Genomic DNA, 49,439 nt, shown 5'->3' with positions numbered 1-49,439 from the left:
ACCTTGGCTTGTCGCCCCCCCGCCCCCCCCCCCCCCCCGGGGTGGGGGGCGGGCCGGCGCGGCGCCCCCTCCGCGCGCCCCCCACGAAGGGGATGCGCCTCCGCGCGAGCTAACGCTCGCAGACTGGTCTCACCACGCAGCACGATTGTTTTGCCGGACCCGCATGCCACGCAGGCCCGTTCCCGCTCTTCCATATCGACACGGTACGGGGAATGCGGCTGCGATTCCGTGCGCAATCCCACCAACGGTTTGTGATCGCCGATGCCTTGCGAGGCACGCCGTGCGAATCAACGCGGTCCGCCGCGAGCGGGCCTCATGCATTACCGCTGTGTCCGGTTGAACAAGAAGCTGGTCTCGAAGCCGATCGCGCGCAGCGGCAGGCGTCCTTCGGACATGAGCAGAACGCTGGCGAACTCGTCGGGGCGGCTAGCGAAGAGCTCGTGCTGCGAGGCGCCCGGCCCTGCTCCAGCCAGCGCCGCGTCCGAGGTCAGGCGCGCGCCGTTGGCCACAAGCCCGAGCGCGCAAAGCGCGAGCACGGGCGCGGAATACGCGAGCCACTTCACGATGCGAGACTCGCTCCAGCTCACGAGTGCGAACAGCACTGCCGGATAGAGCATGCGCTCGCCCGGATTCACCACATCCGCCATCACCGCCGGCATCGCGACGAACAGGGCGAGCAGCACGGCGACAGCCAGCGTCACATCGGCCACCTGTGCCCGCACCCCCGGCCGCGCAAGCGCACGCCAGAGCGCAAGGCAGAGCAGACAGAGGAGCCCCGCCGCCACAGCGAAATTGACTGCGCAGCCCGCGTAGTGGCCCACTGCCTCGATAGGGCTGCTCGCACCATCCGCATAGAGGAAGTCGTGATACGGCCCGAGCTTCGCGACCGTATAAAGCTTGTAGCCCGCCGCATGCAGCAGCCCTGCCTGCTGCAATGGCTCGGGCACCGTGGACGCGGGCTTGCGCGCGACATACCACGCGAACAGCCCGAGAGACACGAGGGCAGGCAGATATGGCGTGAACACGCGGCGCCTGAGGGCATCGATCGTCATCGTCAGGAGAATCGCCGCCCAGATCGCTGCGTGCGTGAAGAATGCTCCGAGCGTGAACACCAGCACCCACAGGGGCTTCGCTCGCGTCTTCGGATCCAGCAAGAGCCATGCGGAAAGCAGCAGAATGCCGATCTGATAGTTGATGTAGCCGTTCCAGAAGGGCGTATTGAAATAGACGCACACGAGGAGCACGAAGAAATAGCCGATCTGCTGCGCCGGCGACGTCTTCTCCGCAATCCGCCACGCAAGCGTGATCGCCGCGATCACGTAGAGACTCGCGACGACGCGTGCGGCCAGAAGCGGCGACACCACGAAATTCAGCAGGCAGAGGAGTGCCTGCGCCGCGCTGTTGGGCACCGGGAACGTGGCGAACACGAACTGGCTGGTCAAATGTCCCCGCAGCAGTTGCTCGGCGACGAAGCCCTGATAGACCCATTCGTTGTAGTCCTGCAGCGGCACGTAAGGCGGCGCGTTCACCGCCAGCAACAGAACGAATAGCGCGGGCAGCGCCACAAGGACTTTCGTACTGCGCACGGAGATAGCCGTATTCATCTCGATAGAGCCCGTTGCGTTTCGATCGCGCCCAGGCACGGCCTGGTGGAGCGTCGCATGAAGGGATGCGGAAACTGCGTAGTTTGGGGAGCGTTACCGGCTCGGTCTGTGGGATGCCGCACGGACCTCCGCCCGCGCGCCGCACGCATGCAACGCGCTCCGTCTGTGGTCTTGCCAACGGTCGGCGCCGCGCCGCCCTGCCAGGATTAGGGAGATTCGAAACGGCATCTCCATCCATGAGCGCATCCAAGCTGCAATCGTGGGGACGCTATCCCTATGCGCCCCAGTCGGGAGAACCGATCGCCTGGCGCGACGCTATCGGCGCGCGGCTTACCCGTGCCTGCGCGCATCCGGGCACCACCCTCGCGTTCGGCAACGGCCGCAGCTACGGCGACAGCTGCCTCGCGGACACCGGCCACGTGCTGCCGATGCGCGGCCTCGCACGCTTCATCGGCGCGGACTGGCGGAGCGGCGTCGTGCGCGCCGAGGCGGGCATGACGCTTGGCGAATTGCTCGCCGTCGCCCTGCCGCGCGGCTGGATGCTGCCGGTCACGCCCGGCACGCAGTTCGCGACGCTCGGCGGCGCCGTGGCGAACGACGTGCACGGCAAAAACCATCACGTACGCGGCACATTCGGGCGTCACGTGCGCCGCTTTTCGCTACTGCGCTCGGACCGCCCGGCCGCGGAATGCTCGCCCGGCGAGGAAGCCGCGCTCTTTCGCGCGACGATCGGCGGCCTTGGCCTCACCGGCGTACTCGAATGGGTGGAAATTCAGCTCATGCCGGTGCGTTCCAGTCATATTGCCGTCTCGCGCATGCGCTACGCCAACCTCGAGGAATTCCTCGCTCTTTCGCGCGGCCATGAAACGTCGCACGAATACGGCGTGGCGTGGGTGGACTGCCTCGCGCGCGGCAAGGCGCTTGGGCGCGGCATCTACACGAGCGGCGACCACGCGAGCGACGGCGACCTTTCGCTGCCCGCGAAGCCCACCCGCAGCGTGCCGTTCGTGCTCCCGCTCTCGCCCGTGAACCGCGCGACGGTGCAGGCGTTCAATGCGCTCTATTACCGACGCCAGAAGCGCGGCATCGAACTCGCGCGCATGGACCCCGCCAGCTTCTTCTATCCGCTCGACAACATCCGCAACTGGAATCGCATCTACGGGCGGCGCGGCTTCCAGCAGCACCAGTGCGTGATACCCGAGGCAAGTGCCCACGACGCGCTGCGCGCAATCCTTCACACGATCTCGACGAGCGGCGGCGGTTCGTTTCTCGCCGTGCTCAAACGCTGCGGCTCGCTAGCCTCGCCCGGCCTGATTTCGTTTCCCATGGCCGGTGTCTCGCTCGCGCTCGATTTCCCGCAGGACGAACGGCGCAATACGGATCTCTTCGCGCGGCTGGACGCGATCGTGGCCGAAGCGGGCGGGCGCCAGTACCCCGCGAAAGACGCACACATGAGCGGCGAGCATTTCCGCGCTGCCTACCCCGCCTGGCAAGAACTCGAGCGGCATCGCGATCCCGCGTTGATGTCGCGCTTCTGGAAAAGGACTACGCAATCGTGAAGAACATTCTGATCATTGGCGGCTCTTCCGCCATCGCCGCCGCATGCGCGCGGCGATGGGCCGCGGGCGGGGCACGCCTGTTCCTCGCGGGCCGCCACGGGCTGCGGCTCGACGCCGTCGCGCAAGACCTTCGCGTGCGTGGCGCGCGAGACGTCGAGACGCACGTGCTCGACCTGAACGACCCCGCACAGCACGCGGCCATGCTCGATGCCTGCCGCGCGACCCTCGGTTCCATCGACATCGTGCTGATCGCCCACGGCACGCTGGCCGACCAGTCGCTTTGCGAGCGCGACGTGGATGCAGCGCTGCTCGAATTTTCGACCAACGCCCTCTCGACGATCGCGCTCCTCACCCGCCTCGCCAATGTGTTCGAGACGCAGCGCGCGGGCACCATCGCGGTGATCTCGTCGGTGGCGGGCGAACGCGGGCGCGCATCGAACTACGTCTATGGCGCCGCGAAGGCCGCCGTCACGACCTTCTGCGAAGGCTTGCGTGCGCGACTGTTCAAGTCGAACGTGCGCGTTCTCACGATCAAACCCGGCTTCGTCGATACGCCGATGACGGCGGGCCTCGCCCTGCCCGGTCCGCTTCTGGCCACGCCCGAGCGCGTAGGCGCGGACATCGTGCGGGCCGTCTCGCTAGGCAAGGACACGCTCTATACGCCGTGGTTCTGGAGCGCGATCATGCTGGTGATCCGCTCGCTGCCGCGCTCCGTATTCAAGCGCGTGTCGCTGTGAGCATGGTCGCCGCGAGCCGCGCCTCGCTCGCCACGTGGTACGCAATTTTCGCGCTGCTCTCGATGGCGGCGAACCTCGGCAGCCAGAAAATCGTCTGGCGTCTCTACGAAGGGCCGTTTGCGATAGCGCTCGCGGTGTGCATCGGCACGGGCACGGGGCTCATCGTCAAATATGCGCTCGACAAGGCGTGGATCTTCCGCTACGAGCACCGCAGCGTCACGCACGGCATCCAGACCTTCTCGCGCTACGTCGCCATGGGGCTCGCGACCACGGCGATCTTCTGGGCCATGGAGTTCGGCAGCGACGCGCTCTTTCACTCGGAAACGGCGCGCCTCGCCGGCGGAGCACTCGGCCTCGTGCTCGGCTACTTCGCGAAGTACCAGCTCGACAAACGCTTCGTGTTCGCCTGAGCGGGCGGCGTGCGCTGGCGAACAGAACCGCGCGCGGCCGTTCCCTACGATCAGCCTGTGAATCCAGCATGGCGCGCAGCAGCGCCGCCGAAGAGCTCGACGAGGCATAGATATGTCAAATCCGACGATCCCGCTGTGCGTGGACCTGGACGGCACGCTCGCACAGACCGACTTCTTGTTGGAGAGCTTCTTGGTGCTGCTCAAGCAGCGACCGCTTTCGATATTCCTTTGCCTCTTCTGGCTGCTGCGCGGCAAGGCCTATCTGAAAGACCAGATTGCGCTACGCGTCACGCTCGACGTTGGCGTGCTGCCCTATAACCGGCAACTGGTCGACTATCTGCGCGAGGCGCGCTCGGCGGGCCGGCCGGTCTATCTGTGCACGGCGTCCAACCAGCGCTTCGCAAGCCAGGTGGCGGCACACTTCGGACTCTTTAGCGGCGTACTCGCAAGCAATGCGTGCATGAACCTGCGCGGCAAGAACAAGGCCGCTGCGCTCGTCGAGCAGTTCGGCGAACACGGCTTCGACTATTGCGGCGACGCGCGCGCGGACGTGCCCGTATGGCGACGCGCACGCCAGGCGATCGTGGTCGGCAACCGGCAGATCGCCAAGGCCGCACGCAAAGTCAACACCGAAATCGTCTTCTTCGAAGACCGGCGCCGCCTGATCCCGCTCGTGCTCAAGGAAATGCGCGTGCATCAGTGGGTCAAGAACGTGCTGATCTTCGTGCCGCTCCTCACCGCGCACCGCTTCGGCGACCTGCATGCGGTGCTCGCCGCCTGCCTCGCATTCGCTTCGTTCAGCCTGAGCGCGTCGTCGGTCTACCTGCTCAACGACATGCTGGATCTGGATGCCGACCGGCGCCACACGCGCAAGCGCAGCCGCCCGTTCGCCTCGGGCAACCTGCCGCTCTCGCTAGGCATCGTGCTGACGATCGCATTGCTCGGGGCAGGTCTCGCACTCGCCTCGCTGCTTCCCTGGAAGTTCGGCGCCGTACTGGTCGCCTACATGGCCGCCACCGTTGCCTATTCGTTCGTCCTCAAGCGGCTCACGCTCATCGATGTCTTTACGCTCGCCTGTCTCTACACCGTGCGCGTGATCGCGGGCGGCGCGTGCAACGATATTCCCCTGTCTTACTGGCTGATTCTCTTCAGCGTGCCGCTCTTCCTGAGTCTCGCAATGCTCAAGCGCTACATCGAGCTCGATGCGATGAACCAGCAAGGCAAGACCGAGGCGGCCGGGCGGGGCTACGTCGCGCAGGATATGTCGATCCTGCGCTCGTTCGGCACCTCGGCGGCCTATCTCGCGGTGCTGGTGTTCGCGCTCTATCTGAATTCGCCCGAGCTGCAGCTGCTGTATCGGCATCCGAAGATGCTGTGGGCCGTATTCGCCCTCACGCTCTACTGGGTAAGCCGCATCTGGATGCTGGCGTTTCGCGGACAGATGCACGACGACCCGATCGTCGCCACGTTCAAGGACCGCACGAGCTGCGCCGTGATCGGACTGTGCGGTGTCTTCATGGTGCTGGCGATCTAGGGAAAGAGGCCACTGCGCTGCCGGAACGCACAGGGTTCCGGCGCCGGGTTCTCCCCCGGCAATCTCCGCCATGAACCTCTGCACAAGCCACAAGCCGCGCGTTCAGCGCCCCTGCGCGACGCCCGCATAGCGGCCGCCGAAAAACACGAGCGGCGCGCGATCGTCGAGCGAAAATGCCAGCACCTCTCCCACGAACAGCGTGTGATCGCCGCAGGCGTGGCGGTCGCTCATCCGCAGGGCGAAGCGGGCTACCGCGCGCTCCAGCAGCATGACGCCGTCAAGGCCATCCGCTTGCGTAAATTGCGGCGCGAGCCGGCCTTGCGGTTCGCCCGCGAAATGACGGCTGTGCGGCTCCTGCTCGTCGGAGAGGACGCTCACGCCGAAGTTGCTGGCACTCATGAGGTGCTCGTGCATACGCGCGCGATGCCCGACCGACACTACGAGGAGCGGCGGCCTGAGCGAGCCCGACATGAAGGCATTTGCCGTCATCGCGTGCAGCGTGTCGCCGCTGCCCGTCGAGATCACCACGACACCCGTGGCGAAACGCCCGAGCGCGTCGCGCAGACGCCGCTCGTCGAAACGCGGCGGCGTGCTGTCCTCACAGGCCGGCCGCAACGTTTGCGCCGCCACGCCCGCTACCACGCCCGCTACCGCGTCCGCGCCTTCGCGCGCGTCCTGAAACGCGTGCGCCTCGCGCGCGGCCGCTGCGCTCGTGGCAATCCCGTATGCGTTCATGGCCCGTCTCCTCGTCGTTGGCTTGCTGCGGGCACGGCATCGCGACCGGCATGCAAACGCCCACACGACGCATGGTAGTACCGCAGCACGCTTGCCGGACCACGGCATCGGCGGCATCTGTACGCCTGCACACACACGCCTCGCGGGTTCACGCGCAATCTGCAACGTCACGGCAAGGTCCGCTTGCCAAAGCGCGTCTGAGTGCGCTGCCGCACCGACGCCGGCAGGCCGCTGTCCGTTAAATACGGTCAATACCGCGCAGCCCATAGCGCAAACGCACACCCATATCGAAGCGCCATTCACCGGAGGGGGTACTTTTCCATGAAAATCGCACTGCGACGCATTCTTTCCGAATCCGCCCGTCTCGATGTGCCGGCCGAAACGCTGGCCGACGACGCAGATCTCTACGCCGCGGGCCTGTCTTCGCTCGCGACCGTGCACCTGATGCTCGCCATCGAAGACGAGTTCGACATCGAGATTCCGGACCGCATGCTCACGCGGCGCCTCTTTTCGAGCATCGACTCGCTTGCTGCCGCGGTCACCGAACTGCAACAGGCGAAGGCGGCCGCATGAACGCCCCGCACACCGATGCGGCCGTCGAACCGGAACGGCACACCCTCGCCGGCGCGGCGGATCATGCGAACGCCCCTGCGGCGAATCCGGCGGACGGTTGGCGCGAAGCCGCGCGCCGCGCGGCCCAGATCGCCGCGCAGCATGCCGACCACGTGGACCGTGAGGCACGCTTTCCCGTAGAAGCATTTGATGCGCTCAAGTCGGAACGCCTGCTTTCGGCGATGGTTCCCGCGCGCTTCGGCGGAATTGGCCTCTCGCTGGCCGAAATCGCGGCCATCTGCGAAACGCTCGCGCACGGCTGCGCCTCGACCGCAATGATCTATGCGATGCACCAGATTCAGGTGGCGTGCATCATGGAGCACGGCGCGCACCTGCCATGGCACCAGAACGTGCTCGCGCAACTCGTCGGGCAGCAATGGCTGCTCGCGTCGGCGACGTCGGAGGAGAACATCGGCGGTAGCATGCGCACGAGCGCCTGCGCCGCCGAAGTGGCCGATGGGCGCTTTCACATCGAGAAGATGGCGCCCACCATCTCCTACGGCGCACACGCCGACGGCATTCTCGTCACTGCACGGCGCACGGCAGAATCGCCCGCCTCCGACCAGGTGCTGATCGTTTCCCTGCACGCCGATCTCGAACTCGAAAAGCGCGGCAAGTGGGACTCGATGGGGATGCGCGGCACCTGCAGCGAAGGCTTTCGCCTCGTGGCGCAGGGCGGCGCTGAGCAGATCCTCCCCACGCCCTTCGCCGAGATCGCCGACCAAACCATGCTGCCCGTCTCGCACACGCTATGGGCTGCGGTGTGGACCGGCGTCGCCGCCGACGCCGTCAACCGCGCACAAGCATTCTTCCGCGCCCAGGCGCGCGCGAAGCCCGGCTCCGTGCCGCCCGCCGGGATGCGTCTCGCGCAGGCCGTAGGACTCCTGCAGATGATGCAGGCACGCCTCGCGGTCGCGCTCGATGCCGCGCGCACGGCGAAAGAAGGCCGCCTCGCCAGCAACGACGCCGACGCCCCGCTTGCGGCGCAGCTCCACTACGCCTCGGACATGAACACGCTGAAGACGAGCATTTCCGCCACGGCGCTCGACGTCGTGCAGGAAGTGTTGATGATCTGCGGCATGGCCGGCTACAAGAACGGCACCGAATACAGCGTGGGCCGCCATTTGCGCGATCTGTACTCGGCGCCGCTCATGATCAACAACGACCGCATTGCCCAAAACACCGCAAGCCTGCTGCTCGCACAGCGGCCAGCCACCCCGGGGAGAGTCTGAGATGAACACGATGACCGAAACCGCCGCGCTGCAAGCCGCAGCCAATGCCGAGCCGCAAGCGGCGCCATCCTTGCGCGACGAGCTGATCGCGAGCGGCCTCCTCATCGACACCGGCGAAGATGGCCTCTATGGCCGCAGCCAGGTGTTCGAGGATGTGGTCGACCGCCTGAACGTGGCGATCACGCATCTGGGCGCCGATCAGCACCCCGAAGTGATGCGCTTTCCGCCCGCCATGCGCCGTGCCGACTTCGAGGACAGCGAGTACCTGAAGAACTTCCCCCAACTCGCCGGCACGATTCATTCCTTCTGCGGCAACGACGCGGGGCATATGCGCCTGCTGCGCTGTCTCGACGACGCCATGCAACGCAGCGACGACGACCGTGATCCCGAATGGATGGAACAGCAAAAGCCCACGCGTGTCGTGCTGACGCCCGCGGCCTGCTATCCGCTCTATCCGGTCGTGGCGCGGCGCGGCGCGCTGCCCGCCAACGGCAGCACCGTAGACGTGCTTTCGTACTGCTTCCGCCATGAGCCTTCGCTCGATCCCGCACGCATGCAGATGTTCCGCCAGCGCGAGTACGTGCGCCTCGGGCATCCGGATCAGGTGCAGGCATTCCGCCAGATGTGGATCGACCGCGGCTCGCTGCTGGTCTCGCTGCTCAAGCTGCCGGTAGAGGTCGATCTCGCCAACGACCCGTTCTTCGGGCGCGGCGGCAAGATCGTCGCGGACAGCCAGCGTACCCAGGCGCTCAAGTTCGAGTTGCTGATCCCGGTGGCGAACCCGGACAGCAAGACGGCATGCCTCTCGTTCAACTATCACATGGATCATTTCGGGGCGATCTGGAAAATCGCATGCGAAGACGGCTCGACCGCGCACACGGGCTGCGTCGGCTTCGGCATGGAACGCATCACGCTTGCGCTCTTCCGGCATCACGGTCTCAACACGAACGCCTGGCCCGACGAAGTGCGGGCATTGCTGTGGGGCGACACGAAGGCGCACATCGAGCACGGCCTCGCGGAGTTGAGCGCATGAACGCGCCCTCCCCGACCGCCGCCACGCTCGCAACCGAAAGCACCGTGCGGCCCGGCATGCGCAAACACGTCTCGCACGCGCTGCACCAGGGCGAGCGCGTGTGGGTGGAGACCAACTGCTACATCGACTTGTGGATCGAGTTGCTGCACGGCATGGGTTTCGATCCGCGCGCGGCGCTCGCCTTCACGGTGGCGCAGGACTTCGAAGGCGACCAGTTCACGTTTTTCAAGTTCCCGCTCGAAGACATCGAGCGCCTGTACGGCACGCAGGTAACCGAGCTCGCGATCTACGATTCGCTCGAAGACCGCGTGCTCGCACAGACACGTCGCGGCCACACGGTGCTTGTGGAGGTGGACGGCTTCTATCTGCCCAACACGCGCGCCACCTCGTACCGGCGCGAGCATCCGAAGACGACCGTGGGCATCGATTTCATCGACCCGGCGGCGAAACGCCTTGGCTACTTCCACAATACGGCCTATCACAGCCTCGACGGAGAAGACTACGACGGCGTGTTCCGCAAGCTGCCGCAGTTTGCCGGGCAGGCGGACCTGCTGTTTCCCTATGTGGAGTTTGCCAAGCAGGTGCGGGCACCGCTCGAAGGCGCGGCGCTCGCCCAGGCCTCCGCGGAGCGGCTGCGCGAACACCTCGCGCGGCGCCCGCGGCGCAATCCGGTAACGGAGTGGCGCACGGTCTTTCCGGCACAGCTCGATATGCTCCTTGAGCGCGGCGAGGGGTATTTCCACCCCTATTCGTTCAACCTGATGAGGCAGCTCGGCGCAAATTTCGAACTCCTCTCCAGGTATCTGCAGTGGCTGAACGCAAACGGCGTGGCAATTCCGGAAGCCATTTCGGCATCGGCGCAAAAGGTGGCATCCGACGCCATGGTGATGCAGTTCAGGCTGGTCCGCGCGATGGCGCGCAAGCGTCGGGACACCTGTGACGATTGCCTCGACGTGCTGGAAGCGGGCTACGCAAGCACGCTCGAACCGCTCGCCGCGCTGATGGCGTGATAGGGTGCCGCGAGATCGAGCCGCCCAGGGGGGTGACACGTGCGTGAATTGCCGACCGACATGAACGAGCGGGCCGCCGGCGCGCCGCAAGCCCCGCATGGCGCCGATGACGACAACCTCTGGCCGGTCCCGCTCAGCGCAGGCTGGCGATGCGTCTCGACGCCTGCCGGGGCATGCGCTTCGCCAGCCGGGCTGGAGGCCGCCACGCGCGCCGAAGACTGGCTCGACGCCGAAGTGCCGGGCACGATCGCCTCGGCGCTGCGCGCGGCGCGCAGGCTCGACGCCGGACAGGCTGAAACGCTCGCGTCGCACGACCACTGGTATCGCCTCGCGCTGACAGGTCACGGCGTGCGCCGCCTGCGCCTGCACGGTCTCGCTTCGATCGCGGAAGTGTGGCTGGACGAACGCCTGCTGCTCAGTTCGGATTCGATGTTCGTCGCGCACGACGTCGAGCTCGAACTGCGCGGCGCGGCCACGCTCGCGCTCTGCTTCCGTTCGCTCGAACCCGCGCTCGCCGCGAGGCGCGGGCGCCCGCGCTGGCGTCCGCGCCTCGTCACGCCCGCCTCGTTGCGCAACGTCCGCGCGACGCTGCTCGGGCACATGCCCGGTTGGTGCCCCTCCCTGCGAGCAGCCGGGCCGTGGCGGCCCATCGAACTGCTCTCGGACGCGCGCGAGGCATTGCACGACGTCGACCTGGGAACGTCGATGGAAGGCGACGACGGCATCGTGGCCCTCACCGTGCGCTTCGTGCACGACCATGACAGCACGGTCCCGGCCACGCTCCATTGCTCGGACGCGCAAACCGCGCTGGAATGGCGCGACGCGCGTACGCTATGCGGCACGCTGCGCGTGGCGCACCCCGAACGCTGGTGGCCGCATACGCACGGCGCGCCCACGCGCCATGCCGTCACGTTGCGCCTCGCGGGCCGCGCGATCGCACTCGGCGAAGTGGGCTTTCGCACCATCGAGGTGGAGCGCGGGGGCGATAGCGCGGGCTTCGCCCTGCGCATCAACGGCGTGCCGGTATTCTGCCGCGGCGCATGCTGGACCAGCGCCGACCTTGCGACGCTCACGGGCACCGCCGCGCAACTCGAACACACGTTCGCGCTCGCCCGTCACGCGGGTATGAACATGATCCGCGTGGGCGGTACGATGGTCTACGAGTCGGACGCGTTCTATCGGCTGGCCGACGCCTCGGGCATCCTCGTCTGGCAGGACTTCGCGTTTGCCAACTTCGATTACCCCACCGACCCGGCCTTCGGCGCCGCCGTCGAGACCGAAGCGCGGCAATTTCTTGCACGCACGCGCCGCTACGCCGCGCTCGCCGTGCTGTGCGGCGGCAGCGAGGCCGACCAGCAAGGTGCGATGTTCGGCTTGCCGCCCGAGATGCGCGAACAAGCGCTCTTCACGCAACTTTTGCCGGCCATCGTCACGCGCGAGCGTCCCGACGTATCCTACGTGAGCAATTCGCCTTCGGGAGGCACCTGGCCGTTCTCGACGCGCACGGGCGTCACGCACTACTATGGCGTGAGCGCGTATCAGCGCCCGCTCGACGACGTGCGCCGCTCCGCGGTTCGCTTCGCTTCGGAGTGCCTCGCATTCGCGAATGTACCCGATGACGCCACGCTGCACGACGCGCTCGGCACGATCCACACGCACGACCCGCGCTGGAAGGCGGCGGTGCCGCGCGATCCCGGTGCCGGCTGGGATTTCGACGACGTGCGCGATCACTACGTGCGAACGCTCTTCGGCGTCGAGCCCTCGCAGGTGCGCTACGAAGATCCGCAGCGCTATCTGGATCTCGCGCGCGCGGTCGTGGCTGAACTCATGACCGACGTGTTCGCAGAATGGCGCCGGGCCGGCTCGTCGTGTGGCGGCGGGCTCGTCTGGCAGTTGCAGGACCTGCGCGCGGGTGCCGGCTGGGGCGTCATCGACGCATGCGGCAGGCCCAAGAGCGCGTGGCATGGGCTCGCGCAGGCGCTTCAGCCGGTGCAGATCGTCATCACCGATGAGGGCTTGAACGGCCTCGACATGCACCTGATCAACGAGCGCGACAAGGCGCTGGTGTTGCAGCTCGAACTCGTTTGTCTGCACCATGGCGCGGTGACGGTCGCGCAGGCTTCGCGCGCGGTCGAGCTCGCACCGCGCAGCACGCAACGCGTGTGTGCGGCGGACCTGCTAGGTCGCTTTTTCGATTTTACGCATGCGTATCGCTTCGGGCCGCGCGCGCACGACGTAACGATTGCGACGCTGCGCGATCCGGCGAGCGGCGCGGTCGTCTCCGAGGCATTCCACCTTCCCGACCGGCGCGCACTCGAACGGCACGAGAGCGGTATCGTCGCCACGCCGCGGCGCTCTGAGCGGGGTTGGCAACTCGTGATCGAGGCGCGCCGCTTCGCGCGCAGCGTCCATGTCGCCGACGCGCATTACCGCGCGCAGCGCGACTGGTTCCATCTGCCGCCGAACCGGCCGGTCGCGGTCGATCTGATACCGCTCGACGCCAGCGCAAGCGGCACCACACCCGACGGCGAGGTCCGCGCGATCAATGCGATTGCGCCGGTGTTCTATCGCTGCACAGGCGCATCGTCCGCATAGCCGGTCAGCGGACAATCGCGCCTCGCGCCGCAACGCAGGCCGACGCCACGGTGCTGCCGCTCAACTGCGCGCAGGCGAACCGATGCAAGCCCCGGTACCCGGAAGCGCCCCCGCAACGGAGCCTGCGGCAGGTTCAGCGGCGAAGGCGTGCCCCTCGGCACTCGCGCATTCGCTCACCTGCCCTGAGCACACCCATGCCTCAAAATCGGCCAGTACGGCGTCACGCGCCTCGCGCGTAAAAAGCGCGTGGTCGAGGCCAGGCAGCGTCCCGACATGCACGTTCGTCAGGGGACGCAGCGCGGCGAACGAAGCGCCCAGATGAATACGCGCCTCTTCAAGGCCAAGATCGAACTCACCGTAGACGAGCCGCAGTTGCACGTGCTTCGCGTCGATGCCACGCAGGAGCGCTCGCGCCGCGTTGGCTGCCACGGGCCACCCCGTCTTGCGCTCGATCGCATGCGTGAGCACGGACTGCGCATGGCGCAGGCTGCGCTTCGCCAGCAAGACCGCAATACGCAGCGGATTATTCTTGCTCTGGCCGCGCAGCACACGCTTCCACCGCTCGAGGCTCAACGCAACGCTCAGATAGGTCTTCGACGAAACGGTGCTCTGCTCGCCCTGCGCGCGTGCGGCGGTGTCCCACGTAAACTTTTGCAGATTCACGCCGTATGCCGCAACCACGTTCGGATGCAGCGCGCACAGATACAGACTCACGAACGCACCGCCACACACGCCGAAGGCAGCCACGCGCGCATGACCGCGCCGCACGAGCCAATCGGCGCCGGTCGCGGCGTCATCGCGCCTCTCCATCGAATAGAGCATGTCGAGTGTCACTTCGGGCGCTGCCGGCAAGGCGTCGCCCAGTCCGCCGACGTCCATGCGCAGCGACGCCACACCGCGCTCGGCGAGCCGCCGCGCGAGCAGCACGGCGAATCGCCCGTCTCCGATACGATGCGCCGACCCTGTGTTGAGGAGCAGCACGGCTGGCGCGCCGGCCCGTGGTACATCGGGCTCGCAATAGATGCCGAAGCAGTGGCCAAAGCGTACCGGCTGTTCGGTTGCGCGATGACGCTCGAGGCGCAGCGCGGGCCGACCTTCGACCGGCGCCGGGCAAGCGCGCGGGCCGAACGCCACCGCCCCTTCCGTAGCGGCCGAGGCTTGCGCAACCAGCCACGCGCTCACACGCGCAAATGCCTCGACGGGTTCCTCGCTGTAGAGCGTCTCGCGCAGAAAACGGTCGGACTCCTCAAAGCCGCCGAGCTCGACCTGCGCCCCATGACTCGTGTAATGCGCGGCAAGCGATGCGGCGAGAGTCGCGCCGCTTGAATCGAGCAGCAGCACCCGCGGCGCGGGCGCCTGTGTGTCGCGCATCAGATCGACGGCGGAAAGCGCGGCGATATCCTCGCCGTGCAGGCCAAAGCCGAAGGCTTCCACATAGTCCGGCGTCTCGCCGGCAGACGCCGCGCCGGGGTCCGCCGACGTGCTCATCCAGCTCCGCCGGTGCGCGTGCAGTTCGCGGATATGGCGCCGTCCCGTGACGGTTGGCGCAAGCAGCACAAGCGCGTCCACACCGGGCGCATTCACCGTTCCAAGGCGCTGCGCCGTGAGTGCGGCAAGCGTGGCGCCAAGGCGCAGGCCCACTAGCGCCACATGCGTCACGCCGGTCCACATCCGCAGATGCCGTACGGCGGACTCCACGCTCGCGAGCCATGCCTGAACGCGGCCCGGGTCGTCTTCCATGCCGGTGGCGTCGCCCGTGCCCGGGTAGTCGAACCGCAACACGGGCAACCCGGCCGCCGCGATCCGCTCGGCCAGCTTGCGCCATCCGCGGTACGTGCACAGCGCGTCGTAGCCGAACGGATTGCACAACACGACACCCATGCTGCCGCCTGCCGGATGCAACCAGCCAAACGCGCCGTCGAACACGACAGGATCCATGGAATGCCTCCTTATTCAAGGGTCTGCTCTCTCCGTGTAAGGCAAATATAAAATTCAGCGGCCCCGCGGCTCCGTGCGCCTACGCACAAACGCGCGCGCCTGCCTCGGCCAGAATGGGTGGGACGTGCACCGGACCCTTCCATGACCGCCAAGCCCAGTCTGAAACGCAGCGCCACGCTGAACTTTGCCGGCAGCATCCTGCCGATGTTCGTCGCGCTCGTCACGACACCCATCTATCTCGAACATATCGGCGCGGCACGCTACGGCGTGCTTGCCATCGTCTGGATGGTGCAGGGGTATTTCGGCTTTCTCGATCTGGGGCTGTCCTCGGCTACGTCCAACCGCATCGCGCAACTCGCGGATGCACCCCACCACGAGCGCGAAGCGGTACTGTGGACGGCGGCAATCCTGAATGCCTTGCTGGGGCTCGTGGGCGGTCTCGTGCTCTATGCACTCATGCACACGCTGCTCGCTTACTTCGACATAGGCGGGGGGTTGCGCGCCGAACTGGTGCCGGCACTGCCCTGGGTGGCCTGTCTTGTGCCGCTTTCGAATCTGATCTTCGTGTTCAACGGCGCGCTCACCGGGCGCGAGCGCTTCGGCACGGTCAACGCGGTGCAGCTCCCGGTCACGCTGGGGTATCAGCTCATTCCGCTAGGCGCGGCGCTCGTCTTCGGACCGAGCCTGCGCTATCTCGTGTACGGTACGCTCGTGGCCGGCGTCGCCTCGCTGACGCTCCATGTGTTCGCGGCCTGGCAGGTCTTTCCACTGAAACTTGCCAGCGGCCCGCGTCGCGAACTGGTTCCCAAACTCTTTTCCTATGGCGCGTGGATCAGCGTCACGAGCCTCGCCCAGCCGCTGCTGGAAACCGCCGACCGGCTCATGATCGGCCACGCGCTCGGGCCGCAGGCCGTTACCTATTATCAGGTGCCGTTCAATCTCGGCGCGCGCATGCGGCTCTTTCCGGCAGTCATCGCGCGCACGCTGTTTCCACGACTCTCTGCGCTCGACGCCGCGAACGCCGCAGCGCTCTCCTCAAGCGCGATCCGCGGCCTTGCCGCCATGCTCACGCCCATGACGGTTTTCGGCATGTTCCTCATGCATCCGTTTCTCGCGCTGTGGGTCGGGAAGTCGTTTGCCGCTCAGGCAATGTCGGTCGGCGAGACGATCCTCGTCGGCATCTGGATCAACGCGCTCGCCCTGATCGCGACCTGTCACCTGCAGGCAACCGGCCGGCCCGACGTCGTCGCACGTTTTCAGGTCTACGAAGTGTTGCCATTCTTCGCCATGCTGTGGTGGGCCCTGCACACCTTCGGGGTGTTCGGAGCGGCGCTCGCATGGAGCGCGCGCGCCGTGCTCGACGCCGTGCTGCTCTTTCGCGCGGCAAGGTTCGACTGGACCCCGGTGCGGATGCTGACCCCTCCCGCGCTGCTCGTCCTCGCCGCCTATGGGGCGACGCTCGTCTTCGCCCCGCTCAGTTGGCCGCACATCACGCTCTGGATTGGCCTGACCGGTGTCGCGCTGGTCTGGACCGCGCGCACGGAGCCCACCGTCTGCGCCCGCGCGCTCGACCGCATCGCATCGCTGCGCTACGCGGTGCTACGGTGGGCACATGGCCAGAAGCCCGCTGCGGAGCCAGCCGATGAGGCGGGCTGATTCCTGCACGGGCCTCTCCGGCAGCGCCGCAAATGCGGTTGCGCTGGCACTCGCGCTGCTGCTCTCGTGCACGGCATGGCCCGCAGCGACGCCCACGCCCGCGGAGCCGCGCGTCCCTACGATAAGCGCCGCCGCATTCCTCGATTCGCTCGCCGTGAACACCCACATCAACTACCGGGACGGTGCCTACGCGAACGTGCGCAACGTGGCCGACGACCTCGCGTGGCTGGGCGTGCATCACATCCGCGAAGGCACGCCCGACGGCTCGGCGCCGTTCGAGAGCTATGTGTATCTCGCGCAGCATGGCGTGCGCTTCGACTATGTCATCCGGCCCAACGTGGCCGAATCGCTGCAGCAACTGGATGCGTTCAACGCGGCCGCGCCGGGCAGCGTTGCCGCCGTGGAAGGCTTCAACGAAATCGACAACTTCCCGGTCCAATACGACGGACTCAAGGGCGATGCAGCCGGGCTCGGCGCGCAGCGGACGATCTACCGTCACGTCAAGGGCGACCCCGCGCTCGCGGGCGTCGCGGTCTACGACCTCACCGGCTACGACATCAAGCCGGTCGCCACCCGCGCAGAGGCCGCCGATCATGCGAATGCCCACATGTATCCTCAGAACGGCGAGCAGCCAGGCTACAACGCCAATGGCGACCACTGGTTGGCATGGGCCACCGACGGCCGGAAAAAATTCGGACTCCCCATTGTTATCACCGAGTTCGGCTATTTCTCGATACCTCAGGCAGGCTGGTACATGCTGGGAGTGGACGAGCCGACCCAGGCCAAAGGCGTGCTCAACGGCTACTTCGATGCCGCCGCGGCGGGCGTGGTACGCACCTACGTCTATGAGCTGCTCGACGAAAAACCCGATCCGCAAAGCAAGAACGGCGAGATGCACTTCGGTCTTTTTCGCAACGACAATAGTCCGAAGCCGGTTGCGACGGCGATTCACAACCTCACTTCGATCCTGAGCGCGCCGCTCGCGCGCGCGCGCGACTCGTCGACTCGCGGCATGCCCGCCGTAACGCTCGCGGGACTACCGGTATCGGGCAACAGCCTGCTGTTGCAGAAGGCGGACGGCCGCGTCGTGCTGGCGCTGTGGAACGAAGTGCCGATCTGGAACCGCGCCACCGGCACGCCCGTCTCCCATCCTCCTGCGAGGGTGGAAGTCGACTTCGGCGAAACAGCGAGCGAGATTGCGCTCTACGATCCGACCGTGTCAAGCGAGCCGCTCGCGCGCCGTAGCAATACGCGCCGGTTCGTCGTCGACGTGCCCGACCATCCCGTGCTGATCGAAGTGACGTCCGCCGCAGCGGAGCACAGCTGAACGCTCGCAAAGACCCGACTCAGAATCCGGCCGTGCCCACGGCGATTTCTCCTTGCGCAAGCACCGCCTCCCCACCCACCGCCCGGGCAATCGCCGCATCCGCCTCGGCAATCGCCATCCCCTGCGCCGCATACCAGGCGTCGTCATAGTAGGTGGTCCGATACCGCTCCCCGCTATCGCACAGCAGGCTCACGATCGCTCCCTGCTCGCCCTGCGCCTTCATCCGCTCCGCAAGCAGCAGCACACCCACGAAGTTGGTGCCTGTCGACCCGCCCACGCGCCGGCCCAGCCACGCGGCCAGATAGCGCATCGCCGCGAACGAAAGCGGATCTGGCACCTTCACCATCGCGTCGATGCACGTGGGAATGAACGAGCGCTCCACGCGCGGCCGGCCGATCCCCTCGATGCGCGAGCCGACGTCGAGCGTGAGGCTGTCGTCGGGCTGCCCCGCCAGCACGCTTTTGAAGTAATCGAAGAACACCGAATTCTCGGGGTCGGCGCACAGCACGCGCGTCGGGTGCCGCCGGTAGGCCACATAGCGCCCGAGCGTCGCGATCGTGCCGCCGGTGCCGCCGCTCGACACGAGCCACGCCGGCACCGGATGCTCTTCGGCGGCCATCTGCTTGAAGATCGACTCGGCGATGTTGTTGTTCGCGCGCCAGTCGGTCGCGCGCTCGGCGTAGGTAAACTGGTCCATGAAATGACCACCCAGTTCGCGCGCGATGCGATGCGATTCGGCGTAAATCTCCGACGCTTTCGCGACGAGGTGACAGCGCCCGCCGTAGAACTCGATCTCCGCGATCTTCATGCGCGAGGTGCTGGCCGGAATCACCGCGACGAACGGCAGACCCAGAAGCCGCGCAAAATAGGCCTCGGAAATCGCCGTCGATCCGCTCGACGCCTCGACCACCGTGCTCTTTTCGTCGAGCCAGCCGTTGCACAGCGCGTAGAGAAAAAGCGAGCGCGCAAGCCGGTGCTTGAGGCTGCCGGTCGGGTGGCTCGATTCGTCCTTGAAGTAGAAGCGCAGGTCCGGATAGCCGGGCAGGTCGAGCGGAATCAGATGCGTGTCGGCGGAGCGGTTGAAATCGGCTTCGATCTTGCGGATCGCTTCGCGGACCCAGGCGGAATGGGGCATGGCGGACCTCGGCTCGGCAACGTGACAGGGGACCGGAACGACGCAGGCACACCGGCTACGCGGCGTGACGCGCAGCCATCATGGCACAAGGCCGCGCAACGCTACGCCAGACTGCCGCAAAGCCTGCCCCGCCGGCTTTGTATAATCCCGCATCCACACCTCTCGTGCCGCTTTCATGCTTAGTTTTGCGCTCGGTTTCCTCGTCTCCTTGCTGGTCACGCTGCTGATCGTGCGCTATGCGCACCTGCACGAGCGGTTCTCCGTGGACTCCGATCTCGCGGGCGTGCAGAAATTCCACGCGAGGCCGGTGCCGCGCATTGGCGGCACCGGGATCCTGGCCGGCCTCGTCGTTGCGGCCGCGCAGCTCCATCACGCCTGGCCGGCCGTCTCGGGCGGCATCCTCGGCATCGTCGCGTGCGGCATCCCGGCGTTCGCCTCCGGCCTCGTCGAGGACCTCACGAAGCGCGTCTCGCCGCTCGCGCGGCTCCTTTGCACGATGGCGGCGGCAGCGCTCGCCTACTTCATCCTCGGCATCGCCGTCACGCGCATCAGCGTGCCGCCGCTCGATTTCCTGCTTTCGTATGCGGCGATTTCGTGCGCCATCACGGTGCTGGCCGTCGCGGCGCTCGCCAACGCGATCAACATCATCGACGGTTTCAACGGCCTCGCCTCGATGGTCGCGTTCATGATGTTCGCCTCGCTCGCCTACGTCGCCTTCCAGGTGCACGATGCGGTGGTGCTCTCGGCGTCGCTCATCATGATGGGCGCCGTGATGGGCTTCTTTATCTGGAATTTCCCCGCCGGGCTGATCTTTCTCGGCGACGGCGGCGCGTACTTCATCGGCTTCATGCTCGCCGAGCTGGCGATCCTGCTCGTGATGCGCAATCGCGACGTTTCGGCGTGGTATCCGGTGCTGCTTTTCATGTACCCGATCTTCGAGACCTGCTTCTCGATCTACCGGAAGAAGTTCGTGCGCGGCATGTCGCCGGGCATTCCCGACGGCGTGCACCTGCACATGCTCGTCTACAAGCGGCTCATGCGCTGGGCCGTGGGCGCCCGCACGGCGCACGAGCTCACGCGCCGCAACTCGCTCACCTCGCCCTACCTCTGGCTGCTGTGCCTGATCGCCGTGATTCCCGCCACGCTGTTCTGGCGCCACACGCTGCATCTGTTCTGCTTCGTGGTGGTCTTTGCGCTGACCTACGTGTGGCTCTACGTGAGCATCGTGCGCTTCCGCTCGCCGAAGTGGCTCGTGGTACGCAAATCCCACCGGCGCACCTGAGCCCCCGGGGACAGGCCCCGCACCCGGCACGCGGCTCGCCGCACGCGTACAATCCTTTCAGCAACTGGCGCCCGTAGCAAACCGCGCACCCGCCTGTCACGCGCGGCGCGCAATGCGACCCGCGGCGCACCGCACCGTCTCTGGGGATTTCACCAAAAGGAGAGCCGACATGAGCCGTTACCTTGCCGTTGCCCTTGCACTTTTCGCCGTCACGCTCGCCGCGTGCAACACCATCGCCGGCGCTGGCGAAGACATCTCCAAGGGCGGTCAGGCCATCACGAACGAGGCGGACAAGGCCAAGTAGTCCAACCTCGCTGCATCACCCTGCGGCAAGGTCCGACAGCCCGCCGTTCGCCGCGCCGGCCCTGGCGCCCGCCGGCGCATCCGGCGGCGCCCGGCGCCTTCAGCCGCACCGCATCCTCTCCGAATCCACGCGCGCGCGCACCACGTACATCTCGCCACCCGCCCTCGCGGCGATCGCGCTACCCTAGGCATTCGCGCCGCACAGCTTCGCTTACCGCTCCGGCAAGGCCTGCGCCACGTCGCGACGCGTCGCCGGGGCCCTGAGCCTGACCCGGGAGGGAAACATGTCGAAAACGATCTGGATTGTCGTCGCCAACCGCGTGACCGCGCGCATTTTCGCGGCCGAAAGCCCGCTTGGCGCCATCGACGAGGTCGAGACGCTGCTGCATCCGGAAGGACGCGTGCCGGAGCAAAGCCTCGTGAGCGACAAACCCGGCCGCACCTACGACCGCGCCGGTCCCGGCCGCCACGCCACCAACCCCGACACCACCCAGCACGAGCATGAAGCCACGCTGTTCGCCGCACAGATCGCCACGGCGCTCGCGAAGGCGCGGACCGAGGACCGCTACGGCACGCTGATCATCACGGCGCCTCCGGCGTTTCTAGGCGCGCTGCGCAAGGCTCTCGACACGCAGACACAAAACGTCGTCACGCAGGAACTCGACAAGGACCTGGCGCACCTGGATGCGCGGGCGCTGCGCGCGTATCTGCCCGAACGGCTGGTGCGCGTGCCGACGTAGGCGCACGCGCCGCTTGCCCCGCCGCCAGCGCACGAGGCAGGTGACGCCCGCGGCGGCGGCCCGGCGCGCTCGCCGCGGCACCTCAGAGCGCGTCGAGCGGAATCTTCAGATAGCGCACGCCGTTGTCCTCCGGCTCGGGCATGCGGCCCGCGCGGATGTTCACCTGGATCGAAGGCAGGATCAGGTTCGGCATCGCCAGCGTGCGGTCGCGCGCGGTGCGCATGGCGACGAAGGCGTCTTCGCTCACGCCGTCGTGCAGGTGGATGTTCTCGCGCCGCTGCTCGGCTACGGTGGTGTGAAAGCGCGGCCCGCGCGAGCCGGGCGGGTAGTCGTGGCACATGAAGAGGCGCGTTTCGCCGGGCAGGTCGAGCAGCCGGCGCGCCGAATGGTAGAGCGTATGCGCGTCGCCACCGGGGAAATCGCAGCGCGCGGAGCCGACGTCGGGCATGAACATCGTGTCGCCGACGAACACGGCGTCGCCGATCCGGTACGCGAGATCGGCGGGCGTGTGGCCCGGCACGTGCAGCGCACGCGCCGCGAGCGGCCCGACCTCGAAGATCTCCCCGTCCTTGAAGAGATGATCGAATTCGCTGCCGTCGCCGTTCACTGCCGCGCCGAGATTGAATACCTTGCCGAACACGCCCTGCACCGTGCGGATGTGCTCGCCAATGGCGATGCGCCCGCCCAGTTGCGACTTCAGATACGGCGCGGAGGAAAGGTGGTCCGCGTGCGCGTGGGTTTCGAGCAGCCATTGCACCGTGAGCCCGTACTCGCGCACGAACGCGATCACGCGGTCGGCCGACTCGGTGGAAGTGCGGCCCGACTTCGGGTCGTAGTCGAGCACCGGGTCGACGATCGCGCACGCCGAGCCGCGCCCCGTATGGACGACATAGGTCACGGTGGCGGTGACGGGATCGAAGAACGGCTCGACGAGCGCGGACGAAACGTTGGCGGAGAGAGGGGTATGGGCGGACATGCTGGGCTCCAGGCGATGCGCCTGATTGTCTATTGAAACACATATTATTAATGCATATAATGTTTGTCAATAAATTGACTGATGGCAACCCCGCCCACTGGTGCGACAAATGAACTCGCCGCTCACTCCCGAAGCCCTCGCCGCCCTGCGCGAATCCGCCGAAAAATGCTGCGCGCTGCTCAAGGCGCTCGCGCATGAAGACCGCCTGCTGCTGCTGTGCCAGCTCACCGAAGGCGAGCGCAACGTCGGCGAGCTGGAGGCGCTGGTCGGCGTGCATCAGCCGAGTCTTTCGCAGCACCTCGGCGTGTTGCGCGAAGAGGGGCTCGTGGCCACGCGCCGCGAGGGCAAGTACATCTACTACAGCCTCGCGAGCCACGAAGTCATCCAGGTCATGCAGACGCTCTCGAGCCTCTACTGCGGCCGTCTCAAGGCGAGGCCGGCGTGAGCCCCGCCATCGATTTCGCACACTTCACGCCGCTTGCCTCGCTCGCGGGCGGCCTCCTGATCGGCGCGGCCGCCGCGCTCTTCGTGCTCGGCAACGGGCGCGTCGCCGGGATCAGCGGCGTCGTGGGCGGGCTCTTCGGCACCTCGCGCGGCGAGCGCGCCTGGCGTCTCGCCTTTCTGGCGGGCCTCTTCGCCGCGCCCTGGCTGTGGCGCATCGCCGCACCCCTCCCTGCTCCCGTCATCGCCGCCTCGCCTGTCACGCTCGTCTGCGCCGGTCTGCTCGTGGGCATCGGCACGCGCTACGCCTCGGGCTGCACGAGCGGTCACGGCGTCTGCGGCATCGCGCGCGGCTCACTACGGTCTTTCGTCGCCACCGGCGCCTTCATGGCGACCGGTTTCGCCACGGTCTACGTGGCGCGGCACCTTGCCGGAGCCTGAATATGCGGATCGTCAACGCGTTTGTCTGCGGCCTCGTGTTCGGCATCGGCCTGATTCTCTCGGGCATGGCCAACCCCGCCAAGGTGCTGGGCTTCCTCGACCTGGCCGGCCGCTGGGATCCCTCGCTCGCGTTTGTCATGGCCGGCGCCGTCGCACTGGCCGCCGTCGGCTTTCGCCTCTCCCGCTCGCGCGGCACGAGCGTCCTGGGCGCACCGATGCAGTTGCCCACAGCCCGCCGCGTCGATGCCCGGCTCGTGGCCGGCAGCCTCGTGTTCGGCGTGGGCTGGGGACTCGCGGGCTTCTGCCCCGGTCCCGCGCTCGTGAGCGCGGGCAGCGGTCAGCCGCGCGCCTGGCTCTTCGTCGCCGCCATGCTCGCCGGCATGACGCTCTACACCGCCCTCGAACGCCGCCGCAACCGGCCCGGCCATCCTTGATCAGGAGTCTTCCCCCATGCAAATTGTCCCGCTCGACGAACGCTTCGCCAGCGCCGACCAGATCTCGCCCGACGACCTCCCCGCTCTCGCGGCGGCCGGCTATCGCTCGATCGTCTGCAACCGTCCCGATGGCGAAGGCGGCGCAACCCAGCCCGCCTCGCAGGACATCCGGGCCGCCGCCGCGCAGCTCGGCCTGCAGTTCGCCTATCTGCCCGTGAAACCCGGCCAGATCACGACCGACGACGCCCGACGTTTCGCGCAGCTGCTCGACGACATGCCCGGCCCGGTGCTGGCCTATTGCCGCAGCGGCAACCGCGCAACGAGCCTTTATCAGCTCGCGCGCTCGCCGGCGCTTGCGCAGGCCGAGCCTGCCCCGGCGGTGGTGCCCGCCTGCGAATGGAACGAGGCGAACGGATCGGACGGTGTGACCTGGGACGTCGTCGTGATCGGCGGCGGTCTCGCGGGCATCACCGTGACGTCGAGCCTGCTGCGCCGCCAGCGCAACCTGAAAATCGCAATCGTCGAGCCGAGCGACGAGCACTTCTATCAGCCGGCCTGGACCCTGGTGGGCGGCGGCGCCTTCGACGCGGAGAAAACGCGCCGGGCGACGGCGAGCGTGATCCCCGCCGGCGTGAAGTGGATCCGCGCGGCCGCCACGCGCGTCGAGCCGCACAACAACCTCGTCCGCCTGAACAACGGCGAAACCATCGCGTATCGCGATCTGATCGTCGCGCCCGGCCTGCGGCTCGCGTGGGAGCGCATCGAGGGCCTCGAAGCGACGCTCGGCAAGAACGGCGTCACCTCGAACTACCGCTACGACCTCGCGCCCTACACGTGGCAGCTCGTGCAGCAGATGCAGGCCGGCACCGCGCTCTTCACGCAACCCGCCATGCCGATCAAATGCGCGGGGGCGCCGCAAAAAGCGATGTACCTGTCGTGCGATCACTGGCACAAGCGTGGCGTGCTCCCGAAGATCAAGGTCGAGTTCGATCTCGCGGGCGCCGTGCTGTTCGGCGTCGCGACCTTCGTGCCGCCGCTCATGGAATATGTGAAGCGCTACAACGCGGACCTCGCCTTCTCTTCGAATCTCGTCGCCGTCGACGGGCCGTCGCGCACCGCCACGTTCGAAATAAAGGACGCCGAAGGCCAGGTCACGCGCGAGCAGAAGCGCTTCGACATGCTTCACGTCGTGCCGCCGCAGGTGGCGCCCGACTTCATCCGCGACAGCCAGCTTGCCGACACCGCCGGCTGGTGCGAAGTCGACCACGCGACGCTGCAGCATCCGCGCTACCCGAACGTGTTCTCGCTCGGCGACGTCTGCTCCGCGCCCAATGCGAAAACCGGTGCGGCCGCGCGCAAGCAGGCCGTGATCGTCGCGGAAAATCTGCTCGCCGCGCGCGCCGGCAAGCCGCTCGTGTACCGCTACGACGGTTACGGCTCGTGCCCGCTCACGGTCGAGCGCGGCAAGGTCGTGCTCGCCGAGTTCGGCTATGGCGGCAAGCTGCTGCCCACCTTCCCGCTCGACCCGACACGGCCGCGCCGCCTCATGTGGTTCCTCAAGGCAACGGTGCTGCCGAGCTTCTACTGGTGGGGCATGCTCAAGGGCCGCGAGTGGTTCACGCGCGCTTCGCAGAGCTGATCGAACGCCCGGGAGCCACACCATGCCCACCGCCATGCTCGTCAGCGCCGCGCTCGGTTCCATCGTCGGGATCATCCTCGCGTTGACCGGCGCGGGCGGCGCGATCCTCGCCGTGCCGCTGCTCGTGTTCGGACTCGGGCTCGAAGTGGCGCAGGCCGCGCCGATCGGGCTGCTCGCGGTCGGCCTCTCGGCGGGGCTTGGCGCGCTGCTCGCGCTGCGCGAGGGGCAGGTGCGCTACAAGGCCGCCGCGCTGATGGCCGCCTGCGGCGCGCTGATCTCGCCCCTCGGCTTGTGGGTCGCGCACCGCGTGCCCGACGCGCCGCTCACGCTCGTGTTCGCGGGCGTGCTGGCGATGGTCGCCGTGCGCATGTTCCGCCAGAAGAGCGGCGCGACCCACGGCGGCCCCGAACTCGCACCCTCGAACCTGCCGTGCCGCCTGAACGCCGAACGCGGCAAGCTCGACTGGACCGCGCCGTGCGCGCGCTCGCTCGCGCTCTCGGGCGTGCTGTCCGGTTTTCTTTCAGGACTCCTCGGCGTGGGCGGCGGCTTCGTCATCGTGCCCGCGCTCAGGCGTGCCTCCGATATTCCCATGCGGGGCATCGTCGCCACCTCGCTTGCGGTGATCGCGCTCGTTTCTTCGGCGGGCGTAGCCGCCTCGGCGGCGTCGGGACACATGCTCTGGCCCGAGGCGTTGCCGTTCGCGGCCGGCGCGCTCGCGGGCATGCTGGGCGGGCGCAGCATCGCGCATCACGTGAGCGGCGCACGCTTGCAGCAGTCGTTCGCGGCGTTTGCGGGCTGCGTGGCGATCGGCATGGCCGTGAAGGCCGTGCTCGCCATGCACATCATGGGCGGGTTTTAAAGCGCAGCATCGGCCCTCGTAGTTAAGCTCTCGAAGCTCAGCCCTCGACGTTCAGCCCTCGAAGTCGAGCCCCCCGAGCAGCACCTCCGGCTCGCCCTGGGTGCGCGAGGCGAAATCAACGGGACGTGCCGTTTCCCACGACGCCATCTTGCGCACCATCGCCGCCAGATAGTGCTCGAAACGCGCCTCGCCGCCTGGCTCCATCAGCCGCTCGATCTCGTCGACGTCCCACGTGAGCGACACGTTGAGCGGATAGACATACGGATGCCGGTATTCGCTCGCCGCGCCAATGAGGCGCACGCGCGTGGGATGCCCGTGCCCCTCGCGAGGCACGACTTCCACATGCACGGCCGGGCCGAACTGGCTTGCCAGTTGCGCCGCGATGCGCGGCGCGAACGCTTCCTCGAAGCGATGGGCGGCCTCGATACTCATGCGTGTCTCACTCCTTTATCGTTCCACGAACCGTCGGGTTCGCGCCGGCGTGCATCGACCCAGGCGGCGCGCGATCGGGAACCATCCTACCGCGTGCGGCGAACGCGGACCAGCACGCTACGCCCGGCGCGCCTCGCGGACGGACACCGTATTGCGCAGCCCCTCGAACGAGTAGAGCGCGAGCGCCATCCAGATCGCACCGTAGCCCATGGCGCGTACCGCGCCAAACGACTCGTGATACACGAACACGCCCGTCAGCAGTTGCAGCGTGGGCGTGACGTACTGAACGAGGCCTAGCGTCGAGAGCGGAATGCGCCGCGCGGCGGCACCGAACAGCAGCAAGGGAATCGCCGTCACGGGCCCGGAGCAGGCGAGCAGCAACTGGAGCGGCAGCGGCGCGTGGCCGAAGTGGCTCGCGCCGACGAGGCTCAGCATCGCGAGATAGACGATCGCCACGGGAAAGAGCAGCAGCGTCTCCAGCGCGAGTCCTTCCAGCGCGCCGAGTTGCGCGGTCTTGCGCAAGAGGCCATAGCCGCCGAAGGTAAACGCAAGTGCGAGGCTGATCCACGGCGGCGCGCCGTTCTGCCAGGTCAGCCACACGACGCCCGCCGCGGCCACGCCCACGGCGCACCATTGCAGCGGCCGCAGCCGCTCGCCGAGAAACGCATAGCCGAACAGCACGTTGATGAGCGGATTGATGAAGTAGCCGAGGCTCGCTTCGACGATATGCCCGGCGTTCACGGCCCAGATGTAGATGCCCCAGTTCGCCGAGAGCAGCACGGCGCTGGCCGCGAAGCGGCCGACGAGGCGCCGGTTGCGCAGCACGGGACCGAGCCAGCGCCAGTGGTGCCGCACGAGAAGCACGGCGAGCACGAAGACGAGCGACCAGGCCATGCGGTGCGCGAGCATTTCGAGGGCCGGGATCTGGTGCAGCGTCTTGAAGTAGACGGGGAAGAGACCCCACATCACGAAGGCGAGAAAGGCGTAGAGGATGCCGGGATTCATGGTTGTCTGTGAAGTAGCGCGTGCGGGGCAATACCTGACAAAATTGGGGCCGCCCTGCGCCGGATCGCCGGTTTTGCGACAATAGCGGATTTTCGCCGCCAGGCTTTGCCGCTGTCCAGCCTGACGCGCCGCTTACGGCGCGCCCGGACAGTCAGCCATCCGTCATGGCGGCCACGTACCCTGAACCGGCCCCCGAACCTGTCCCGACCGCGATGCATCTACCTCATATCGATCTGCTGTATTCGCTGTCCGGCCTGGGCGTCGGGTTCCTCGTCGGCCTGACCGGCGTGGGCGGCGGTTCGCTGATGACGCCTATCCTCGTGCTGCTGTTCAAGGTCCACCCGGCAACGGCCGTGGGCACGGACCTGCTGTACGCCGCCGCAACCAAGTCGGCGGGCACGCTGGTCCATGGGCTCAAGGGTTCGGTGGACTGGCGCGTGACGCTGCGCCTCGCGGCCGGCAGCGTGCCCGCGGCCACGGTCACGCTGATCCTGTTGCATCGCTATGGAATGGACACGCCGCGCGCCGGCCATCTGATCCAGGCCGTGCTGGGCGCCGCGCTCCTGATCACGGCCGTCGCCCTGATCTTCCGGCCGCAGCTTGCCGCCTTCGCCGCGCGTCACCGCCGCGGGCCGGGCGAGGCCGGTACGCTGGCGCTCACGATGCTCACGGGAGCGGTGCTGGGCGTGCTGGTGTCGCTCACCTCGGTGGGAGCGGGCGCGATCGGTGTGACCGTGCTGCTCCTGCTCTATCCGGCGTTGCCGACCGTGCGCATCGTCGGCTCCGACGTCGCGCACGCCGTGCCGCTCACCTTGCTGGCCGGCGCGGGGCACTGGCTGCTCGGCTCGATCAACTGGCCGATGCTGCTTTCGCTGCTGTGCGGGTCGCTGCCCGGCATCGCGATCGGCAGCCTGCTGTCGTCGCGCGCGCCCGAGCGCCTTCTGCGCATCCTGCTGGCCGCGACCCTCACGCTCGTGGGCGTGCGGCTCGTGCTGGCCTAGGGCCTCCGCCCGGCGCGGCCGGGCAGGCGGCCGCGCCGCTCAGGCGTGCGGCGCGAACTGGAAGAAGCGGCCGTTCAGATCGGCCTCGAACTGGCGCAGCCATTGCCCGCGCGCGTCGATGCGATAGGCCTGGGCCCAGGCGCCGCGCCGCACGATCACGAGTTCGCCGTGAGCCGGGTCGTCCGGATCGGCCGCACCGCTGATATCGAAATGGATCGGCGCGAAGCCGTGACGCGCGCACGCGAGCTCGAAGGCGGCGCGATCGACGAGCGGGAGATCGGTGTAAGTGTGGATAGTCATGGCAGTGTCCTGCGATGAGGCCGCACACGGCCCCGGGTTCCTGCACCTACGGTATACGCTGTTTTTGACGATGCCTGTGTGTCAGGCCACACTCCACGTGCGCCGGCCGCCCCCCGCCTGAAAGCGCCGCATCGTCGAATCTCATGTACCATCGGCGGGCAGATCCGGCGCCTGACGTGCCGTCGGCGTCGCTTCGACATCCGATAGACGCCCCCGAGGCGCAGGCTGACGACCTCCCCCAATTACCCCACGGAACCCGAGGCCCGCACTCCCCCGATGAAGTCTCCCACCGGCCGCAAATCTGCCCCTCGTCTCGTCGCGCGTTTCGTGGCGATTTCATGGCGCGACCTGGCAGTCTCGTTCGGGCCGATCCTGCTCGTGAGCGCCGCCGCCATCTGGCTCGCGGTGCGGCTCATCCAGCCCGCGCCGCCCAGCACGCTCACGATGAGCACCGGCCCCAAGGGCAGCACGTTCTGGAACGCGGCGCAGAAGTACAAGGCGATCCTCGCGCGCAACGGCATCACGCTGAACGTGCTCGAGTCGGAAGGCTCGGTGCAGAACCTCCAGCGCCTCGCCGACCCCAAGTCCGGCGTCGACGTGGCATTCGTGCAGGACGGCCTCGCAAGCAAGGTGCCCGACGGGCTCGTTTCGCTCGGCAGCGTCGCCTATGTGCCGCTCGCCGTGTTCTACCACGGGCCCGTGGCCACGCGCCTCTCGCAGTTCGAAGGCGAGCGGCTCGCCATCGGCGCGCAGGGCAGCGGCGCGCGCGAGCTGGCGCTGGCCCTGCTGAAGGCGAACGGCATCGAGCCGGGCGGCACGACGCAACTGCTGCCGCTGTCGGGCGACGACGCGGCGCGCGCGCTCGTGGCGGGCAAGGTGGATGCCGTGTTCCTCTCGGGCGACTCGGCGCAGCCGCCGGTCATGGGACGCCTGTTGCGCATGCCCGGCGTGCGGTTCTTCGACTTCACCCAGGCCGACGCGTACGCGCGCCGCTTCCCCTACCTCACGGCGGTCACGATCCCGATGGGCGCCTTCGATTTTGGCCACAACCTGCCGCCGAAGCCGATGTACATGGTCGCGCCGACCGCCGAGCTGGTCGCGCGCGACTCGTTGCACCCGGCGCTCTCGGACCTGCTGATCGAGGCGGCGAAGACGGTGCATGGGCGCGCGACGCTCATGCAGAACGCCGGCGAATTCCCCGCGCCGCGCGCCCAGGACTTCCCGATCAGCGACGACGCCGCGCGCTACTACAAGTCGGGCAAGAGCTTCCTCTACCGCGTGCTGCCGTTCTGGCTCGCGAGCCTCGCCGACCGGCTGATCGTGCTGCTCGTGCCGATCATCGTCGTGCTGATCCCGGGGCTGCGCCTCGTGCCGTCGCTGTATGCGTGGCGGGTGAAATCGCGGATCTACCGCTGGTACGGCGCGCTGATCGCGCTCGAACGCGCCTCGATGGCGGACACCTCGCCCGCCGAGCGCCGCGCGCTCGTGCGCCAGCTCGACACGATCGAGGAGTCGGTCAACGGCATGAAGATGCCGCTCGCCTATGCGGAACAGTTCTACGTGCTGCGCGAACACATTGGCTTCGTGCGCGCGCGCCTCTCGCATATCGCGGCGCGCCCGCCCGCGGAGCACGCGGCCGACGGCGACAACGGCGACGCCGACGACAGCGGCAACGACAGCGACGACATGGCGGAGCCCGGCACGGCCGATGAGACGGCGCAAGAGGGACAGGACACGGCGCGACCCGACCCAGCGCGCCCGGAATGACACCGATAGCGCGCGTGGCCGCGGGCACGCAAGATCGTGGTGCAGCGCGCAACATCGCAATCCATAACGAAACCGAAACGACGGACCGCGCTTCGGGCGGTCCGCATGAAGCGCATAGCGGAGGAACAGCATGATCAGCGGCATCGATCTCAGCGGCATCGACGTCAACCAGCCCACGTGGTTCTACGACTTCGTCTCGCCGTTCTCGTACCTGCTGCTGGAGCAGCAACAAAAGTGGCCGACCTTCGACTTCGTGCCGTGCCCCGTGCTGCTGACCGACCTGTACCGTCACTGGGGCCAGGCGGGGGGCCTCGCGATCCCGGCCAAACGCATCTACACGTACCGCCACGCGCTCTTTCGCGCGGACCAGCTCGGCATTCCCTTCAAAATGCCGCCCGCGCACCCGTTCGACTCGGTCAAACCGATGCTGCTGGCCATCGCCGCGGGCGGCGAGTTCGCCTGCGTGCGCGAGATCTTCCGCTTCATCTGGCGCGAGGGCCGCGACCCGTCGAGCGAAGAAGGTTTCGAACAGCTTTGCGAGCGCGTGGGCATCCCGCACGGCGAAGCGCTGATCGAGCAGGAAAACGTGCGCGCCCAGTTGCGCCGCAACACGAGCGACGCAATCGCGCTGGGCGTGTTCGGCGTGCCGACGTTCTGGATGAACAAGCAGTTGTTCTGGGGCGAGGACGCGCTGCCGATGGTGCTCTACTGCGCCCGTTCGCCGAACTGGCTCGATTCGCGCGAGGTGAAGCGCATCAGCACGCTACCTTCCGGGCTCGCGAAAGCCACTGCGGAATAAGGGGCCGTTGAGGGTTGCCGAAGGTCCAGGGGGCCGCGCGCCCGGCCGGCGAAGCGTCCTGATGCCGGCCATACCGCGCAGGCTATGGCGCCGGCGGGCGCGCCGGCCTATGGTTATGGCTGAGCCGGTACGCGCGCGCAGACGAGTGCCCGGCTCCCTGCGCGCGTCCCGCGCGCCTCATCGACACCCCTTTACATGGACGACATCGCCCTTACCCTCGACATCTGGCTCGTGCGCGTGCTGCGCACGCTGCTGATCGAGCGCAGCGTCACGCAAACGGCGCTGCGGCTGAACCAGACCCAGCCCGCGATCAGCACGGCGCTGCGGCGCCTGCGCGAGATCCTGGGCGATCCGATCCTGGTGCGCGGCAAGGCCGGCATGGTGCCCACCGAATACGGCGAGTCGCTGCTGCAGCACGCGCAGCGCGTGCTGCGCGACGTCGATTTCGTCTCCACGCCGCATGGCGACTTCGATCCGGCGCGCTCGAAGCGCACTTTCCGGCTCGCGGCGCCCGACTACCTGAACGACTTCTTCATGCCGACGCTGATCGCGCACTTCCGCGAGGCGGCGCCCACGGCGCGGCTGGAGATCCTCTCGCTTTCGCCGACGCTCGACCATCATGCGGCGCTCGACGCGGGCGAGCTCGACATCGTGATCGGCAACTGGCCGAAGCCCGACGCGCGTTTTCATCGCAGCGACCTGTTCGCCGACAAGGTGGTCTGCATGATGCGCGCCGATCACCCGCTCACGCGCGCGCCGCTCACGCGCGAGGCCTATCTGGGCGCCGCGCATCTCGCGCCGACGCCCTATACGGGTTCGAATGCGAACGCCATCGACATCGGTTTCGCGAAAGCGCGCGCCGAACGGCGCATCGTCACGCGGCTGCCCTACTTCGGACTCGTGCCGCAGGTGCTGCTGCAGTCGGACCTCGTGTTCACGACCACGCGGCGTTTTGCGCTGCATTACGCGAGCCTGCTGCCGATCGCCGTGGTCGAGCCGCCGCTCGCGTTTCCGCGCATCCGCTGCTATCAGATGTGGCATCCGCACCCGGACCGGCCGAGCGACGTGGACTGGCTGCGGGGGCTCGTGGATGAGGTGTCGCGCAAACTCACCGCGCGCAGCCGGCCGGAAGCGAAGCGCGCACCGCGCGCCGCGGCGCCGCTTACCTCGACACAACCATCTTCAGGCCTGGCGAGCCATCCAGAACAAACGAACCGTCGTCCTGCTTGACGACCGCGCGGCACCAATCCGTAACGCCTTTGCGCCATTGGATATGGGCGCAGAACTTGCCGTCGCCGGATATTTTCCAGGTGCCTGTCCCGTTGCCGTTATAGGCGTGCTTGCTGGTCGGGTCGCCCGATAGCCAGTGCGCGTCGACCGAGCCATCCGCGGCGTTTGTCCACGTGCTCTTGCTGTTGTCCGGATTGGTGATCTCGACCTTCGCGCCAGGCAGCAGTTGCTGCAATTCGTCCTGCGAAAGCGGCTGTCCCCCGTCGGCCATGGCAATGCCCGACACGAACGACGCCGCGACTACCGCCGAAATTGCGAGAATGATTTTCATGGGAGGCCTCACGCGCACAGGAATGGCGAGGCACCGGGCGTTCGTTTGCAGCACGGCTGCTGCCGCCCATTCGCACCCCGTTGCGAGCATTAAAGGCCTCGGGGCGCGCGGGATGCAATAGTGCAAATGCATCCCCCTGACGTGCGCGGCGGCGGTGCGGCCACCGCGCGCCACCTTATGTACGACGAATTATTGCGCGAGAACGCCAACCCGCTCCAGTGTCCCATTCGGCACGCGCAACTGCATCAATTGAGCCGCCACCGCCACCGCGATCGACGAAGGCGCCTTGTCGACGATGCCCGTCACACCGATCGGGCACACCATTTCCTCAAGCCGCTCGGCCGGCACGCCGCGATCGAGCAGGCGCCGCTCGAACTTCACGCGCTTGGTCTTCGAGCCGATCAACCCGAACCACGCGAAATCGCGCCGCCGCATGATGCGCTCGGTCAGCTCGAAGTCGAGCGCGTGGTTGTGCGTCATCACGATGAACCAGGCGCCCGGCGGCGCTTCGTCCACGATCGCGGCGGGCGTGTCGGTCGCTTCGATCTGCACGTTGGCCGGCACTTCGTCCGGGAACAGCTCGTCGCGCTCGTCCACCCACTGCACGACGCACGGCAGCATGCCGAGCAGATGCACGAGCGCATGGCCCACGTGCCCGGCGCCAAACAGCACGACGTGCATCGGCCCGTACTGCGGCACCGGCGTGCTGCGGCGGCCGATGAGCACCCGGCCCGTCGTATCGACGCTTACGCAATGATTCGGATGACGATTCATCTCGGCATGCTCCCTCGAAATGCCTGGCTCAGCCTGTCAGCCACGCATGGCGGTACGTACCGCGCGCACGGCCTTGAGGATTTCCTCTGCCGTGGCGGGCGCATTCATCGGCGGATTGAAGCGGTAGTCGCCCACGCTCGCCACCGCGTCGCGGATCGCGAAGAACACCGAGAACGGCAGCAGGAGCGGCGGCTCGCCCACGGCCTTCGAGCGATGGATGCTGTCCTCCGCATTGCGGTTCTTGTAGAGGCGCACGTCGAAGTGCAGCGGCGTGTCGTTGACGGTCGGGATCTTGTAGGTGGACGGCGCATGCGTCATCAGCTTGCCGTCCGGCTTCCACCAGAGTTCCTCGGTGGTGAGCCAGCCCATGCCCTGAATGAAGCCGCCTTCCACCTGGCCCACGTCGAGCGCCGGATTCAGCGAGGCCCCCACGTCGTGCAGCGCGTCGGCGCGCAGCACGCGCATTTCGCCCGTCAGCGTGTCAATCACCACTTCCGAAACGGCTGCGCCGTACGAGTAGTAGTAGAACGGCCGGCCTTGCAGTTTGGCCTGATCCCAGTACAGCTTCGGCGTGGCATAGAAGCCGTCCGACCAGAGCTGCACGCGCGCGAGGTACGCCTTCGAAACCAGCGTTTCGAACGACACGATCTCGCCGCCGACGATCACGTGATCGTTCGCGAAACGCACATCGCCGGCGCTGACCCCATCCTGCCCGTAGAGCTTCGCCGCGAGCGCCGCCAGCCGCTCGCGCAGCTGGCGCGCGGCATCCTGCGCGGCCTTGCCGTTGAGGTCCGAGCCCGTCGAGGCAGCCGTCGCCGAGGTGTTGGCGACCTTGCTCGTATCGGTGGCCGTCACGCGCACGCGCGCGAAGTCGATGCCGAGCTCGTGCGCCACCACTTGCGCGACCTTCGTGTTGAGGCCTTGGCCCATTTCGGTGCCGCCGTGGTTCACGAGCACCGAACCGTCCGTATAGATGTGGACGAGCGCGCCGGCCTGGTTGAAGTGCGTCACGTTGAAGGCGATGCCGAACTTCACGGGTGTAATCGCGATGCCCTTCTTGAGCACCTCGTTGTTCGCGTTGAACTCGCGGATTTCCGCACGGCGTGCGCGGTAGTCGCTCGTCGTCACGAGCTCGTCGAGCAGTTCGGCAATGACGTTGTCCTCGATCTCCTGGCCGTACGGCGTGACGTTGTTCTGCGTCTTGCCATAGAGATTGCGCAGGCGCACGTCGAGCGGGTCGAGGCGGAGCGCGCGCGCGACGTCGTCCATGATGTACTCGATCGCGAACGCGCCCTGCGGGCCGCCGAAGCCGCGAAACGCGGTATTCGACTGCGTGTTGGTCTTGCCGCAGAAGCCGGCGATGGAAACGTCGGGCAGCCAGTAAGCGTTATCGAAATGGCAGACGGCGCGCGTCATCACGGGACCCGAGAGGTCGGCGGAAAAGCCGCAGCGCGAGGTCATGTCCACCGAGACGCCTTCGATCACGCCTGCGTCGTCATAGCCCACTTCATAGGTGTAGTGGAAATCGTGGCGCTTGCCGGTGACCATCATGTCGTCGTCGCGGTCCGGGCGCAGCTTCACGGGGCACAGCAGCTTCCACGCTGCGAGCGCCGCGCAGCAGGCGAAGAGGCCCGACTGCGATTCCTTGCCGCCGAAGCCGCCGCCCATGCGGCGGCACTCCACGAGCACGTTGTGCGAATGCACGCCCAGCACGTGAGCGACGAGGTGCTGCATTTCGCTCGGGTGCTGCGTCGAACACCACACATGCATGCCGTCGTCGTCCTTCGGCACCGCGTAGCTGATCTGGCCTTCGAGGTAGAACTGCTCCTGGCCGCCCAGCAGCATCTCGCCTTCGTGGCGATGCGCGGCGCGTGCGGCGCGCGTGGAGGCGTCGCCGCGCGCGAGCTTCATCGGCGGCAGCACGAACTGGTTCGCGGCGCGCGCCTGCTGCGCCGTGAGCACCGCGGGCAGTTCTTCATAGACCACCTCGCCGCGGCGCGCGGCCTGGCGCGCGATATCGTGCGACGTGGCCACGACGATGAACATCGGCTGGCCGACGTACTGCACCACGCCATCGGCCAGCACTGGATCGTCGTGGATGATCGGGCCGCAGTCGTTCACGCCCGGAATGTCCCCGGCGGTCAGCACCGCGACGACGCCCGGCGTCGCGCGCACCTTGTCGAGATTCATCGAGACGATGCGCGCGTGAGCCTTCTGCGAAAGCCCGAGCGCCGCGTGCAGCGTGCCGGCCACGACCGGAATGTCGTCGGTGTAGGTCGCGCGCCCGCTCACGTGCAGATGCGCCGACTCGTGCGGACGCGACACGTGGACCTGGGTGAAATTCTCTAGGGCCTGCGCATCCTTCAGGAACGGTTCGGCTTGCTGATTCATTATGTTCTCCTTCTCGTTTCCTGAAGTCTCAGACTGACGCTGCGGCCTCGGCGGCGCCGGCGGGCAACACGGCGCGCACGTTCACGGCCTGCTGCGCGAGCGGGTTGTTCGGGCGCGTCTCCAGCCAGAAGCGATACAGCGTGTTCTTCGCCGCCTCGATGCGGTATTCGTCGGTGGCGCGCATATCCGAGAGCGGCGCGTAGTCCTTGCCGAGCGCGATCATCGCCGCCTGCGCCGTGGCCTCGTGCCAGTGCGCGTCGGCGAGCACGCCTTCCGCGTGCGTTGCGCGCCTGGGCGTGGCGGCCATGCCGCCGAATGCGATGCGCGGCTCGCGGATCGTTTCGCCGTCCGCGATGAACGCGTAGGCCGCGCACACGGCCGAGATGTCGGAATCGAAGCGCTTCGAGACCTTGTAGGTGCGGAACTTCAGGTTCTTGCGTATGCCGGTGCGCGTCGGCACCTTCAGCGCGAGCACGAATTCGTCCTCGGCCATGTCCTTCTTCTGGTACGCGAGGTAGAGGTCTTCGAGCGGCAGTTCGCGCGACGCTTCCGCGCCGCGCAGCACCACGTGCGCGCCAAGGGCGATCAGGCCCGGCATCGAGTCGCCGATCGGCGAGCCGTTCGCGACGTTGCCGCCGATCGTGCCGGCGTTGCGGATGGGCAGCGAAGCGAAGCGCTGCCACATCTCGGTGAGTTCGGGATAGTGCTTCGCGAGCTCGGCATAGGCGCGCTCCACGCTCACGCCCGCGCCGATCTCGATCCAGTCGTTGCCCACCTCGATCCGGCGCATGGCCTCCACCTGCCCCACGTAGACGATATCGCCCAGATCGCGCATCTGCTTCGTGACCCACAGGCCGATGTCGGTGCTGCCCGCGAGAATGCGCGTGTTCGGGCGCGCGGCCTTGATGGCGGCGAGCGCTTCGACCGTGCGCGGCGCGTCGTACTGCTGGCCCTTGTGCTCGTAATGGAAGGTGTCCTTGCGTTCGAGCGTCGAGAGCGTACGGGCGAGCGCCTCGACGTCGACGGGCCGCTTCGGCGCGCCGGCCTCGAACATGCGCTCGGCGGCGTCGAGGATCGGGCGATAGCCGGTGCAGCGGCACAGGTTGCCGGTGAGCGCGTTGGCGATCTCGTCGCGCGAAGGCACGCTGCAGGCGCCCTTGCCCGCGCAGCCGCCGGCCGCCGGGGCGGTGCCCGCGTGCTCGTGCCCATGCTTCTCGTAGAGCGCCCACATCGACATCACGAAACCCGGCGTGCAGAAGCCGCACTGCGAACCGTGGCAGTCGACCATGGCCTGCTGCACCGGATGCAGCGCGCCATCCGGCTGGCGCAGGTCTTCCACCGTGAACAGGGCCTTGCCGTCGAGCGTCGGCAGGAACTGGATGCAGGCATTGACGGCCTTGAAGCTCACGCCGCCCGCCTCGTTGCGCTCGCCGACCACGACCGTACAGGCGCCGCAGTCGCCTTCCGCGCACCCTTCCTTGGTGCCGGTGCAGTGCGCGTCCTCGCGCAGGTACTGGAGAACGGTGCGGGTGACGCCTGCGTCGCTGACTTCGCGAATCGCGTTGCGGTGGTAGAAGCGGATCGGCTGACTCATGATTTCTGGCTCGTCTGATTGTGCGGCCCGGCTGGGGAGGCGAGGCACGCTTCTGTGGACGGTTCGAACGCTATCACCACCAATATTTGCAACCCATAGGCAGAGGTACATGGGGGATATATCGTTGAATCGATAAATCGAGGGATCCCGGTGCCGGACTGCTTATGTGGAGATGGCCAAGTTGCGACATTTCTCTTCAAATTATCTCAATATCGCCACTCTGGAGCGGATGGCACGACCCTGCCGCCACGCCTCACGCATCTCCTGATGGCCAAAATCTCTTTTCTGCAACTGCAGAAGAACCGGTTCCATGGGAGAATCACGCCTTTCCAGCGTCTTCCATCCGCATTTTCCCCATGTCCGCTGACACGGCGCCTGAGCGCAGTTCGTTTGCGACGACCTTGCAGATCATTCCGGTCGTCTTTTTCACGTTCCTCTGCTATCTGACCATCGGCATTCCGCTCGCCGTCCTGCCGGGGTACGTCCATAACGACCTGGGTTTCAGCACGGTCCTGGCAGGGGGCGCGATCAGCGTACAGTACTTCGCCACGCTCGCCTCGCGCGCGCTCGCGGGCCGCTCGGCGGACACGCTCGGCCCCAAGCGCACGGTCGGCATCGGCCTGATCTGCTGCGGCGCGAGCGGCGTGCTGCTCCTGCTCGCCGCGCTCGTCGCGCATTGGCCCGAACTCTCGCTCACGCTCATCGTGGCAAGCCGCCTGCTGCTCGGTTGCGGCGAAAGTCTTTGCGGCACCGGCGCGATCCTCTGGGGCATCGGCCGCGTGGGCACCGCCAACAACGCGCGCGTGATCTCCTGGAACGGTATCGCCACCTACGGCGCGCTCGCCATCGGCGCGCCGCTGGGCGTGGAACTCACGCATTACCTCGGTTTCTGGACGCTCGGCGCGATGGTCATCGCGCTCGCCGCGCTCGGCCACTGGCTCGCGCGCCCCGTCGCCCCCGTGCCGCTCGTCCACGGCGAGCGCATGTCCTATCGCAGCGTGTTCCTGCGCGTGCTCCCGCACGGCCTCGCGCTCGCGCTCGGCTCGGCCGGCTTCGGCTCGATCGCCACGTTCATCACGCTTTTCTATGCCGCGCGCCACTGGCCCGATGCCGCGCTCACGCTGACCGTGTTCGGCCTCATGTTCATCGGCTCGCGCCTCCTGTTCGCCAACACGATCCGGCGCTTCGGCGGCTTTCGCGTCGCCATCGCGTCGTTCTCGTGCGAATGCGTAGGCCTCGTCCTGCTGTGGCTCGCGCCCGTGCCGCATGTCGCGCTAGCGGGTGCCGCGCTCACGGGCTTCGGTTTCGCGCTCGTGTTCCCGGCGCTCGGCGTGGAGGCCGTGGGCCTCGTGCCGGCCGCGAGCCGCGGCGCAGCCCTCTCCGCGTACTCGCTGTTCGTCGATCTCTCGCTCGGCATCACCGGGCCGCTCGCGGGCTATGTCGCGAATCTGTTCGGGTATGGATCGGTCTTCCTCTTTGCTGCGATCGCCGTAGCCGCGGCGATTGCGCTTTCGGTGTCGCTGCACCGCCGCAGCGTGCGAGCCGCCCAGGTTCAGCTCCAGACCTGATTTCAAGGCCTGAATGAAGCGGATACGCAGCGCAGCAAACCCCCCATCCTTTCTATTTATTTTCAATTTCTTTCGGATATTTTTCGCTTACCTTCATTGCCAGCGAGTGGAGTTCGCATTACGAACCTTCTCGTTTTCCTCAGGCATTGGGGTGAGCTATGACAATCCAAACGAAAGTCTCCATTTGTCTGCCAACGTGTAACCGGCCGGATCTGTTGCGAGCGTGCATCGACTCGTGTCTCATGCAAACGCATGCGAACGTCGAGATCGTGATTGGAGACGACTCTCGCGACGACAGCACGGCAAAGCTGATCGCGTCGCACTACGCTGGCGAGCCGTGCATCCGCTACCGGCGCAACGTGCCGGCGCTCGGCCAGGCGCGCAATGTGGCGAGCCTCTTCGAGCGCGCGAGCGGCGACAAGATCCTGCTGATCCACGACGACGATTTCCTGCTGCCGAACTGCGTCGAGCGGCTCCTCGCGCAATGGGAACGCCATCCCGATCTGGACGTGGCATTCGGCAAGCAGTACGAAACGGATCCTCGCGGATGCATCGACTATGCCGCGAGCCGCCGGCTCAATGTCGCCTGCCACCGCACGGCCGCGGCGGCCGGGTTGCAGGTGCCGCCCGGCCGGGCGGGTATCCTGCAGATGTTCCCGAACAACGGCTGGCTCGCGAATGCGGCGCTCGTCAAGCGCATAGGCTATCCAAACCAGTACGGAACATGTTGCGACTTCGTGTTCGGCACGCAGCTCTGCCTCGCCGCGCAGCAGGTGTGCTACGTGGACGAGTACGTCTCGTGCTATCGCAAGAGCGACGTTTCGATCTCCCAGGCGACACGCCGCACGCCGCATGCGTCGTCGCTGGCCGCCTGGCGCTTCCTCACGGCGCTCCCGCTGCCGCTCGAACTCGAAGCCGCACGGCGGCTGTCTCTGCGCCGGCTCGTGCCGATCGTCGTCTCGCTGCACGCGTGCAATCGCGAGTTCTCGGCGGGGCTGCATCTCGCCTTCGGCAACCTGCACGCCTACCGCTATGGCTTCAGCCCGAGGCTCTACTACCACCTGCTGAAGATCTGGAGAGCCGCGCGCCGGGCGCGCCGTGTTCCGCTCGCGCTGCCGGGCGGCCTTGGCGAACCCCGGTCCGACACGCCGGACGCCCAAAAGGACGCAGCCCGACAAGCGTGAGCCAGTCGGGCTGCGCGGTCGAACCGATCGTCGGCGGCACGGGCACGCGCGGTCCGCGCGCGCGCCGCCGCGGCTGCGCCCTTACTTCTTCACCGTCTTCACGGCAGCCGGATCGAGCTTCTTTCCGGTCGCCTCGTTGTACTTCTGCACCCATTCCTCGGTGAGCTTGCGCACCGCGCGGCCAATCTTGCGGTAGTCCGACTCGTTGAGGTTCGCCAGCGACACGCGGCCCGACGGATGCGGCGTGCCGAAGCCCATGCCCGGCAGCAGCACGACGCGCGCGTCGCTGGCAAGGCGGAACAGCAGCTCGTTCGGCTTGACCTGCTTGAGCAGCCAGTCCACGAAATCGCGGCCGAACAGCTTCTCGCCCATGTACTCCATGTCGAGGATCGTGTAGTAGTCCACCTGGTTCGGGTCGGTCTCGTCGTAGGTGATGCCCATTTCCTCGAAGAGCGCACGCTTGCGGCTGCGGATCAGGCGCTTGAGCGCGTTCTTGTACGCGTCCGGCGTATCCATCAGCGAGAACAGCGAGAAGAGGACCATTTGCACCTGCTGCGGCGTCGAGAGGCCCGCCGTGTGGTTCAGCGCCACCGTGCGGCTGTCCGCGACGAGGCGGTCGATGAACTTGAGGCTGTCCGGGTCGGTCGTGATCGACTCATAGCGCTTGTGCAGGATCTTCTTCTCCTCCTTCGGCAGTTTCGCGATCAGGTGGTCGAGCACGTTGTCGCGGTGCGTCGCGACCGTGCCCAGACGCCAGCCCGTCGCGCCGAAGTATTTCGAGTAGGAGTACACGAGAATCGTGTTCTTCGGCGCGAGCGCGAAGAGCGAGACGAAGTTGTCGGCGAAAGTCCCGTACACGTCGTCGGTCAGGAGGATGAGGTCCGGGCGTTCCTTGACGATCTCGGCGATGTATTCGAGGCTTTCGTCGTTGATCCGCACCGACGGCGGATTGCTCGGGTTCACGAGGAAGAACGCCTTGACCTTCGGGTCGCGCAACTTGTCGAGCTCCTTCTTCGAATACTGCCACTCGTTCTCGACCTTGGCTTCCACGTGCACGACGTTGAGCTCGTAGTCGTTGAGCTCGGGAATCTCGATGTACGGCGTGAAGATCGGCATGCCGAGCGCAATGGTGTCGCCCGCCTTGATGAGGAAGTTCTCCTTCATCGTATTGAAGATGTACGTCATCGCCGCCGTGCCGCCTTCCACCGCGTAGATGTCGAACTCGCCGACGAACGGATGCTTGCCGATCATTTCGCGGCGCAGGTACTGGCCGACGATGATTTCGGACAGCTTGAGCATGCGGTCCGGCACCGGGTAGTTGCACGCCAGAATGCCTTCGCACATCTCATAGAGGAAGTCGCCGGCCGAGAGGCCGAGCTGATCGCGCACATACGAAACGGCGCCGCCGATGAAGTCGATGCCGGCCTGGCCCTTGTTCTCGCGCAGGAACTGGTCGAAACGCTCGACGATGCCGGCACGCTGCGGGAAGCCGCCCACGCCCTCCGGCATGTATGAGAACGAGCGCTCCGACTCGCGCATCGCGAAGAGGCCCAATTGCCAGAAACCGTGACGCGGAATCGTGGCGAGGAAGTTCGGATTGCCGCGGCCGGCGTTGAGCATCGAAAAATTGGCCGGACGCTCGGCCGCGCCGCCGCCCGCTGCCTTGATCAGCTCGTCCTTCAGTTCGAATGGACTCAGCGCGTCGAGAGCCGATTTTTCCTTCGATTCTTTACCCTTTGCCATGGTGCTTTCTCCAGTGGAAGATGGTGCGCGTGCGGCCGCACGCGTGTGCAGGCCGTATCCGGCACGAAAGCCAGTAACAGGTTGAACCGGCGGGCGGGCGCAGCGGCGCCGCCCACACGGATGGCCTCCGCGTTTCCTTCGTGTTATGCGAGACCGACCACGAGCGGCCCGAGCAGCGTGAGCAGCACGTTGGCGATCGCATAGGTGATGGCGAACGGCACGGTCGGCACCGCGCTCTCGGCCTTGTCGAGAATGCCGCCGAACGCCGGGTTCGCACTGCGTGCGCCGGACAGCGCGCCCGCGAGAATCGCCGCGTTGTTGTACTTCAGCACGTAGCGGCCGAAGAGCATCGTGAGGATCAGCGGAACCATCGTCACGACCACGCCGAGCAGGAAGATCGTGATGCCGCTCTGCTTGATCGTCACCACGGCCTGCAGGCCGGAGTTCAGGCCCACCACCGCCACGAACGCCGCGAGGCCGAAGTCCTTGAGCAGTTGCGAAGCGGCCGGCGGCATCACGCCATACATCGGGTGCTTGCCGCGCATCCAGCCGAACAGCAGACCCGACAGCAGGCAGCCGCCGCCCGAGCCGAGCGTGAGCGGAATCCCGGCCACGTTCACGACGATCAGGCCGATCAGCAGACCGAGCACAAGGCCGACGCCCATGTAGATGAAGTCGGTCTTGTTGCTGTACGCCAGCTCGTAGCCGGCCTCCTGCACCGCGCGCTTCGTGTCGGTCGCGGTGCCGTAGACCGTGATCACGTCGCCGTGTTCGAGCTTCGTTTGCGGCAGGACCGGCACGGGCTGGCCCACGCGCTCGATCTTCTCGATGTACACGCCGTGGCGCATATCGCGGTCCACGTTCTTGCGCACCTCGGCAATCGTCGTGTGGTTCATGCCCTTCTTCGTGAACACGAGCTGGCGCGTCTGCATGACGAGGCTCATGCCGCCGGAATCCGGCACTTCCGGCCCGATCAGCGCGCCCACCTCGACCATCTGCTCGCGGCGCCCCACCACGAGCACGACGTCGTCGCGGCTCAGCACGAAATCGGGGGTGGCGTCGATCGCCTTGCCCGCGCGGCGCACCTTCTCGACCGCGACCAGATCCTTCTCGGCCGTTTCGAGCTGCTTGACCGTCTTGCCCGCGGCCGTTTCCACGCGGAACACGCGGCCGAACAGCTCGGGCAGCGCGGTGACCTGGCCCGGCCCCGTCGAGCCGCCGCCGCCGGACATCTCCTTCTCGGCTTCGATCGAAGCCTCCCGGAGTCCCTGGCCCATGAACTTCGGCAGGATGTTCACGCAGACGATGATCGCGCCCAGCGAGCCGAACACGTAGGTCACGGCATAGCCGATGGCGACGTCGGCCTGCATGGCCTTCACCTGATCGGGCGACAGACCGAGACGCGCGATCGCGTCGCCCGCCGTACCGATGATCGCCGACTGCGTCATCCCGCCAGCGGCAAGACCCGCCGCGAGGCCCTTGTTGAGATGAAAGAGCTTCGCGCAGACGATCACCGTGAAGAGTCCCGCGAGCGCCATGAACACGGCCATGGCGATTTCGCGCAGCGTCTTGCGGTTGAGCGAGTTGAAGAAGCCCGGCCCGGAGTCGTAGCCCACGGCGTAGATGAACACGGCGAACATCACCGCCTTCACGCCGTTGTCCACCGTCACGCCCACCTGACTGATGACGACGGCCGCCAGCAGCGAACCGCCCACGCCGCCCAGCTGGAATTTGCCGAAGTTGATCTGGCCGACCCAATAGCCGACGGCCAGCGAGAGGAACAACGCGATTTCCGGAGACTTATGAAAGATGTCGTGTAGCCATTCCATCATGCCCTCGCATTTGAAGTGACTGCCTGCTGTTGTTGAAGTGAGCCGCCGAAGTGAGCCGGTTTGGAGGCCGGATCCGGTGCCTGAGTTGCCCACGAATCGGCCGCGAGCGGCCTCTCAACCGAACTTCGCCGCCAACCCGACCACGACGGGGCCCATCAGCGGCAACAGAATGTTCGACAACGCATACGTGATCGTGTAGCCGATCACTGGAGTCGAGTTCCCCGCTACGCCAACGAGCGCACTGATCGCCGGCGTGCTGCACTGCTGACCCGCAATTGCGCCGAGCAGCATCGGCACTTCGAGCTTGAGAAACATGCGCCCGATCCAGAGCGACAGCAGACCGGGAATCGCCACCAGCAGGATGCCCGCGAGCGGCAGCGCAACGCCGTACTCGCGCACGAGCCGGATGGCGTCGGGTCCGGCCGAGAGCCCCACTGCCGCAATGAAGGTGGCGAGGCCGAAATCCTTGAGCACCTGGGCCGCGGCCGACGGCAGCGACCCCACCACCGGGAAGTGCGAACGCAACCATCCGAAGAAGAGCCCCGAGAGCAGGCAACCGCCGCCGGTGCCGAGCACGAGCGTCACGCCGCCGATCGTTGCGCCAAGGCGGCCGATGGCCATGCCCATCAGCACGCCGAGGCCAAGGTATACGAAGTCGGTTTTTTGCGTCCGCTGGATGACGTAGCCAAGACGCTTCGCACCACGCGCGACGTCCGTGGGCGCGCCCACGAGCGTGAGCACGTCGCCGCGCTGGACCACGGTGCCGGGAAACGCGGGCACCGTGGTGTCCGCGCGCGTGAGCGCGGCCACGTAGATGCCGCGCCCCGCTTCGGGGGCTGCGCGCTCGCGCATCTGCGCGAGCGAAAGACCGTTGACGTCGCGGCGCGTGACCAGCACGTCGGTACGCTGGGCGAGCAGATGCGTGAAGCGCTCGCCCGAGACCTCCTCGCCGAACGCCTGCGAAGCCTCGACGATCGCTTCGCGCCGCCCCGCGACGAACACCGTGTCACCTGCCTGCAGGACGAACTGCGCATCGACTTCGAGTTGCTTGCCTGCGCGCAGCACGCGCTCGATCGTCACGTTGTTGCCGTAGCGCGCCTCGATCGCCGACACGACACCGCCAGCCGCCGGTCCGGCGAGAAAGGCGCGGCCGACGAGCGGCGGCAAGGCGAGCCGCTGCCCTTCGTCGAGCACGCCGTCGCCGCCCAGCTTGCGAAAAAGCCGCGCCGCCTCGTCGCGCAAGTTGATGCGCAAGAGAAGCGGTGCGATCTGGCTCGTGAACAGGACGATGGTGATCAGGCCGAACAGGTAGCTCACGCTATAGGCCGTCGCGATGTTCGACTGAAGCATCGTCACCTGGGCGCTCGACATGCCAAGCTTCGAGACGGCCTCGGACGCCGTGCCGATCACCGCCGACTCGGTCGCCGCGCCGGCGAGCAGGCCCGCCGCGGTTCCCGGGTCGAGCTTCATCGTAACGACTGCAATCATCACGAGCGTCATCACCGAAACGATCTCGACGATCGAGAGGAGCCCGTAGCGCCAGCCGCGCAACGCGTTGGCGAAGAACTGCGGGCCGCCTGTGAAGCCGAGCGCGAAGATGAAGAGTGCGAAGGCGACGTTCTTGAGGTCGGGGTCGAGGCGCGCGCCCGTTTGCCCCAGCACGAGCGCGACGATCAGCGTGCCGCATACGCCGCCCAGCGAGATCGGCCCGAATTTGATGGACCCAATCAGATAACCCAGCGCCAGACTGAGGAAAAGCGCAATCTCGGGTTGCGATTTCAGCAATTCGACGATCATGAGTGTCCGCTAAGCCGAATTACGTTCCGGCGTTAAAAAAGCGCATAAAAAAACGTGCCCTTTGTCACACAAAGTCACGCACGTCCTGTTTGCACCGCAGCAGATCCGTACCGGCATCCGTAATCAGACAATCGCCGCAATTATTGGCCGCTTATGTTACGGCTGTGAATACCTTATAAACGATTTCAGACAATACACATGATCGTCAGCAGGCTATGTCAAAAAGGCTCTTGCAATCTGACAGACATTGCCATCCGATCTGACAGACGCCACCCTCGATAGGCAGGCAACAGCCGGTAAGCGGCGATCCATAACGCAAAGCGCGATTCAATTACGCATAGGATCATCATGCATTCGTCATTCAATTCCCATGCCAGACAGATATTGAATACTTTACGCACGCGCAATACTGCTTCCTTTTGAGATAAATATTGTAATTTTCATAAAGTGTCAATATGATTTTCGTTCAAGTACGGCCAATGCAAGGCTGCCGCGCCCCAGTCCTTATCGACGCTGTCAGAGATCGCTTTACCCGGTCCATGCATCCAGCATACGAGGCGAATATCCATGAACCAGATACACGCCATGCGCGTTTTCGTCAGGGTTGCTGAAACACAAAGTTTCCGTCGCGCCGCACAGCAACTCGACGTTTCCAACGCACTCGTCACCCGGTCGGTCGCGATGCTGGAGGCGCATCTGCATACCCGTCTCATCAACCGCACCACGCGCAACCTTGCGCTCACCGAAGCGGGGCTGCGCTATCTGGAAGGCTGCCGCAGCCTGCTCGAAGAACTCGATCACCTCGAACACAGCGTCGCCCATACCGAACGCGAACCGGGCGGCACCCTGCGCGTGGTCGCGGCGGGCGCGCTCTCGCTCGCCACGCTCACGCCGCTCATCGACGGCTACCGGCGCCTCTACCCAAGCGTCAACGTGCGGCTCACGCTGGCCGAGCGGCGCATCGATCTGATCGAAGATGGTTTCGACTGCGGCATCGTCGCTGCCGCGACGGCCCGCAGCAGCGATCTCGTCGAGCGTTCGCTCGGCACGACGACCTTCGTGCCCTGTGCGGCGCCCGCGTGGCTCGCGGAGCACGGCGAACCGCGCACGCCCGCGCAGCTTGCGCGGCATGCCGCGGTCACGCTGCCGCCCGAGGAACGCAGCGCGACGTGGCAGTTCGCCCGGCCCGGCGAGCACGCCGAGCCGGTGACGCTGCAGCCGGCCTATGCGGTCAACAACATGCTGATGGTGCGGCTTGCGGCGCTCGCGGGCATGGGCGTGGCGATCGTGCCGGCTTCGCTCGTCGCCGACGACCTCACGGCAGGGACGCTGCGGCGTCTATTGCCCGACTATGAAATCGACGACCCCGAAGCGCAGATGTCGATCGTCTATCCGAGCCGCCAGTATCTGCCCGCGAGGACGCGCCGCTTCGTCGACTATGCCGTGGAGCACTTCGAGAATCCGCACGCGGCCACGAGCGCAGCCGTGCGACCGCTCAATGCCGCGAAAAGCGGCGCGGCGCTGCTGGCCGTGCCGGAACTCTGAGCGCCGCGCCCGCGCCGGGGCGGCCGCTCGACGCTTCGTCAGGGCGCGGGCACCCCTGCGTCACTCGCCGTAGGCGTTCTGCACCGCCGCGCCGTTGCCGGCGTCGCTGGCGCCACACAGCTCGCGCAACAGCGACGCCTCGCGCTCGTGCACCTCGACGGGCAGCCACAGGGCGCCGGCCCAGGCGAGATAACGCGCCCGGTGCTGGCCGTTGCGAAACCCCACCACGCCTTCGCGCGCTATCCCGAGCCAGCCCGCCACTCCCGGCGCGCGGCGCGTCGAGATCGTGACATAGGGCATCTGCGGTACGCGTTCGCTGCCCGGGTTGAGAAAGTCGCGGATGCCGCGCACCTTGCCGGCATGCCAATCGTCCACCGGACGCAGAACGTAGTCGGTGTCGTCGCGGTCGGCGCAGAGGAGCAGCTTGTGAAGGTCGACGATCACCACTTCATGGCGCGTGCCGTCGGTCGTGAACACGCGCGTGAGGCGCACGTGGTCGTAGGCGGGATGCCCGGACAGCGGCACGATCCAGAGCGGCGCTATGGCGGAAGCAGACGAGGGAGAGCTTGAGTCAGGCGTAGACATGAACGACGGCAGCATGCGAGAGAACAGCGATTCTTTTGACTAAAAGCGGTCTAAGCTACGAGTCGTTCGTGACGTTCTCGTGACCTATGCGCGGGGCATGCACGCAGCGGAGACAACCATGCAAATCGAAACCTTCGGCGAGCACGTGCGCATCGAGGCCAGCGACTTCGTGGCGACCATCGTGCTCGAACGTCCCGCGTGCCGCAACGCCATCGACCGCCCCACGGCGAATGCGTTAGCCGACGCCTTCGTTCGTTTCGAAACGAATCCGCGCTGGCACGCGGCCGTGCTGTTCGGCGCGGGCGGGACCTTCTGCGCGGGTGCCGATCTCACGGCGCTCGCCGACGAAAGCCGCCGCAACGAACTCCATGCCGACGGCGGCGGCCCGGGACCGCTCGGCCCGACGCGCATGCAACTCGCCAAACCCACGGTCGCCGCTATTACAGGATACGCCGTTGCCGGCGGCCTGGAACTGGCATTGTTGTGCGATCTTCGCGTCATGGAGGAGGACGCGGTGCTGGGCGTGTTCTGCCGCCGCGTGGGCGTGCCGCTGATCGACGGCGGGACGGTGCGGCTGCCGCGCCTGATCGGCCTCTCCCGCGCGCTCGACCTGATCCTCACGGGCCGTGCCGTCGAGGCGCACGAAGCACTGGCATTCGGCCTCGCGAACCGCGTGGTTCCCCATGGCGAAGCGCGGGCGGCGGCGGAAGCGCTCGCCGCGCAGATCGCGGCATTCCCCCAGGCCGCGCTACTCGCCGACCGCTGGTCCGCCGTCGAGAACAGTGCGCTCGACAGCCTGGCCGAAGCACTGCGCCGCGAAGGCGCGGGCGGCTATCGCGCGGTGCTCGACGAGGGGTTCGCGGGCGCAACACGCTTTGCGGCAGGTGCGGGGCGTCACGGCGATCCGCTCCCGGGCTGACCGGCCCTGGCGCCAGCCTGCTGCGCCACGCGGGAAACGCCGGACCGGCAAGGTGTTGGGCGTATGGCACAACGAAAAGCGGGCCGCATGCGAACTTTCAGGATTAAGAGACGGTTTCATAAAGGCTGTTGAGTTCGCTGAAGAGTGTTCCAGCAGATCAGGCAACAACCGAGTTTGAGGAACGCGTCGTGAATGTCCGCACGGCGTTCGAAGCGAATACGCAAACGGCGGAAGTTATGCAACCAGGCATGGGTACGTTCGACGACCCAACGAACTTTTCCAAGGCCGCTACCGTGCGGGTGACCGCGCCGTGCGATGCGGGTGGGGATGTTGCGCACGTGCAGGAGGCGCCGGTACTTGTCATGATCGTAACCACGATCGGCGTAGACACGGCCAGGACGACTCAGCGG

The 49,439-nt window shown here is 66.9% G+C and carries 44 protein-coding genes; 27 read left to right on the top strand and 17 right to left on the bottom strand.

Annotation, left to right across the window (positions count from 1 at the left end; translation table 11 throughout):
* Positions 1 to 320: 320 nt before the first annotated feature.
* Positions 321 to 1,586 (bottom strand): hypothetical protein, encoded by a 1,266-nt coding sequence (locus V8683_RS14865; protein WP_462880655.1) that lies wholly within the window; start codon positions 1,584 to 1,586, stop codon positions 321 to 323.
* Positions 1,587 to 1,840: 254 nt separating this feature from the next.
* On the opposite strand from V8683_RS14865, the gene V8683_RS14860 reads away from it, so the two are divergent.
* The 4 genes from V8683_RS14860 (at position 1,841) to V8683_RS14845 (ending at position 5,844) form a co-directional block, all read left to right on the top strand.
* Positions 1,841 to 3,163 carry an FAD-binding protein gene (locus tag V8683_RS14860; protein ID WP_411186813.1) on the top strand — a complete coding sequence of 441 codons (1,323 nt, stop codon included), beginning with the start codon at positions 1,841 to 1,843 and terminating at the stop codon, positions 3,161 to 3,163.
* Positions 3,160 to 3,900: an SDR family oxidoreductase gene (locus tag V8683_RS14855; protein WP_411186815.1), complete on the top strand. Its 741-nt coding sequence runs from the start codon at positions 3,160 to 3,162 to the stop codon at positions 3,898 to 3,900. The genes V8683_RS14860 and V8683_RS14855 overlap by 4 nt, the downstream gene beginning before the upstream one ends.
* A 2-nt stretch (positions 3,901 to 3,902) precedes the next feature.
* Positions 3,903 to 4,310, top strand: a complete 408-nt coding sequence (locus V8683_RS14850; RefSeq protein ID WP_411190432.1) for a GtrA family protein — start codon at positions 3,903 to 3,905, stop codon at positions 4,308 to 4,310.
* Between the two features lie 112 nt (positions 4,311 to 4,422).
* On the top strand, positions 4,423 to 5,844 hold the full coding sequence (locus tag V8683_RS14845) for a UbiA family prenyltransferase (protein WP_411186817.1): 1,422 nt from the start codon (positions 4,423 to 4,425) through the stop codon (positions 5,842 to 5,844).
* A 102-nt stretch (positions 5,845 to 5,946) separates the two neighbouring features.
* Here V8683_RS14845 and V8683_RS14840 read toward each other — a convergent pair whose 3' ends face one another.
* A complete protein-coding gene (locus tag V8683_RS14840) occupies positions 5,947 to 6,474 on the bottom strand; it encodes a flavin reductase family protein (protein WP_411190433.1) in 528 nt (175 codons plus the stop codon).
* A 426-nt stretch (positions 6,475 to 6,900) separates the two neighbouring features.
* On the opposite strand from V8683_RS14840, the gene V8683_RS14835 reads away from it, so the two are divergent.
* The 5 genes from V8683_RS14835 to V8683_RS14815 are packed head-to-tail and all read left to right on the top strand — an operon-like array spanning position 6,901 to position 13,061.
* On the top strand, positions 6,901 to 7,152 hold the full coding sequence (locus V8683_RS14835) for an acyl carrier protein (RefSeq protein ID WP_411186819.1): 252 nt from the start codon (positions 6,901 to 6,903) through the stop codon (positions 7,150 to 7,152).
* On the top strand, positions 7,149 to 8,423 hold the full coding sequence (locus V8683_RS14830; RefSeq protein ID WP_411186821.1) for an acyl-CoA dehydrogenase family protein: 1,275 nt from the start codon (positions 7,149 to 7,151) through the stop codon (positions 8,421 to 8,423). Before V8683_RS14835 ends, V8683_RS14830 begins: the two co-directional genes overlap by 4 nt.
* Before the next feature lies 1 nt (position 8,424).
* Positions 8,425 to 9,456 (top strand): amino acid--[acyl-carrier-protein] ligase, encoded by a 1,032-nt coding sequence (locus V8683_RS14825; RefSeq protein WP_411186823.1) that lies wholly within the window; start codon positions 8,425 to 8,427, stop codon positions 9,454 to 9,456.
* Positions 9,453 to 10,466, top strand: coding sequence for a DUF1839 family protein (locus tag V8683_RS14820; protein WP_411186825.1), 1,014 nt, complete (start codon positions 9,453 to 9,455; stop codon positions 10,464 to 10,466). The genes V8683_RS14825 and V8683_RS14820 overlap by 4 nt, the downstream gene beginning before the upstream one ends.
* 60 nt (positions 10,467 to 10,526) lie before the next feature.
* On the top strand, positions 10,527 to 13,061 hold the full coding sequence (locus V8683_RS14815; RefSeq protein ID WP_411186827.1) for a glycosyl hydrolase 2 galactose-binding domain-containing protein: 2,535 nt from the start codon (positions 10,527 to 10,529) through the stop codon (positions 13,059 to 13,061).
* Positions 13,062 to 13,121: 60 nt separating this feature from the next.
* On the opposite strand, the gene V8683_RS14810 is transcribed toward V8683_RS14815, so the two are convergent.
* On the bottom strand, positions 13,122 to 14,999 hold the full coding sequence (locus V8683_RS14810) for an alpha/beta hydrolase family protein (protein WP_411186829.1): 1,878 nt from the start codon (positions 14,997 to 14,999) through the stop codon (positions 13,122 to 13,124).
* Positions 15,000 to 15,140: 141 nt separating this feature from the next.
* On the opposite strand from V8683_RS14810, the gene V8683_RS14805 reads away from it, so the two are divergent.
* Entirely contained in the window at positions 15,141 to 16,655 is a 1,515-nt protein-coding gene (locus V8683_RS14805; RefSeq protein WP_411186831.1) for a flippase, read from the top strand.
* A complete protein-coding gene (locus V8683_RS14800; RefSeq protein WP_411186833.1) occupies positions 16,642 to 17,982 on the top strand; it encodes a glycoside hydrolase 5 family protein in 1,341 nt (446 codons plus the stop codon). The genes V8683_RS14805 and V8683_RS14800 overlap by 14 nt, the downstream gene beginning before the upstream one ends.
* Positions 17,983 to 18,001: 19 nt before the next feature.
* Here V8683_RS14800 and V8683_RS14795 read toward each other — a convergent pair whose 3' ends face one another.
* Complete coding sequence (locus tag V8683_RS14795) at positions 18,002 to 19,117, bottom strand: PLP-dependent cysteine synthase family protein (RefSeq protein ID WP_411186835.1); 1,116 nt, start codon at positions 19,115 to 19,117, stop codon at positions 18,002 to 18,004.
* A gap of 175 nt (positions 19,118 to 19,292) precedes the next feature.
* Between V8683_RS14795 and V8683_RS14790 the strand changes: the two genes are divergently transcribed.
* From V8683_RS14790 to V8683_RS14780, 3 genes are all read left to right on the top strand, one after another.
* Positions 19,293 to 20,399, top strand: a complete 1,107-nt coding sequence (locus tag V8683_RS14790) for an MraY family glycosyltransferase (RefSeq protein WP_411186837.1) — start codon at positions 19,293 to 19,295, stop codon at positions 20,397 to 20,399.
* 169 nt (positions 20,400 to 20,568) lie between these two features.
* Entirely contained in the window at positions 20,569 to 20,703 is a 135-nt protein-coding gene (locus V8683_RS14785; RefSeq protein ID WP_027795716.1) for an entericidin A/B family lipoprotein, read from the top strand.
* Positions 20,704 to 20,986: 283 nt separating this feature from the next.
* Entirely contained in the window at positions 20,987 to 21,442 is a 456-nt protein-coding gene (locus tag V8683_RS14780) for a host attachment protein (RefSeq protein WP_411186839.1), read from the top strand.
* A gap of 82 nt (positions 21,443 to 21,524) precedes the next feature.
* On the opposite strand, the gene V8683_RS14775 is transcribed toward V8683_RS14780, so the two are convergent.
* Positions 21,525 to 22,418: an MBL fold metallo-hydrolase gene (locus V8683_RS14775; RefSeq protein ID WP_411186841.1), complete on the bottom strand. Its 894-nt coding sequence runs from the start codon at positions 22,416 to 22,418 to the stop codon at positions 21,525 to 21,527.
* 109 nt (positions 22,419 to 22,527) lie between these two features.
* Here V8683_RS14775 and V8683_RS14770 point away from each other — a divergent pair, with 109 nt between their 5' ends.
* From V8683_RS14770 to V8683_RS14750, 5 genes are read left to right on the top strand one after another with little or no spacing between them, the layout of a single operon-like run.
* Complete coding sequence (locus V8683_RS14770; protein ID WP_411186843.1) at positions 22,528 to 22,863, top strand: metalloregulator ArsR/SmtB family transcription factor; 336 nt, start codon at positions 22,528 to 22,530, stop codon at positions 22,861 to 22,863.
* Positions 22,860 to 23,300 (top strand): YeeE/YedE family protein, encoded by a 441-nt coding sequence (locus V8683_RS14765; RefSeq protein WP_411186845.1) that lies wholly within the window; start codon positions 22,860 to 22,862, stop codon positions 23,298 to 23,300. The genes V8683_RS14770 and V8683_RS14765 overlap by 4 nt, the downstream gene beginning before the upstream one ends.
* A gap of 2 nt (positions 23,301 to 23,302) precedes the next feature.
* Positions 23,303 to 23,734: a DUF6691 family protein gene (locus V8683_RS14760; protein ID WP_411186847.1), complete on the top strand. Its 432-nt coding sequence runs from the start codon at positions 23,303 to 23,305 to the stop codon at positions 23,732 to 23,734.
* Between the two features lie 16 nt (positions 23,735 to 23,750).
* On the top strand, positions 23,751 to 25,373 hold the full coding sequence (locus V8683_RS14755) for a bifunctional protein tyrosine phosphatase family protein/NAD(P)/FAD-dependent oxidoreductase (protein WP_411186849.1): 1,623 nt from the start codon (positions 23,751 to 23,753) through the stop codon (positions 25,371 to 25,373).
* A 22-nt stretch (positions 25,374 to 25,395) separates the two neighbouring features.
* Entirely contained in the window at positions 25,396 to 26,232 is an 837-nt protein-coding gene (locus tag V8683_RS14750) for a sulfite exporter TauE/SafE family protein (RefSeq protein ID WP_411186851.1), read from the top strand.
* A 51-nt stretch (positions 26,233 to 26,283) separates the two neighbouring features.
* Here the strand turns inward: V8683_RS14750 and V8683_RS14745 are convergent, their stop codons facing one another.
* Together V8683_RS14745 and rarD are read right to left on the bottom strand one after the other, a co-directional pair.
* The gene (locus V8683_RS14745; protein ID WP_411186853.1) at positions 26,284 to 26,664 is read right to left on the bottom strand and encodes a DUF5594 family protein; all 381 of its coding nucleotides are present in this window, start codon (positions 26,662 to 26,664) and stop codon (positions 26,284 to 26,286) included.
* Positions 26,665 to 26,781: 117 nt separating this feature from the next.
* Entirely contained in the window at positions 26,782 to 27,669 is an 888-nt protein-coding gene (rarD, locus tag V8683_RS14740) for an EamA family transporter RarD (protein ID WP_411186855.1), read from the bottom strand.
* Between the two features lie 212 nt (positions 27,670 to 27,881).
* On the opposite strand from rarD, the gene V8683_RS14735 reads away from it, so the two are divergent.
* Positions 27,882 to 28,670: a sulfite exporter TauE/SafE family protein gene (locus V8683_RS14735; RefSeq protein ID WP_411186857.1), complete on the top strand. Its 789-nt coding sequence runs from the start codon at positions 27,882 to 27,884 to the stop codon at positions 28,668 to 28,670.
* Positions 28,671 to 28,709: 39 nt separating this feature from the next.
* On the opposite strand, the gene V8683_RS14730 is transcribed toward V8683_RS14735, so the two are convergent.
* Positions 28,710 to 28,970: a hypothetical protein gene (locus V8683_RS14730; protein ID WP_411186859.1), complete on the bottom strand. Its 261-nt coding sequence runs from the start codon at positions 28,968 to 28,970 to the stop codon at positions 28,710 to 28,712.
* Between the two features lie 276 nt (positions 28,971 to 29,246).
* Here V8683_RS14730 and V8683_RS14725 point away from each other — a divergent pair, with 276 nt between their 5' ends.
* From V8683_RS14725 to V8683_RS14715, 3 genes are all read left to right on the top strand, one after another.
* Positions 29,247 to 30,737 (top strand): TAXI family TRAP transporter solute-binding subunit, encoded by a 1,491-nt coding sequence (locus tag V8683_RS14725; RefSeq protein ID WP_411186861.1) that lies wholly within the window; start codon positions 29,247 to 29,249, stop codon positions 30,735 to 30,737.
* Between the two features lie 130 nt (positions 30,738 to 30,867).
* A complete protein-coding gene (locus V8683_RS14720) occupies positions 30,868 to 31,536 on the top strand; it encodes a 2-hydroxychromene-2-carboxylate isomerase (protein ID WP_027795728.1) in 669 nt (222 codons plus the stop codon).
* 195 nt (positions 31,537 to 31,731) lie between these two features.
* A complete protein-coding gene (locus V8683_RS14715; RefSeq protein WP_411186863.1) occupies positions 31,732 to 32,766 on the top strand; it encodes a LysR family transcriptional regulator in 1,035 nt (344 codons plus the stop codon).
* On the opposite strand, the gene V8683_RS14710 is transcribed toward V8683_RS14715, so the two are convergent.
* The 4 genes from V8683_RS14710 to xdhA all read right to left on the bottom strand — a co-directional run bounded on the left by V8683_RS14710 (position 32,699) and on the right by xdhA (position 37,856).
* Positions 32,699 to 33,097 (bottom strand): hypothetical protein, encoded by a 399-nt coding sequence (locus V8683_RS14710; protein ID WP_411186865.1) that lies wholly within the window; start codon positions 33,095 to 33,097, stop codon positions 32,699 to 32,701. The genes V8683_RS14715 and V8683_RS14710 overlap by 68 nt on opposite strands.
* A 189-nt stretch (positions 33,098 to 33,286) precedes the next feature.
* Positions 33,287 to 33,871, bottom strand: coding sequence for a xanthine dehydrogenase accessory protein XdhC (gene xdhC, locus V8683_RS14705; protein WP_411186867.1), 585 nt, complete (start codon positions 33,869 to 33,871; stop codon positions 33,287 to 33,289).
* A 36-nt stretch (positions 33,872 to 33,907) separates the two neighbouring features.
* Positions 33,908 to 36,262 (bottom strand): xanthine dehydrogenase molybdopterin binding subunit, encoded by a 2,355-nt coding sequence (gene xdhB, locus V8683_RS14700; protein WP_411186869.1) that lies wholly within the window; start codon positions 36,260 to 36,262, stop codon positions 33,908 to 33,910.
* Positions 36,263 to 36,290: 28 nt separating this feature from the next.
* Positions 36,291 to 37,856, bottom strand: a complete 1,566-nt coding sequence (xdhA, locus tag V8683_RS14695; RefSeq protein ID WP_411186871.1) for a xanthine dehydrogenase small subunit — start codon at positions 37,854 to 37,856, stop codon at positions 36,291 to 36,293.
* 356 nt (positions 37,857 to 38,212) lie between these two features.
* On the opposite strand from xdhA, the gene V8683_RS14690 reads away from it, so the two are divergent.
* Entirely contained in the window at positions 38,213 to 39,424 is a 1,212-nt protein-coding gene (locus V8683_RS14690; protein ID WP_411186873.1) for an MFS transporter, read from the top strand.
* Positions 39,425 to 39,582: 158 nt separating this feature from the next.
* Entirely contained in the window at positions 39,583 to 40,608 is a 1,026-nt protein-coding gene (locus tag V8683_RS14685) for a glycosyltransferase family 2 protein (RefSeq protein WP_411186875.1), read from the top strand.
* An 81-nt stretch (positions 40,609 to 40,689) separates the two neighbouring features.
* On the opposite strand, the gene V8683_RS14680 is transcribed toward V8683_RS14685, so the two are convergent.
* The 3 genes from V8683_RS14680 to aspT (V8683_RS14670) form a co-directional block, all read right to left on the bottom strand.
* Entirely contained in the window at positions 40,690 to 42,351 is a 1,662-nt protein-coding gene (locus V8683_RS14680; protein WP_411186877.1) for a bifunctional aspartate transaminase/aspartate 4-decarboxylase, read from the bottom strand.
* A gap of 143 nt (positions 42,352 to 42,494) precedes the next feature.
* Complete coding sequence (gene aspT / locus V8683_RS14675) at positions 42,495 to 44,180, bottom strand: aspartate-alanine antiporter (protein WP_411190434.1); 1,686 nt, start codon at positions 44,178 to 44,180, stop codon at positions 42,495 to 42,497.
* Between the two features lie 117 nt (positions 44,181 to 44,297).
* The gene (gene aspT / locus V8683_RS14670) at positions 44,298 to 45,980 is read right to left on the bottom strand and encodes an aspartate-alanine antiporter (protein WP_411186879.1); all 1,683 of its coding nucleotides are present in this window, start codon (positions 45,978 to 45,980) and stop codon (positions 44,298 to 44,300) included.
* 567 nt (positions 45,981 to 46,547) lie between these two features.
* Here aspT (V8683_RS14670) and V8683_RS14665 point away from each other — a divergent pair.
* Positions 46,548 to 47,525 (top strand): LysR family transcriptional regulator, encoded by a 978-nt coding sequence (locus tag V8683_RS14665; protein ID WP_411186881.1) that lies wholly within the window; start codon positions 46,548 to 46,550, stop codon positions 47,523 to 47,525.
* Between the two features lie 60 nt (positions 47,526 to 47,585).
* Here V8683_RS14665 and V8683_RS14660 read toward each other — a convergent pair whose 3' ends face one another.
* Complete coding sequence (locus tag V8683_RS14660) at positions 47,586 to 48,110, bottom strand: plasmid fertility inhibition factor family protein (RefSeq protein ID WP_411186883.1); 525 nt, start codon at positions 48,108 to 48,110, stop codon at positions 47,586 to 47,588.
* 118 nt (positions 48,111 to 48,228) lie between these two features.
* Here V8683_RS14660 and V8683_RS14655 point away from each other — a divergent pair, with 118 nt between their 5' ends.
* A complete protein-coding gene (locus V8683_RS14655) occupies positions 48,229 to 49,029 on the top strand; it encodes a crotonase/enoyl-CoA hydratase family protein (RefSeq protein WP_411186885.1) in 801 nt (266 codons plus the stop codon).
* A gap of 116 nt (positions 49,030 to 49,145) precedes the next feature.
* On the opposite strand, the gene V8683_RS14650 is transcribed toward V8683_RS14655, so the two are convergent.
* Positions 49,146 to 49,439: transposase (locus V8683_RS14650; protein ID WP_462880653.1), on the bottom strand; the 294-nt coding region annotated here is incomplete at its 5' end.

It is taken from the genome of Paraburkholderia sp. AV2 (genome assembly GCF_054968425.1).
The sequence above is the reverse complement of the archived record's forward strand: the minus strand, read 5'-3'. Positions and strand labels throughout refer to the sequence as shown.

What these genes read in the sequence shown, in the direction of transcription:
- V8683_RS14715 (WP_411186863.1), top strand. Translation starts at nt 31,732, where the DNA reads ATGGACGACATCGCCCTTACCCTCGACATCTGGCTCGTGCGCGTGCTG.
- V8683_RS14835 (WP_411186819.1), top strand. Translation starts at nt 6,901, where the DNA reads ATGAAAATCGCACTGCGACGCATTCTTTCCGAATCCGCCCGTCTCGAT.
- V8683_RS14790 (WP_411186837.1), top strand. Translation starts at nt 19,293, where the DNA reads ATGCTTAGTTTTGCGCTCGGTTTCCTCGTCTCCTTGCTGGTCACGCTG.
- V8683_RS14795 (WP_411186835.1), bottom strand. Translation starts at nt 19,117, where the DNA reads ATGCCCCATTCCGCCTGGGTCCGCGAAGCGATCCGCAAGATCGAAGCC.
- V8683_RS14755 (WP_411186849.1), top strand. Translation starts at nt 23,751, where the DNA reads ATGCAAATTGTCCCGCTCGACGAACGCTTCGCCAGCGCCGACCAGATC.
- V8683_RS14770 (WP_411186843.1), top strand. Translation starts at nt 22,528, where the DNA reads ATGAACTCGCCGCTCACTCCCGAAGCCCTCGCCGCCCTGCGCGAATCC.
- V8683_RS14820 (WP_411186825.1), top strand. Translation starts at nt 9,453, where the DNA reads ATGAACGCGCCCTCCCCGACCGCCGCCACGCTCGCAACCGAAAGCACC.
- V8683_RS14665 (WP_411186881.1), top strand. Translation starts at nt 46,548, where the DNA reads ATGAACCAGATACACGCCATGCGCGTTTTCGTCAGGGTTGCTGAAACA.
- V8683_RS14730 (WP_411186859.1), bottom strand. Translation starts at nt 28,970, where the DNA reads ATGACTATCCACACTTACACCGATCTCCCGCTCGTCGATCGCGCCGCC.
- V8683_RS14710 (WP_411186865.1), bottom strand. Translation starts at nt 33,097, where the DNA reads ATGAAAATCATTCTCGCAATTTCGGCGGTAGTCGCGGCGTCGTTCGTG.
- V8683_RS14785 (WP_027795716.1), top strand. Translation starts at nt 20,569, where the DNA reads ATGAGCCGTTACCTTGCCGTTGCCCTTGCACTTTTCGCCGTCACGCTC.
- V8683_RS14845 (WP_411186817.1), top strand. Translation starts at nt 4,423, where the DNA reads ATGTCAAATCCGACGATCCCGCTGTGCGTGGACCTGGACGGCACGCTC.
- V8683_RS14815 (WP_411186827.1), top strand. Translation starts at nt 10,527, where the DNA reads ATGAACGAGCGGGCCGCCGGCGCGCCGCAAGCCCCGCATGGCGCCGAT.
- V8683_RS14860 (WP_411186813.1), top strand. Translation starts at nt 1,841, where the DNA reads ATGAGCGCATCCAAGCTGCAATCGTGGGGACGCTATCCCTATGCGCCC.
- aspT (WP_411186879.1), bottom strand. Translation starts at nt 45,980, where the DNA reads ATGATCGTCGAATTGCTGAAATCGCAACCCGAGATTGCGCTTTTCCTC.
- V8683_RS14750 (WP_411186851.1), top strand. Translation starts at nt 25,396, where the DNA reads ATGCCCACCGCCATGCTCGTCAGCGCCGCGCTCGGTTCCATCGTCGGG.
- V8683_RS14680 (WP_411186877.1), bottom strand. Translation starts at nt 42,351, where the DNA reads ATGGCAAAGGGTAAAGAATCGAAGGAAAAATCGGCTCTCGACGCGCTG.
- V8683_RS14655 (WP_411186885.1), top strand. Translation starts at nt 48,229, where the DNA reads ATGCAAATCGAAACCTTCGGCGAGCACGTGCGCATCGAGGCCAGCGAC.
- rarD (WP_411186855.1), bottom strand. Translation starts at nt 27,669, where the DNA reads ATGAATCCCGGCATCCTCTACGCCTTTCTCGCCTTCGTGATGTGGGGT.
- V8683_RS14760 (WP_411186847.1), top strand. Translation starts at nt 23,303, where the DNA reads ATGCGGATCGTCAACGCGTTTGTCTGCGGCCTCGTGTTCGGCATCGGC.
- V8683_RS14825 (WP_411186823.1), top strand. Translation starts at nt 8,425, where the DNA reads ATGAACACGATGACCGAAACCGCCGCGCTGCAAGCCGCAGCCAATGCC.
- V8683_RS14810 (WP_411186829.1), bottom strand. Translation starts at nt 14,999, where the DNA reads ATGGATCCTGTCGTGTTCGACGGCGCGTTTGGCTGGTTGCATCCGGCA.
- V8683_RS14745 (WP_411186853.1), bottom strand. Translation starts at nt 26,664, where the DNA reads ATGAGTATCGAGGCCGCCCATCGCTTCGAGGAAGCGTTCGCGCCGCGC.
- V8683_RS14805 (WP_411186831.1), top strand. Translation starts at nt 15,141, where the DNA reads ATGACCGCCAAGCCCAGTCTGAAACGCAGCGCCACGCTGAACTTTGCC.
- xdhA (WP_411186871.1), bottom strand. Translation starts at nt 37,856, where the DNA reads ATGAGTCAGCCGATCCGCTTCTACCACCGCAACGCGATTCGCGAAGTC.
- V8683_RS14685 (WP_411186875.1), top strand. Translation starts at nt 39,583, where the DNA reads ATGACAATCCAAACGAAAGTCTCCATTTGTCTGCCAACGTGTAACCGG.
- aspT (WP_411190434.1), bottom strand. Translation starts at nt 44,180, where the DNA reads ATGGAATGGCTACACGACATCTTTCATAAGTCTCCGGAAATCGCGTTG.
- V8683_RS14780 (WP_411186839.1), top strand. Translation starts at nt 20,987, where the DNA reads ATGTCGAAAACGATCTGGATTGTCGTCGCCAACCGCGTGACCGCGCGC.
- V8683_RS14690 (WP_411186873.1), top strand. Translation starts at nt 38,213, where the DNA reads ATGTCCGCTGACACGGCGCCTGAGCGCAGTTCGTTTGCGACGACCTTG.
- V8683_RS14830 (WP_411186821.1), top strand. Translation starts at nt 7,149, where the DNA reads ATGAACGCCCCGCACACCGATGCGGCCGTCGAACCGGAACGGCACACC.
- V8683_RS14725 (WP_411186861.1), top strand. Translation starts at nt 29,247, where the DNA reads ATGAAGTCTCCCACCGGCCGCAAATCTGCCCCTCGTCTCGTCGCGCGT.
- V8683_RS14800 (WP_411186833.1), top strand. Translation starts at nt 16,642, where the DNA reads ATGAGGCGGGCTGATTCCTGCACGGGCCTCTCCGGCAGCGCCGCAAAT.
- xdhB (WP_411186869.1), bottom strand. Translation starts at nt 36,262, where the DNA reads ATGAATCAGCAAGCCGAACCGTTCCTGAAGGATGCGCAGGCCCTAGAG.
- xdhC (WP_411186867.1), bottom strand. Translation starts at nt 33,871, where the DNA reads ATGAATCGTCATCCGAATCATTGCGTAAGCGTCGATACGACGGGCCGG.
- V8683_RS14720 (WP_027795728.1), top strand. Translation starts at nt 30,868, where the DNA reads ATGATCAGCGGCATCGATCTCAGCGGCATCGACGTCAACCAGCCCACG.
- V8683_RS14735 (WP_411186857.1), top strand. Translation starts at nt 27,882, where the DNA reads ATGCATCTACCTCATATCGATCTGCTGTATTCGCTGTCCGGCCTGGGC.
- V8683_RS14775 (WP_411186841.1), bottom strand. Translation starts at nt 22,418, where the DNA reads ATGTCCGCCCATACCCCTCTCTCCGCCAACGTTTCGTCCGCGCTCGTC.
- V8683_RS14850 (WP_411190432.1), top strand. Translation starts at nt 3,903, where the DNA reads ATGGTCGCCGCGAGCCGCGCCTCGCTCGCCACGTGGTACGCAATTTTC.
- V8683_RS14660 (WP_411186883.1), bottom strand. Translation starts at nt 48,110, where the DNA reads ATGTCTACGCCTGACTCAAGCTCTCCCTCGTCTGCTTCCGCCATAGCG.